Source organism: Streptacidiphilus pinicola (assembly GCF_003258295.1).
Lineage (GTDB): Bacteria > Actinomycetota > Actinomycetes > Streptomycetales > Streptomycetaceae > Streptacidiphilus > Streptacidiphilus pinicola.
In genome coordinates, this window is sequence record NZ_QKYN01000060.1 from 524 (window position 1) to 58,194 (window position 57,671).

Sequence of the window (57,671 nt, forward strand, 5' to 3'; positions counted from 1 at the left end):
TGCCCAGCTCGGCGGCGCGGGCGGCGAGCCCCTGCTCACGGACGAAGCGAAGCGTCGCCGCGCCTGCGGCCATGGCGAGTTGGTTACCGCGAAAGGTGCCGGCGTGGGCGCCGGGCGACCAGACGTCGAGGTCGCCACGGTAGACGATGGCGGCCAGCGGGAGGCTGCCGCCGACGGCCTTGGAGACGACCATGACGTCCGGCTCGACGCCGGAGTGGTCCACCGCCCAGAACGTGCCGGTGCGGCCGACGCCGGTCTGCACCTCGTCGACGATCAGCGGGATGCCGTGGCGGGCGGTCAACTCCCGCTGCTCGCGCAGCCACTCGTCGGGCGCGGGGACCACTCCGCCCTCGCCCTGGACCACCTCGACGAGCATGCCCGCCGGACGGTCGACGCCGCCCTTCGGGTCCTCCAGCAGCGAGGCCGTCCAGCGCGTCCCGAGCCGGGCGCCGGCCAGGCCGCCGACCCCGAAGGGGCAGCGGTAGGCGTAGGGGTAGGGCAGCCGGGTCACCGAGCCGCCCGAGCCGGAGCCCTCCCCGAGCCCGGCACGCACCGCCACGTCGCCGGTCGCGCCGAGCGAGCCGGCCGTCTGGCCGTGGTAGCCGCCCGTGAAGGCGAGCAGGCCGTTGCGGCCGGTGGCGAGGCGGACCAGCTTGAGCGCCGCCTCGACGGCGTCGGTCCCCGCCGGGCCGCAGAACTGGATCCGCGCGTCGCGGGCCAGCGACGGCGGCAGGGTCTCGAACAGGGCGGTGGTGAACTCGTCCTTGACGGGCGTGGCCAGGTCGAGGACGTGCAGGGGCGCCTCCGCGTCGAGGACCGCGCGGATCGCCTCCAGCACCACGGGATGGTTGTGGCCGAGGGCGAGGGTGCCCGCGCCCGCCAGGCAATCCAGGTAGCGGCGGCCGTCGGCGCCCTCCACGGTCATGCCGCGGGCGCGGACCGGGACGATCGGCAGGGATCTCGCGTACGTACGGGCGGAGGACTCACGCGCGGCCTGTCGGCCCAGGATCGCCTCCGCTCGACCGCCCGTCCCCGAGGTCGGACCGAAAGGCGAGATCGGACCGAAAGGCGAGGTCGCAGCGGAAGGCGGGGTCGCAGCGGAAGGCGCTGTGGTGGTCGGCGTCGTGGACGACATGGGGGCCCTGGTGGACATGGGCTCAGTACCTCCTCGCGGACGGGCAACCACCCGAACGAGCAGCCCCGGTTGCGGTGGTACGCACCCCCTTCGGGTGACGTTCCACCGGGCTAACGACCATGAGCGCCGAGGAGAAACGGCCATGCACAAACCCCCCACACGAGCTGCACGTCAGGGCGGGTACGACGGGCGTGGGGCGCGCCTACGGGCAACAAACGACGAAATACGACTGAGGCCCGTGCCTCCCGGTGTTCCCGGGAGGCACGGGCCTCAGCCCTCAGCCCTCAGCGCCTTCAGCCCTCGGCCGCCGCGAGTGCCAGCGGCTCGAACGCGAACGCACGCAGCTCGGCGGCCAGTTCGGAGCCGACGCGGGCGCGCAGCAACGTGCCCTCGGCGGAGTGCTCCTCGCCCAGCACCTCGCCGTCGCGGTGGACCTTGGCCACCAGATCGCCGCGGGTGAACGGGACCAGCACGGTGACGTCGATCGACGGGCGCGGCAGCTCGGACTCGATGAGCTTCAGCAGCTCCTCGAGGCCCATGCCGGACCGGGCCGAGACCGCGATCGCGTGGGGCTCGCGCCGCAGCAGGCGGGCGAGCACCAGCGGGTCGGCGACGTCAGCCTTGTTGATCACCACGATCTCGGGCACGTTCTGCGCGTCGACGTCGACGATGACCTCGCGCACGGCGGCCAGCTGGGACTCCGGCTCGGGGTGGGAACCGTCGACGACGTGCAGGATCAGGTCCGCGTCGGCGACCTCCTCCATGGTCGAGCGGAAGGCCTCGACCAGGTGGTGCGGGAGGTGCCGGACGAATCCGACCGTGTCGGCCAGGGTGTACACGCGGCCGCCGGGCGTCTCGGCACGGCGGACCGTCGGGTCCAGGGTGGCGAACAGGGCGTTCTCCACCAGCACGCCGGCTCCGGTGAGCCTGTTGAGCAGGGAGGACTTGCCGGCGTTGGTGTAGCCGGCGATGGCCACCGACGGCACCTGGTTGCGACGGCGCTCTTGGCGCTTGGTGTCGCGGCCCTTCTTCATGTCGGCGATCTCGCGGCGCAGCTTCGCCATCTTCTCGCGGATGCGGCGCCGGTCGGTCTCGATCTTGGTCTCACCGGGACCACGGGTGGCCATGCCGCCGCCGGAGGAGCCGGAGCCACCACCACCCATCTGCCGGGAGAGCGACTGACCCCAGCCTCGCAGCCGCGGCAGCATGTACTGCATCTGCGCGAGCGAGACCTGGGCCTTGCCCTCTCGGGACTTGGCGTGCTGGGCGAAGATGTCCAGGATCAGCGCGGTCCGGTCGACCACCTTGACCTTGACGACGTCCTCGAGGTGGATCAGCTGGCCCGGCGAGAGCTCACCGTCGCAGACCACCGTGTCGGCGCCGCTGGAGAGCACGATGTCGCGCAGCTCGGCGGCCTTGCCGGAGCCGATGTAGGTGGCCGGGTCGGGCTTGTCACGGCGCTGGATCACGCCGTCGAGCACCTGGGAGCCGGCCGTCTCGGCCAGGGCGGCGAGCTCTGCGAGCGAGTTCTCCGCCTCCTCGGCGGTGCCGTCCGTCCAGACGCCGACGAGCACGACGCGTTCCAGGCGGAGCTGTCGGTACTCGACCTCGGTGACGTCCTCGAGCTCGGTGGAGAGCCCGCTGACGCGCCGGAGCGAGGCGCGGTCGGAACGGTCGTACTGGTCGCCGTCGTAGTCGTTGGTGTAGAGGCGCCCGGGAATCCCGTCGATTCCCGCGAGGTCCTCGTCCATCAGTGCCTCAGCGCGCAGGTCGGCGGGGCGGCGGGCGCCCCGGGCGTTGTTCGCGTCGGCGTCGCGGGTTTCGAACGTGGAGGTCATCGCATCCTTAGCGGAGTCGGAGTCTTAGGAGTCGCAGTCCTGGGAGTAATCCCCCAGGAAGGACAACGCAGCAGGTCTGCCGCGCATTCCCCTCGATGGTCGCACGGGCCTCGGGCTCCGGTCACCATCATTTCGCGCACCCACGACGTCGCCGGGCCCGTCCGCGAGCCCGTCGGCGGCCCCGAGCCCCGATTCCCCGAGAACCGTTTCCGTGGCCGTGGCGGCGGCCTGGGTGGCCGCACGGCCGGAGGCGCGGCCACCGGTTCCGGCGGCGCGGTAGACGTCGTAGACGCCGGGCACACGGAGCATCACCCGCATCAGCTCCGGCAGCGCCTCCGGCGCGGGCAGCTCGACGGTGTAGGTGTGGCGGACCTGCAGCTCACGCGGGGGCTCGACCTCGGCGGAGATGATGTCGACGCCCGCTCCGGACATCGCTGCGGTGAGGTCGGCGAGGAGCCGGGGGCGGCCGAGCGCGTCGGCCTGGACGGTCACCCGGTAGCCCGTCGGCGTCGGGCTCTCCAGCCAGTGCGCCTGGACGGGCGTGCGGCCGGTGGCGCGCATGGCCCGGCCCGTGGGGCAGTCGCCGCGGTGCGCGGCGAGGCCGCCGCCGCGGATCGCGAAACAGAGCAGCTCGTCCGGCGGCACGGGGGTGCAGCAGCGGGCGAGGCGTACGGACGCCTCCGGCATGGACGGGGCGGTGATCACGGCGCGGCTGGCGTCGACGGGACCGCCGCCGAGCAGCTGCCCGACGTCGCCGCGCCGGGCGCGCGGCGAACCGGGCGGGAGGTCGCCGGGCTCGCCCGGGGCGGGCTCCGGCTCGGGGTGTCCGGCGAGCCAGCGTTCGATCGCGATCCGAGCGCCCGGCGTGCGGGCGTGGGCGAGCCACTCGGGGGCGGGGCCCGCGGTCTCCTCGCCGGGCGGCTCGGTGAGCAGCTCGACGGTGTCGCCGTCGTGCAGCGGGGTGGACAGGGCGGTGAGACGGCCGTTGAGGCGCATGCCGATACATCGGTGGCCGTGCTCCTCGCCCGGGGCGTAGGCGGCGTCCACGCCGGTGGCGCCGGCCGGGAGCTGTAGACGGACGGACCGCCCGCCCTCGCGCGCGTGGCCGGCCAGCACGGTGATCTCGCCGTCGCCCGCGAGGTCGGCGGTGAGCTGGGACCAGAAGGTGTCCGGGTCGGGCGTCTCGCGCTGCCAGTCGAGCAACCGGGCCAGCCAGCCCGGTCGGGCCGGGTCGGTGTGGTCGAGCGGATCGCGTCCCTCGGCCTCGTCGGCCGCACCGCCGAGCGCGGCACCCTCGCCGGGCTCGGCATTCGCGCCGGGTGCACCGCCGTCGACCAGCAACCCACCGTCGCCACCGCCCCCGACCGCACCACTGTCGCCCGCCTCGCCGTCCGAGCCGGACAGGGTGGTGCCGGCCGGCGCGCCGAGCGCGACCACGCCGAACTCCGCGACCTGGTGCATCCGTGCCGTGCGCACCAGCACCTCGACCACCTCGCCCTGCTCGGTGGCGACGGAGGTGTGCAGCGACTGGTAGAGGTTGAACTTGGGTGCGGCGATGTAGTCCTGGAACTCGCCGGGGAGGGGCGACCAGCAGGTGTGGAGCTCCCCGAGCACGGCGTAGCAGTCGGCGTTCTCCTCGACCACGACGAGCACCCGGCCGAAGTCGGTCGGCGCGAGCTCGGTGCCGCGGCGCAGCCGGGCCCGCCGCAGCGAGACGCAGTGGCGCGGACGGACGCTGACCTCGGCGGCCACGCGCGCGTCGCGCAGCTGGCGGCGCAGTTGGCCGGCGAAGGCCTCCAAGGGCTCGGCGGCCGGGCCCTGTTCCGAGCCCGCCTCGGCCACTGCCGCCCTGGCGCCGTCCGCACCGGCGCGCGCGGGGGCGGCGTCCGAGCGACGGGCCCGGTCGGCGGTCAGCAGCGCGCTGGTGGCGGCGTACTCGTCCGGGTGGAGGGTGGCGAAGACGATGTCCTCCAGCTCCGTCTTCACCACCTGGATGCCGAGGCGCTCCGCGAGCGGGATCAGCACGTCCCGGGTGACGGTGGCGATCCGGATCTGGCTGGCCGGCTTCATGTGACGGATCGTCCGCATGTTGTGCAGCCGGTCGGCGAGCTTGATCACCATGACCCGGACGTCGCGCCCGGTGGCCACCAGCATCTTCCGGAAGGTCTCGGCCTCCGCGGCCGCGCCGAAGTCGACCTTCTCCAACTTGGTGACGCCGTCGACGAGATAGGCCACCTCCTCGCCGAAGCCGTCCCGCACCTGCTCCAGCGTCATCGCCGTGTCCTCGACCGTGTCGTGGAGCAGGGCGGCGACCAACGTCGTCGTCTCGGCGCCGAGTTGGGCCAGGATCATGGCGACGGCGAGCGGGTGGGTGATGTAGGGCTCACCGCTCTTGCGCATCTGGCCGCGGTGCGAGGCCTCGGCGACCTGGTAGGCGCGGTCCAGCAGGGCAAGGTCCAACTCGGCGCGTGGATGGTGGAGTCGGTGCGCGCGCACCACGGGCTCCAGCGCGTAGGCCGACTGCGGGCGCCCGCCGGCGAGCAGCGCCGCTATCCCCGCGCGCCCCAGGCCCGACCGGGCCAGCCCCGTCCGTCCGGCGGCGCGGCGCAGCCCCGGCAGGGCGCGCACCGCGGAGACCGCGGAGGCGGACACTGCAGAGACGGTTCTGCGCCCCTCCAGCGGCCCCTCCAGCGGGACGGCGGGGACACCTGGCACGGCGTGGACTTCACCGGTATTCATGCGCACCTCCGGCAGCGATCACCGGAGCAGGCGGCAGCTCCGATGGTCCATGCTAGCGAGTGCAACACACACAGCGACGCCACGTGTTCCGAACGTCACCTTGATCACCCATTCGGGGGATTTGAACCGGCTCGCGACTGGCAAGGATAAGAAGTTCGCCGAAGTTCGCTGCTCGGGCGACGACCGGGCGACGGTCGGGCGACATGCGGGTGACGTTCGGACGGCAGCCGGGCGGCGGTCAGACGCGGGCGAGCCAGTCGGCGTCGAGCTCGCCCTCGGCGAGGATCACGGCCGGTCCGGTCATCTCGATCCCGCCGTCCGGGCGCTCGGTGATCACCAGTCGGCCGCCCGGGACGTCGACGGTGTAGGTGGCGGGCTCACCGGTCACGGCCGGGTCGACGCCGTCGCGACGGGCGGTCGCGACCATGACCGCGCAGGTGCCGGTCCCGCAGGAACGGGTCTCGCCGGAGCCGCGCTCGTGCACGCGCATGGCCACATGACGCGGACCGCGGTCCACGACGAACTCGACGTTGACCCCCTCCGGATACACGGCGGCCGGCGTGACCTCGGGCGCGGTGTAGAGGTCGCCCGCGTCGGCGAGGTCCTCGACGAACGCGACGGCGTGCGGGTTGCCCATGTTCACGTTGTGCGCGGGCCAGTGACGCTCGCCGACGGCGACCTCGATACCGGTCTCCGGTCCGGGCAGCAGGGCCCTGCCCATGTCCACGGTGACGTCGCCCTCGGCGGGCACGCGCACCCGGCGGATCCCGGCGCGGGTCGCCACGGCGAGGTCGCCGGGCTCGGCCAGCCCCGCCTGGACGAGATAGCGGGCGAAGACGCGGACGCCGTTGCCGCACATCTCGGCGATGCTTCCGTCGGCGTTGCGGTAGTCCATGAACCAGCCCGCGGTGGCGGCGTGCGGCTTCGCCTCCGGGTGCGCCTCGGCGCGCACCACGCGCAGCACGCCGTCGGCGCCGAGGCCCGCGCGCCGGTCGCAGAGCAGCGCCACCTGGGCGGCGGACAGCTCCAGCAGCCCGTCGGGGTCGGGAAGGATGACGAAGTCGTTCTCGGTCCCGTGGCCCTTGAGGAAGCGGATGCCCTTCACCATGTCGTTCACGTGATCCATGGTACGGGTGGGCCGACGGCGCCCCGGGGCGGGGAAGGGGGCGGGCCGGGGAAGGCGCGGCGGCTCAGCCGTGGAGGTGGGCGACGCGCCAGAGGCCCAGGGCCAGGATGACCAGGGCCGTCGCGGTGTAGGCGAGCAGGGGGCGCCAGCCGGCGCGCTTGCCGGAGCCGGCGCGCGGCAGGCCGGGGAAGACGTAGCCCGCGCGACGCGCGGCCATCGCGCCCCAGCCGGCCGAGGCGGCCGTCAGCAGCAGGCCGAGCATGCCGACCAGGCTGCCCGCGGAGTCGCCGGAGCCGCCCGCGCCGCCCTCGAAGGCGAGCGGGAAGGCGAACATCAGGGAGCCGAGGATGGCCAGCGCGGCGATCGGCAGGACCTGCCAGACCCGCAACCGCCCCGCGGGGCGCAGCTCGCGGCGGTGCAGGGCGTTCTCGTCCTGCGCGGGCAGCGACGGAAGCGGCGTCAGTTCCCGTGCCCGAAGCTCCTGTGCGTGCACTGCGTCCTGGTCCTCGGAATCGAAGGGATCATCCGGAAGCCGATGCGTGTCGGGGCCGGTATCCATGGACACGCGGCCTCCCTGCGTCAAACGCCGGGGAGTTCACTCCACCGGACCACCGATGCTCTCGATGCTCGATGATGGCACGGCGGGGGCGTCCGACGACGCCCGCAGATGGCGTTCACGGTGATCCGTGGCCATGACGTGATCAGGTCGTAATCGGGCGTCCGATCGTCGGCGACAGGCGTGCGAACGCCGGTCGTCCGGCCGCCGACGGGCCCCGTGGGCCCGACCGGCCGCGCCGGGTCAGAGCAGCGCGAGCGCCCGTTCCAGCAGGTCGGTCGCCGGAGCCTCGGGGTCGCGGTCGAGCCAGTGGACGCGCGGGTCGCGGCGGAACCAGGACTCCTGACGCCGCGCGAACCGGCGCGTGGCGCGGACGGTCTCGGCGCGGGCCTCGGTCTCGTCGTAGTCGCCGTCCAGTTGGGCGAGCGCCTGCTGGTACCCGAGTGCCCGCGCGGCGGTACGGCCCTCGCGCAGGCCCCGCGCCTCCAGCGCGCGGACCTCGTCGAGGAGCCCGTCCTCCCACATCCGGTCGACGCGCAGCGCGATCCGCTCGTCCAGCAGCGGACGCGGCATGCGCACGCCGATCTGCAGGGCGTCGTACACCGACTCGTGGCCCGGCAGGTTGGCGGTGAACGGCAGGCCGGTGATCTCGACGACCTCCAGGGCCCGGACGATACGGCGGCCGTTGCCGGGCAGGATCGCGCGCGCGGCCTCGGGGTCGACGGTGGCGAGCCGGGCGTGCAGGGCGCCGGAGCCGTGCTCCTCCAACTCGGCCTCCAGGCGGGCGCGGACCTCGGGGTCGGTGCCGGGGAACTCCAGCTCGTCGATCACGGCGCGCACGTAGAGGCCGGAGCCGCCGACGAGGACCGGCGTACGGCCCTGCGCCAGCAGCGCGTCGATGCGCTCCCGCGCGAGCCGCTGGTACGCGGCGACGCTGGCGGCCTCGGTGACGTCCCAGATGTCCAGCAGGTGGTGCGGGACGCCGTCGCGCTCGGCCATGGTCAGCTTGGCCGTGCCGATGTCCATGCCGCGGTAGAGCTGCATGGAGTCGGTGTTCACCACCTCGCCGCCCAGATGCTGGGCGAGGGCGACGCCGAGGTCGGACTTGCCGACGGCGGTGGCGCCGACGACGGCGACGACGCGCGCCTGGCGCAGGGCCGGCGCGGGGGACGAGGTGGCGGGATTGGTCACCCCTCTAGTCTGGCAAATCCGCCGCGCGGAAATACCATATGGGTACTGATGGGCTAATTGCCCGGTTACGGGCCCATGGGCCCCAGGCAGGAACGGAGCGGTCATGGGCATCACGGACTCCCTCAAGGGCGCGATGAGCCAGGCCACCAAGAAGGCCACCGAGTACGCAGGCAGCCACAAGTCGCAGATCGGTGCCGGCCTGGACAAGGTCGGCGACATGGCCGACAAGGCAACCAAGGGCAAGTACAAGTCCAAGATCGACATGGGTCGGAGCAAGGCCAAGGACGCCGTCAACAAGATGGGCGGCCCGCAGGAGACCATCCAGGGCGAGGCGACCGAGAAGCCCGCCGACGCGGCCTCGGATCAGAAGCCTGAGGACCAGTAGGCGACGAAGTAGCCGACCCCGTACGGGGCGTCGTCGTAGAGCAGCCGGGCGGAAGCGACCGGCTGCTCGTCGCTGCCCGCGGCCCCCGCCAGCACCTGCCACGGCGCGCGGCCGGACGCCATGAGCTCGAACGCCAGCTCTGCGTCCACCTTCGGCAGCTGCCCGGCGGCGAGGCCCGCGGCGACCGCGGTGTCGAACGGCTCGGCGCGCTCGTCCAGGTATCCCGGGGCCTTCACGGTGCGGCGGGCGCTGCCCTCACCGAGCACCAGCAGGGCCACTCGTTCGGCGGAGTCCCGCAGCTCGGCGCCGTTCTCCCGGCAGAGCGGCCACTCGAGATAGTCCGGCACGGCGAGCGCGCGCGCCGGACCGTCCCAGCCGGCGCGCTCCAGCAGCCAGCCGCCCACGGCGAGCGCCGGCGGCAGCGTCTCGCCGGCGGCGCGCTCGCCCAGACCCACGCTCACGTCCACCCCGTAGCCCTGGAACCCGCCGACCCCGCCCCGGTCGAACAACCGGTGCTCCGGCCCCGGGCCCACCACCCACACCAGATCCGGCTTCGCCGCGAGCAGCTCGCCCAGCGCTTTGTCGCACGCCTCCCGCAGCGGATCCAGCTCTGGCGCGGCTCCGACGGCCACCTCGGGCAGCAGCATCGGCGGGCAGGGACAGACTGCGGCGGCTACGAACATGCCTCAAGACCCTACCGGCCCACCGATGCGCCCCTCCGGGAAGTTGCACTACCCAGGGGCGCGGGGAACTGCGCGAGAAACCACCGGCGTGCGGATGGCCCTACGCCTTGAGGACCATCTGCTCATCGGATGGGGGCACCTCCCGGGCCGAAGGCTGGGGGATGGTCGCGCAGTTCCCGGCGCCCCTGGGTAGTCCCACTGAGCGTGCTCAGCAGGCGCAGCCGTTCTCCGCGGCCGGGAGCGGAGCGGGGGCGCCGATCTTGGGGAGGCCGAGCATGACGCCGGCCGGCTTCGGCGCGGTGGGAGCCGCCTGGCGGCGCTCCCAGGCGTCACCCGCGCTGGTGCGGCGGACGGAGAGAGTGGGGCCCTCCGCGAGGAGGTGGTGCGGGGCGGCGTAGGTGATCTCGACCGTGACCATGTCACCGGGACGGACCGGCTGCTCGGGACGGCTGAAGTGGACCAGCCGGTTGTCGGGCGCGCGCCCGGACAGACGCGCGGTCGCCTCGTCCTTGCGGCCCTCGCCCTCCGCGACCAGGACCTCGATCGTCCGGCCGACCTGCTTCTTGTTCTCCTCCCAGGAGATCTGCTCCTGCAGCTCGACCAGCCGCTCGTAGCGCGCCTGGACGACGGCCTTCGGGACCTGGTTCTCCATCTCCGCCGCCGGCGTGCCGGGGCGCTTGGAGTACTGGAAGGTGAAGGCCTGCGCGAAGCGGGCCCGGCGGACGACCTCCAGCGTCTGCTCGAAGTCCTCCTCGGTCTCGCCGGGGAAGCCCACGATGATGTCGGTGGTGATCGCCGCGTCCGGCATGGCCGCGCGGACGCGCTCGATGATGCCGAGGTAGCGCTCCTGCCGGTAGGAGCGGCGCATCGCGCGCAGCACCTCGTCGGAGCCGGACTGCAGCGGCATGTGCAGCTGGTGCATCACGTTCGGGGTCTCGGCCATGGCCGCGATGACGTCGTCGGTGAAGTCCTTGGGGTGCGGGGAGGTGAAGCGGACCCGCTCCAGGCCCTCGATGTCTCCGCAGGCGCGCAGCAGCTTGCCGAAGGCCTGGCGGTCGCCGATGTCGGAGCCGTACGCGTTGACGTTCTGGCCGAGCAGGGTCACCTCGACGACGCCCTCGTTCACCAGCGCCTGGACCTCGGCGAGGATGTCGCCGCTGCGGCGGTCCTTCTCCTTGCCGCGCAGGGCGGGGACGATGCAGAAGGTGCAGGTGTTGTTGCAGCCGACGGAGACGGAGACCCACGCGGCGTAGGCGGACTCGCGGCGGGTGGGCAGCGTGGAGGGGAAGACCTCCAGCGACTCCAGGATCTCGACCTGGGCCTCCTCCTGGACCCGCGAGCGCTCCAGCAGCGCGGGGAGGTGGCCGATGTTGTGGGTGCCGAAGACGACGTCGACCCAGGGCGCCTTCTTGACGATGGTGTCCCGGTCCTTCTGGGCCAGGCAGCCGCCGACGGCGATCTGCATGCCGGGGTGCTGCGCCTTGACCGAGGCGAGCCGGCCCAGGTTGCCGTAGAGGCGGTTGTCCGCGTTCTCGCGCACCGCGCAGGTGTTGAACACGACCACGTCCGCCTCGCCGTCCTCGGCGGCGCGGACGTAACCGGCGTCCTCCAGCAGACCGGAGAGGCGTTCGGAGTCGTGCACGTTCATCTGGCACCCGTAGGTGCGGATGTCGTACGTCTTGGACACGGCGTCGGACGTGTCAGGAGCGGAGATTTCTGCGGTACCCACGCCCCCAAGGGTAAGGGCAGCGCCGAAGCCCCTTTCTCGGCCGGTCTTCTCGGCCGGTCCGGGGGGACCCCTCTTTCCCGAGCGGGGGATCGCTGGCAGGATCCCCCGCATGCCGCCGACCCTGCCACCACGACTGCGCCGCCTGCTCGGCCTGCGCCGGGTGCGGATCGCCGTCGCGTTCGTGCTGGTCGCGGCGACGGCGTTGGGGGGCTGGCTCGGCACGAGCGGGAACCCCGGGTACCCGACGGGGACGTTCCGGATGGCGACCGGCACGCAGTCCGGGGTGTACGCGCTGTACGGGACGCTGCTGCAGGCCGCGGTGGACAAGGGCATGCCGGGGGTGCGGCTGCAGCTGGACCAGTCCGTCGGCGGGCCCGACAACCTGGCACGGGTGGCGGACGGGCGGGACGACTTCGGCATCGCCACGGCGGACGCCGTCGCGCACTTCGACGGGCCCGGCAAGGGCAAGCTGCGCGCGCTCGCGGAGCTCTACGACGACTACGTGCAGCTGGTGGTCCCCTCCGACTCCAAGGTGAAGAGCGTCGCCGACCTCAAGGGGCTGCGGGTCGGCACCGGCCAGCCCGGCAGCGGCGTGGAGCTGATCGCCGACCGGGTGCTGTCGATCGCCAACCTGCACGCCGGTCGGGACCTGCAGGAGCTGCCCTACGGCATCGCGGACGCACCGGCCGCACTGGAAGCGCACAAGATCGACGCGTTCTTCTGGTCCGGCGGCCTGCCGACCGAGGGCATCATCGACCTGACCAAGCACGCGCACGTGAAGCTGGTGCCGCTGGGCGGGCTGGCGACGGGGATGGACGACGTCGCGCAGCGGGAGGACGTCGGGGCGCGGAACACGCAGATCTACCGCACCTCGACGGTGCCGGGCTGGGCCTATCCGGACAGCTCCCCGGACGACTCGGTCTCCACCCTGGCCGTGGCGAACCTGCTGGTCACCCGCGCGGACGTGCCCAGCTCGCTGGTGGAGCGGATGACGGCGGTCGTCATGAACAGCCGCGACGCGATCGGACAGCGGGTGCACTCCGCGCAGCTGGTGGACGTGCGGTCGGCGATCTACACCGAGCCGTTGCCGCTGGCTGAGGGCGCCCGCCGCTACTACGTCTCGGTCAAGCCCTGACGCCGGCTCGCTCGCGCGGCAGTCACAGCTCCTCGGCGAGGGCGGCCCGGACGGGTTCCGGCAGGGAGGCGACGGACGCCTCGAGCAGCAGGGTCGCCTCGTTGCGCATGGCGCGGGCCAGCTCCGCGTCGACGACGGCCTGGGCGAGCGGTCTCAGCCGCCGCACCGCCTCGGCGGCGCGGGCCGCGTCGGCGTCGTCGAGCGGTCCGGCGCCGACGTAACGGGGGAAGACCTCGACGGCCGCGAAGTGCACGAAGCGGCGGGCCAGGTGCTCCACGTCGGTGCGCACCTCCTGCAGGTGCGCGATGGTGGCCGCGAGCGGGACGCCCAGCTCGTACAGGCGGGCGGCGACGTCGAGCAGCGCGGGGCTCGGCACCCGGTAGCGATCGGCGAGCGGCTCCTCCCACCCACCACGCTCCAGCACCGACCCGGTCGCCTGCGGCGGCAGCCGCACCGCGCCCACGAGCGCCGACGGCAACCCCTCCGCCCCCGCCGGGCCCTGCCCCTGACGCTCCGAGGCCGCACGAGCCTGCGGCTGCCCCTCCGACCCCCCGAAGGCCCACGGCTGCCCCTCCGACCCCGCGAGGGGCTCGCCAGCCTGTGTGCCGGCCATCGCCGCCACCTGCCCCGGCTGCGCCGGGTGCTGCGGTTCCGGGACGAGGACGCCGAGGCGGATCGCCGCGGCGATCGCCTCGGGGTCGCGCAGGCCGCCGAAGCGGGCGGTGAGTTCGGCGCGTTCCAGGTACTCGGGCTGTTCGTCGGACCAGGGCGCGGTCACCTCGGCCACGAGGCCGAGCACGCCGCCCAGGCTGCGGCCGTCCTCCCAGGCGTCCAGGAGTTCCTTGATGCCGGCGAGGGTGTGGCCGCGGTCGAGCAGGCCGGCGATCAGGCGCAGCCGTTCCAGGTGGGTGTCGTCGTAGACGTTGGCGCGGCCGCGGCGGTCGGCGCGCGGGAGCAGACCGCGGTCCTGGTAGGCGCGGACGTTGCGGACCGTGGTCCCGGCGGCCTGGGCGAGGTGGTCGATGAGGTACTCCCGGCGCTGGCCTGGGACCGCTCCCAACGCGTCGCTCATGGCGTCCTCCTCCACTCCCGCCGCCTGCCTGGTTGCCTGCGACGCGCCGTCAGGCGCCGTCAGAGCGCCGGGGACCGGTCCGCGCTGTGATCGCGGCCCGCGGACGGGATGGTACCTACGCGCACCGCGTCGACGAACTCCGCGATCAGCTCGGCGAGGACCTGAGGGCGGGTGAGGGGCAGCCAGTGCCCCGCCTTCACGGTGCGCCGCCGCAGGACCGGTGTCCACCGATCGAGGTCGTCGTAGAGGCGCGGACCGAGAAAAGGGTCACGCTCCGGGAGGACGAGCTGCACCGGCACGTGGGCCACCCGGTCCTCGCGCGGCTCGCGGGCGCGGCGGCGGGTGTTGGCCCGGTACAGCCACAGCCCGTTGGCGGCGTCCCTGGCCAGGGTCGGCGCGGGATGCCCGGACACGCGGGTGTGCTCGAGGGCGCGCCAGAGCGCGGACCAGCCGCCGTGCGCGAGCGGTCCGCGCCAAAGCGCCTCCGGCAGCCAGGGCAGCTGGAACGCCGTGATGTACCAGGAGCGCAGCGCCTGGTCGAGCAGGGCGCGCAGGTCCGCCGGGGTGCGGCGGCGCAGCCGGGCGCGGGCCCAGAGCGCGGCGTGGTCCAGGGAGGGGCCGGAGATGCTGGTGAACGAGGCGAGCCCGCCCTGCAGGCGGGGCGAGGTGGCGAACTCCCAGCCCTGCACGGATCCCCAGTCGTGCCCGATCAGGTGGACCGGCCCGTAGGGCGCGAGCGCGTCGAGCACGGCGAGGAAGTCCTCCTCCAGCCGCTCCAGCGTGTAGCCGGCGCGGCCGGGCCGCGCCGGGGCGGCGGAGCGTCCGGCGCCGCGGGTGTCGTGGGCGACGACGTGGTAGCGGTCCTTGAGCCGGTTCATCACCGGCGCCCAGACGTCCCGGCTGTCCGGGAACCCATGCAGGAACCAGAGAGTGGGCCGCAGCGGGTCCCCCGCCTCGACCACGGCCAGCTCCACCCCGTCGTCGGTGACGACCCGATGTTCCCGCGCCCCGTCGATCAACGACCCTCCCAGCACCGACCCGACGCTGCCACTGGCCAATGTCCCAGTGCCCAGTGGCGCGGTCAATGCTCCTGACAAGGCAACCCGAGCCGGCCTCATGAACGGGAAGGGGTCAACGGGAGACGTCAGGCGGTCGGCAGGCTCACGGTGACGGTCAGGCCGCTCGGCTCCTGTGCGGCGAAGCCGAGCCCGCCGCCGTTGGCGGTGAGCAGGGCCCGGGCGATGGAGAGCCCGAGGCCGGAGCCCTCGGTGTTCTGGTGGCGCGGGCTGCGCCAGAAGCGGTCACCGATGCGGGCGAGCTCGTCCTCGTCCAGCCCCGGCCCGCCGTCCGTGACGCGGATCAGCACCTCGGCGCCCGCCGCGACGGTCTCGACCCGGACGGTGCCGCCGGCCGGGGTGAACTTCAGCGCGTTGTCGAGGACCGCGTCGAGCGCGCTGCCGAGGCCCACCGGGTCCGCGAGCGCGGGGAGCGGGCTGTCCGGCGCCGTGAACTCCAGGGCCACCCCCCGCTCACGGGCGTAGGCCTGCCAGCCCTCGACGCGGTCGGCGGCCAGGCGGCCCACCTCGCAGCTCTGCGCCGCCGGGCGGGCGTTCTCCGCGCGGGCGAGCCCGAGCAGGTCGTCCAGGACCTGCGCGAGCCGGCGACCCTCCACCCGCACGCCGCCCATCTCCTCCTCGTGTCCCTCGGGCAGCTCCATGCCGAGCACCTCGACCCGCAGCATCAGCGCGGACAAGGGGTTGCGCAGCTGGTGCGAGGCGTCCGCGACGAACGCCCGCTGCTGGTCCAGCACCAGCTCGACGTGATCCACCATCTCGTTGAAGGAACGGGCCAGCCGCCGCAGTTCGGGCGGTCCGCCGGCGGGCGCGACGCGGGAGGCGAGCCGGCCGGTGGCAATGTCGTGGGTGACCTTGTCCAGGTCGTGGACCGGGCGCAGCACCCAGCGCGTCAGCGCCACCGCGACGCCGACGGCGAACAGGACCGCGAAGGCCTCACCGCCGATCAGCCAGAGCCAGGCGCTCCAGACCCGCTCCCGCAGCCCGTCGGTCGGCGACTCGGTGACGACCACCGCCACCACGTCCCCGTCCCAGACCACGGGCGAGGCGATCACCAGCCGCGCGTCGGCGCCCTGCCAGGGCCAGACCTGGGCGGGATCGTGGCTGCGGCGCCCGTCCAGTGCCTCGCGGAACGGCTCGGCGGAGGCTCCGTCGAGGGCGCTGGTCCAGCTCGACGGATAGGCGTACCGGGCGTGGCCGCCGAGGTCGAAGACGCCGACCGAGATCCCGTACACGTCGTGGTACCGGCGCAGTTGCGCGGCCAGCGTGCGCTTCTGCTCGCTCGCGGCCGACGACTCGGACTGCCCGAAGGGGTTCTGCGCGAGCGCGGCGAAGCGCGCAGCGTCGTCGATCCGGTCGACGACGACGCGCTGCTGCTCGCGCTGGGCCTCGCTGGCGGCCAGCGGCACGCCGAGGGCGACCAGGACGCAGGCGAGCAGCGCGAGCAGGATGCCGAGCAGGCGGGTGCGCATGTGAGGTCGTCCGGGTCGTCAGTCGCGGACCAGGTGGTCCGGGACGGCCAGCTTGTAGCCGATGCCGCGCACCGTCTCGATCAGGCCGGAGAGGCCGAGTTTCCGCCGCAGCGAGGCCACGTGGACCTCCAGCGAGCGGGCGGTGCCGTCCCAGCTGCTGCGCCACACCTCGCTGATGATCTGTTCGCGGCGGAAGACCACGCCGGGGCTCTGCGCCAGCAGCGCCAGCAGTTCGTACTCCTTGCGGGTGAGCGCCACGTCCTGGCCGTGGACGGTCGCACGACGCGAGGCCTGGTCCAGCACCAGCCCGAAAGCGCGGTCGAGCAGCTCGTGCGGATCGTCGCGCGGCCCCTGGGCCTGCGCCGGGACCGGCCGGGCGGCGGCGTCGCGACGGGCCACCGCGTGGATCCTGGCCAGCAGCTCACCCATGTCGTAGGGCTTGACGATGTAGTCGTCGGCGCCGATGTTCAGCCCGTGGATGCGGTCCCGGACCTCGGCGCGCGCGGTGACCATGATCACCGGGATGCCGCAGCGCCGGCGGATCTGGTCGCAGACGTCGAAACCGTCCCGGTCCGGCAGCCCGAGGTCGAGCAGCACCACCCGGAAGTGCGGGCGGCCGTCGGGCACCAGCGCGTCGAGCGCCTCGTTGCCCGAGCGGGCGTGGCGCACGTCGAACCCGTGCTTGCCCAGCACCGTCATCAGCGCGGCGGCGACGTGCTCGTCGTCCTCGACGAGGAGCAGGCGCATGGGTCACTCCTCCCGTCCCGTTCCGGCACTTCTTCTCCAGCAGGCATCCACTCCCATCGGACCGGGTCCGGTCAAGGGGCCATGGGACGCCTGAGGCGACCGTTACCGAGCTGCGACGATCCGCCGTGCCGAGGATCGCGGAAACCGCACATGATCCTCAAATCACCCTCAGAACTGCGGTACGGCCTCGAACGGCCCCGTAGGATCGGGACGCTCGGCCGGCGAACAGCCCGGCTTACGGCACCAGCACGCTCGACCCGCATGTTCGACCCGCACCAGCCTGTACCAGGCCTGCACCAAGCCGTTCCGAGGAGTGGAACCACCGTGACGTCCGCCCCCGCGCCGCGCGCCGGGCTGCTGCGACTGCGGGGCGTCAGCAAACGGCACGGGCTGGTGCAGGCGCTGCACGAGGTGGACCTGGACCTGTCCCGCGGCGAGGTCGTCGCCCTGGTCGGCCCGCCGGGCGCGGGCAAGACGACGCTCTGCCGCGCCATCCAGGGCGCCGAGCGGATCGACTCGGGCGAGATCCTGCTGGACGGCGCACCCCTCCTGATCGGTGCACGCGGGCGTGCGCGGCGCACCGCGCGGGCGGACGTCGGTCTGGTGCCGCAGCCGGAGGCTTCCGAGCACGCGCTGCTCACCGCGCTGGGCCTCGGCCGCACCGTGCTCGGCGAGCTGACCCGCTGCCAGGTGAACGCCCGCGGCACCTCGCCGGAACTCGCGGCGGAACGCGCGCTGAGCGCGCTGCGCCTGGTCGGCGCGGAGGCCGAGGCCGGTCTGCGCGGCCGGCAGTTGGGCCCGACGCAGCGTGGCCGGGTCGCGCTGGCCCGCGCCCTGGTGCTCGACCCCAAGGTCCTGGTCCTCGACGAGCCGGTCGAGGAACTGCGGGTCCTCGCCCGCGAGCTGGCGGCCGACGGGCGCACCATGCTGATCGTCACCGAGGACCAGTCCTTCGCCCACACGACCGCCGACCGGGTGCTGTTCATGTCCGGCGGTCGCATCGTGGAGTCGGCCCCTCCGGAGCAGTTCTTCTCGGCCCCCCGCACCTCCCGCGCGCGCGACTTCGTCTCCCGGCTGCGGCGACGCTGACCGCGCTGGATTCGCTCAGGCGTGTGAAGTGAACCGGCGTACGCCTGACGCTGCTTGACGGCGGCACAGGCGATCTGGTCCATTTCCTTCTATGACTGGCCCTGCCCATTCCGGATCCGACCCTGTGATCATCGCCGGCGCCGGTCCCATCGGCCTCACGCTCGCCCTCGCCCTCGCCCGGCACCAAGTGCCGAGCATCGTGCTGGACGAGGGGACGGGAGTCGCGCCGGAGAGCTCTCGGTCGACCGTGCTGCGCACGGACACCGTCGGGTTCCTGCAGCGGATCGGCTACACCAGGGTCACCGCCGACGGGCGGAGCTGGACCGCGTGGCGCACGCTGCGCCGCCACCGCGAGCTGCACAGCGTCGAACTGCAGCACGACGACGTGCTGCACCTGGCCCAGCACCGCCTGCTGCGCGGCCTGCGCGACGCCGTCTCCGCCACCGGGCTGGTCGAGCTGCTGCCGGAGTCCGCGCTGCTGGAGCTGGAGCAGGAGCCGGGCGAGGAGGCCGTCAACGTCCACACCCAGCGGACCTGGCTGCGCGGCAGCTTCCTGGTCGGGTGCGACGGCCCCCGCTCCACCGTCCGCAAGCGGCTCTCGCTGCGGTTTCCCGGGCGGGCCGCCGCCGACCACTACGCGCTGGCCACGATCCGCGCGGACCTGCCCTTTCCCGGCGAGGCGCTGCTGCACCGGGACCAGCCGCGGCACGGCGGCGCCCCGGCCGCCCGCGAGGTGGTGGCACGACCGCTGCCGGACGGCGTCTGGCGACTGGACTGGCGGCTGCCGCCCCGGGCACCCGGCTTCAGCCCGGACCAGCTGATCGAGCAGCTGCGCGCGACGCTGGCGTCCTGGAACGGCGGCAAGGTGCCCGGCTACGAGCTGATCTCCAGCGCCGACTACGTCGTCCAGCAGCGGCTGGCCACCAAGTTCCAGGTCGGCCGGGCCTTCCTGGCCGGCGACGCCGCCCACCTGCTCGGCTCGCTCGGCATGCAGAACCTCGACGAGGGCCTGCGCGACGTCGACAACCTCGCCTGGAAGCTCGGCCTGGTCTGGCAGGGCTGCGCGCCCGAGCGGCTGCTGACCACCTATCAGGCCGAGCGCCGCAACGCGGTGATCGCCCGGCTGCGCGCCGTGGACCAGGCGATGCCGCTGCTGCAGCCCAGCACGGCGCTGCTGGAGGCGCGACGCAGCCTGCTCTCCGGCTCGCTGCGCCGCAACGCGCCGCTGCTGTCCGACGGCAGCCTCGGCACCGGTCGGCTCGGCGGCGCGCCCGCCTACCCGACGACGCCCGGACGCGGCCGCTCCGCGCTCACGCCCACACTGAGCCCGACCAGCCCCGGCGTGCTGGTTCCCGACCTTCCCGTGATCACCGCGGACGGCACCCAGGACCGACTGCGGGCCCGGCTCGGCCGCGGCTTCCTGGTCGTCCTGGTCGCCCCCGGCACGGGCGTCTGGGCGTCCGAGCACTGGCTGGGCGCGGGCCTGATGCCGCAGCTGACCGAGGCGACCGAGGCGCTGCCACTGCCCGCCGAGCTGCTGGTCACCGAGGAGTACCCCGGCGCCGCCGCGCACACCGTGCTGCTGATCCGCCCCGACGGTCACCTCGTGGCAGCGGTCGAGGGCCACCGCCCGGAGGACCTCTTCGACCTGGCCGACCAGGCCCGCAGCGCCGCCGCCGAGCTCCCCGTGCCGCGCTCGGCGACCGGCCTCGGCTCACGCGAACGGCTGACGGCCGGTCAGTCCTGATGGTGGGACGTTCCTTGACCAGCCCCTGAGGCCGTGTTCTACTCGCGCCATGGGGATCAACGTCCCGCGGCCCGTCCGCGACGCTCGCCCGGACTCCGTCCGGTGCCCCCGCCTGTCCTGTACCGGGCTCGGTACCGCGTGTCTCGCGGGTACCTCGTGTATCTCGGGCTGACCTGACGCCCGGCTGGAGCAGCACGCCTCCCCGCTGTCGTCACGGACGGCCCTTCGCACGGCATTCCCACCGCCACGCCCGCTGATCGCGGCCGCGCCCCGACGCGCGCCCGCACGGTCCGGGACCGGTTCCGCACACCGGTTCCGCACGGGCGACCGCGGTGTCCCGTCACCGCCTCCGACGCCCCAGGACGCCACCATGCCCGAGACCGCCCTCGCCGCGGAACCCGATCCCGCCGCGCCCGTTCCCGCCTCCTCCGCCACCGCCACCGCCACCGCCGAACCCGAACCCGAACCCGCCGCCCTGCTCGCCTTTGCGCACGCCGCGGCCGCCGATCCGGAGGTGCTGGCCCGGCTGCCGCTCCACCCGTCGGAGCGCACCTGGGTACGGCTGGAGGGACCGGGCGGCAGCGAGGCGTGGATCATCGGCTGGCCGCCGGGCACCGACACCGGCTGGCACGACCACGGCGGCTCCAGCGGCGCGTTCGTGACCGCCGACGGCGAGCTCCGCGAGCTGTCGCTGGCCATGCCGCTGCCGACGAGCGGCTGGCGCAGCCTGGAACTGGAGGACGGCGTGGACCGGCAGCGCGCCCTGCCGGCCGGCCGCGGCCGCGCGTTCGGCCCCCACCACGTGCACCAGGTGGGCAACCCCTCGGCGTCCCGGCATGCCGTGTCCGTGCACGTCTACCACCCGCCGCTGCCGCGACTGCGCCGATACTCGCGCGACGGCGACGTCCTCAGCGTCGCGGTGGTCGAGACCCAGGAGGACTGGTGAGCAACAACCCGATCGACATCGACGCCCTGCTGGAACGCGAGCGCGCGGAGCTGCGGCGGCTGACGCCCGGGGAGGCGGCCCGCGCGGTGGCGGAGGAGGACGCCCTGCTGGTGGACATCCGATACGCCGCGCTGCGGGACCGGGACGGGCTGATCCCGGGGGCGCTCGTGGTGGAGCGGAACGAGCTCGAATGGCGGATGGACCCGCAGTCCGCGCATCGGTCCCCGGAGACCACCGACCACGAGCGGCTCGTCATCGTGCTCTGCAACGAGGGCTACGCCTCCTCCCTGGCCGCCCGTTCGCTGCAGGCCCTGGGCCTGCACCGCGCCACCGACCTGATCGGCGGCTTCCAGGCCTGGGCGGCGGAGGGACTGCCGGTGACGCGATAACCCCTCCGCTACCGCGCGAAGCTGGTGGCGCGGCTCTCCCGGATCACGGTGATGCGGATCTGGCCCGGGTAGGTGAGCTCGTTCTCCACCTCGCGGGCCACGTCCTTCGCGATCACCTGGGCCTGCAGGTCGTCCACCGCCTCCGGGAGGACCATCACCCGCACCTCGCGGCCGGCCTGCATGGCGTAGACCTTGACGACGCCCTCGTGCCGGCGGGCGATCTGCTCCAGCTTCTCCAGACGGCGCGCGTGCAGCTCCACCGACTCGCGGCGCGCGCCGGGGCGGCCGCCCGAACAGGCGTCAGCGGCCTGGGTGAGCACCGCCTCGACGGTCTGCGGCTCGATCTCGTTGTGGTGCGCCGCGACCGCGTGCACGACCTCCTCCGACTCGCCGTAGCGGCGGGCGAGTTCGGCGCCGATCTGCGCGTGGCTGCCTTCCACCTCGTGTGTGACGGCCTTCCCTATGTCGTGCAGCAGGGTGCAGCGCTTGACGAGGACCGGGTCGACCCGCAGCTCGGCGGCCATCATCCCGGCCAGGTGCGCGGACTCGACCAGGTGCCCGAGCACGTTCTGGCCGTAGGAGGTACGGAAGCGCAAGCGGCCCAGCAGGCGCAGCAGTTCGGGGTGGAGCTCGTCGAGGCCGACGTCGGCCACCGCCTCCTGAGCGGCGCTCTGGCAGAGCCGTTCGACCTGGCCGAGGCTGCGCTCGTAGGCGTCCTCGATGCGCTGCGGGTGGATCCGGCCGTCCGCGATGAGCTCCTCCAGGGTGAGCCGGCCCACCTCCCGGCGCACCGGGTCGAAGCAGGAGAGGAGGACGGACTCCGGGGTCTCGTCGATGACGAGGTTGACGCCGGTGACGGACTCGAAGGCGCGGATGTTGCGGCCCTCGCGGCCGATGATCCGCCCCTTCATGTCCTCGCCGGGCAGCCGCACCGTGGCGACGACGTAGTCGGTGGTGCCCTGCACGGCCACGCGCTGGATCGCTGAGGCGATGATCTCGCGGGCGCGGGCGTCCCCCTCCGTGCGCGCCCGCCGCTCGATCTCACGCACCGTCAACACGGCCTCGCGCTTGGCCTGTTGCTCGGCGCCGCGGACCAGCTCGGCGCGGGCCTCGGCGGCGCTGAGTCCGGCCACCTCCTCCAGCATCCGCCGGCGCTCGGCGCGCAGCTCCTCGCTCCGGACGTGGAGCTCGGCCTGGGTCTGGGCGGTGTCCAGCTCGCGTTGGAGCAGCCGCTGCTGCTCCTCGTCGATCCTGGCCTCGCGCTCCGTGCTGCGCTGCTCACGTCGGTCCAGTTCCAGCGCGCGTTCCCGCGTGCCGTGCAGGAGTTGACGCACCGCAAGCCCGACCACGGAGAGCAACACCAGGCCAAGAACCAGCAGCACCACCGGAACGGTTGCGGATGCGGCGATTGCCAGCGTCATCAGCCCTCCCCGTCCGGCGCGGGTGCACGCCGTGATCACAGTGCGATCTCGGTGCGAGGCTGGCACAGGCCCCTCATCACTCATGGTGAGGCTAGGTCCGTGTTACGAAACGGTCAAGATGGCGACCGCTCCTGACCGTTGGGTCATAAGCGGAGGACGACCCGTCCGCCTCAGGAGATCACTCCCGTACGCAACAGCACCGTCCCCACGTTCTCCCGCGCCTCCACGCACTCATGCGCCCGCGCAGCCTCGGCCAGCGGCAGCACCGCGTGGACGCGCCCGCTCAGGCTCCCGGCCGCCGCGTCCGCGAGAGCCCGCACCACATCGGGCTCACTCCTCGCCGGAGTCGAGGAAGGGGTCGTCCTCGAAGCCCTCGTCGTCCTCCGGCTCGGCGTCGAGCGCGGCACGGACCACGCGCAGGGCCAGACCCTCCGGGTAGCCGCGGCGGGCGAGCATGCCCGCGAGCCGACGCAGGCGGACCTGGCGGTCCAGGCCGCGGGTGGAGGCGAGCTTGCGCTCCACCAGCCGCCGGGCGGCGGCCTCCTCGTCGTCCGGATCGACCTCGGCCACGGCCTCGGCGACGAGTGCGCTGTCGACGCCCTTGGCCCGCAGCTCCCCTGCGAGGGCGCGCCGGGCCAGCCCCCGGCTGCGCTGCCGCTGCTCCACCCAGGAGCGGGCGTAGGCGGCGTCGTCGATCAGCCCGACCTCGGTGAGCCGGTCGAGCACCTCCTCGGCGATCTCGTCCGGGATCTCCTTGCGCCGCAACGCGTCGGCGAGCTGCTTGCGGGTGCGGGCGGAACCGGTCAGCAGCCGCAGGCAGATGTCCCGAGCTCGCGAGGCCGGGTCCGTCGGCGCCGTGTCGCGCGGCCCGTCTTCTGACGCCCCGTGCGCTGACGCCTCATGGGACGCCTCATCCCACGCCTCGGCGGACGCCCTGTTGCGGGCGCGCGTGCGCCCACCGGCCGGCTGCGCGGAGCGTCGGGAGCCCCGCCGTGAGGAACGCCGCCCGCGCGCCGCGCCGAAGGGCGCGGCCTCGTCGTCGTGCCCCCCGGTGGCGTCGTCGTAGGCCGAGCTGCGGCGTCGCGGGCCGTCGGGCAGCGGACCGCCGGACGGCAGGCCGTCCCGCTCGGGGTCCGGGGCGGGGGCGCGGTCAGCCGGGGGTTCTTCCCATCTGCCGCCGCCCCCATGGGAGGACCAATCGCGCGGACCCCACGCGCTCTCGGTCGAGGTGGACACTGATCCGCTCCGAAGAGACCCGCTCAGGCCTTGGCCTCCGCCGGAACGGCCTCGGCGGCCTTGGCCTTGCTGCCGCGCGCGGCGGGCGTCTTGGCGGCCGGAGTGGCCGGCGCGGCCGGAGCCTCACCGACGGCCGGAGCGGCCTCGGCCGGGGTGTCCAGCTTCGGGCCCACGCCCAGCTTCTCCTTGATCTTCTTCTCGATCTCGTCGGCCAGATCCGGGTTGTCCCGCAGGAAGTTGCGGGCGTTCTCCTTGCCCTGGCCCAGCTGGTCGCCCTCGTAGGTGTACCAGGCGCCGGACTTGCGGATGAAGCCGTGCTCGACGCCCATGTCGATCAGGCCGCCCTCGCGGCTGATGCCCTGGCCGTAGATGATGTCGAACTCGGCCTGCTTGAACGGCGAGGCGACCTTGTTCTTGACGACCTTGACGCGGGTGCGGTTACCGACCGCGTCCGTGCCGTCCTTCAGCGTCTCGATCCGGCGGATGTCGAGACGGACCGAGGAGTAGAACTTGAGCGCGCGGCCACCCGTCGTCGTCTCCGGGGAGCCGAACATGACGCCGACCTTCTCACGCAGCTGGTTGATGAAGATCGCGGTGCACTTGGTCTGGCTCAGCGCACCGGTGATCTTGCGCAGCGCCTGGGACATCAGGCGGGCCTGGAGGCCGACGTGGGAGTCGCCCATCTCGCCCTCGATCTCGGCGCGCGGCACGAGCGCGGCGACGGAGTCGATGACGATGAGGTCGACGGCGCCGGAGCGGATCAGCATGTCCGTGATCTCCAGCGCCTGCTCACCGGTGTCCGGCTGGGAGACGAGCAGGGCGTCGGTGTCCACGCCGAGCTTCTTGGCGTAGTCCGGGTCGAGCGCGTGCTCGGCGTCGACGAACGCGACGATGCCGCCGGCCTTCTGCGCGTTGGCGACCGCGTGCAGGGTCAGCGTGGTCTTACCGCTGGACTCGGGGCCGTAGACCTCGACGACACGGCCGCGCGGCAGGCCGCCGACGCCGAGCGCCACGTCGAGGGCGATGGACCCGGTCGGGATCACCTCGATCGGGGCGCGGGCCTCGTCGCCGAGGCGCATGACGGAGCCCTTGCCGAACTGTCGCTCGATCTGTGCGAGGGCTGTCTCGAGGGCCCGGTCGCGGTCGTTCGCTGCCATGGGTGCCACCTTGGGGGTCTGTGCTGAACGCTTCATCACCGAAGACGCTAGCGCGCACCACTGACAATCGAGCCGCGTTGGCGCCAAGCCTGTGGATAACGTGCCACAATCCAGTATAGGGAACGCACGTTCGAATATCCGAGCGCCTCGCCGTTTCTCCTCACCTCTTCAGCGGCGGGACTCCGGCACGCCCATGGAGACGCAGACCGCGCGCCAGACGTCCTTGGCCTCCCAGCCGGCGGCCAGGGCCTGCTGGACGGTGCGACCGCCCAGCTCGGTCATCACGTGGTCGGTCGCGAAGCTCTCCGCGTAGCTCTCGCCGAAGTGGGCGTACATCCTCTTCCAGAACTCGGTCAGGCGCATGCGGCCAGTATCGCGCCCGGGGACGACACTCAGGCGGGGCCGCCGAGCTCGCGGAGGGTGAGCGCGGTGAGCGTGAGGGCGTAGCCGCGCGGAGCGGTGACGTCGACGCCGATCAGCTCCCCCACCCGGGCCAGGCGGTTGTCCACGGTGTTCGGGTGCAGGCCGAGCTCGCGCGCGGTGGCCCGGCGGTCCTGCTGCTGGGCGAGGTAGGCGCGCAGCGTGGCCAGCAGCTCCGGCCGGTCCGCCAGCGGATCCAGCAGCCCGGCGAGCGCGCCGCTCGCCTCGCCCCCGCGCGAGAGGTGGTACTCCAGCAGTACGTCGTCGAGTCGGTAGAGCCCGGGCGCGCGGCCCAGCGCGCGGACGAGCCGCAGCACCTCGCCGGCCGTACGACCGGCCGCCGCGATGCCCGCGGCGTCCGCCGCCGGCGTCGCGGCGAGCCAGACCTCGGCCCCGCAGATCCGGCTCAGCCGCGCCGGGAGGTCCGCGGGGACCTGGGCGACCGAGACCCCACCGGGGCCGAACACTTCGGCGGGCACCAGCGCGTGACCGCCCTCGGGTTCGGCGACGACGAGCACCTCGGCGCCGAAGGCCCGTTCCAGCACGGTCTGCACGCGGCGCAGCCGTCGCCCGAGCGCGACGGCGGGTGAGGTTTCGGCGTTCGCCGCCCGCGCCGTTCCCCCCGGCGCGTCCGACGCGCGGATGGAGTCGAGTCCGAAGGCGAGGACGAGCGCGCCCCGGCCGAGCCCGGCCTCCTCCAGGCGGCCCGGCAGGACCGGGTATCCGGCCAGCAGGGCGCGGGCGAGGGTGCGGCGCTGTTCACGCCGCTCCGCGAGCAGCGCGGACTGCTCGGTCTGGTAGGTCTCGGCGATCGCGCCGACCTGCGGGGCCGAGCTGCCCAGCAGCAGGTCGGCGAGCTCCGCCAGCGCGGGCTCCTCCCCCGGCCTCGCCTCCTCCCGCAGCGCCCGGAACAGGGCGTGGCGACCGACCAGGTGGGTGCGGAGCAGCAGGTGCAACGGCCAGCCCTCCTCGGCGCGTTGGGCCGCGCGCTCACGGAAGGGCCGGAACTCCTCGCTCCGGCCGGGACGCCCCTCCCGCACGACGGTGAAGAAGAGGCGCAGTCCGTAGCGGACCGTGGCGGCCATCTCGGTGTGCTTCATGTCCTCGGGCAGACCGTCGTAGCCGGAGAGGACGGCGAAGTCGTCGCGGGTGATCTGCCGGGCGAGCTCGTTGACCCGGCCCTCGCAGCGCGCGGCCAGAGCCCGCGCCCGCGCGGAGAGCGGGGACACGTCCACGGTCATCCGTACACCTCCGAGCAGCTGTGACGCATCACAGTACGCGGCGGGCCCAGGTGTGACGAGGTCCGTTGTCGCCGTCATCGGGGCCGGGGCACGCTCACAACCGGACAGACGCCTGACAAGCACCGCCTGGAGGTTGGCTCGTGACCACCGTGACGTCGCCCGGACGCGGGAAGGAGCGGGCCGGTCGGGCCGCCGGCTGGCGGGCGACCTGGCTGCTGCTGGCGTTCATGCTGGTCAACTTCGCGGACAAGACCGTGCTCGGGCTCGCCGCGACGCCGATGATGCACGATCTGGGCATCACCCACGCCCAGTACGGCCGCGCGGCGGCGGCCTTCTTCGCGCTGTTCAGCGTCGCCGCGTTCAGCGTCTCCGCGCTCACCCGGCGGGTCAGTACGACGGTGCTGCTGCTGGTGCTGGCCCTGCTCTGGTCCGCCGCGCAACTGCCGATGCTGCTCGGCGCGGCCGGGTTCGGGACCCTGCTGGTGACCCGCGTGGTGCTGGGGGCGGCCGAGGGCCCCGCCTTCCCGGTCGCCACGCACAGCCTCTACACCTGGTTCCCCGACCGGGAGCGGGGCCTGCCCACGGCGGTGCTCAGCCTGGGCTCCGCGGCGGGAGTGGCGCTCGCCGCGCCGCTGCTCACCGTGGTGATCAACGGGGCGGGCTGGCGCTGGGCCTTCGGTGCGGTCGGGCTCGCGGGCCTGGTCTGGGCCCTGGTGTGGCTGCGCCTGGGACGCGAGGGCCCCGAGCCGATCCGCGCCCCTGCCCGGGATCGCGACGAGGCGGCCGGCCGAGCCACCAGCGACGGCCCGGCCCAGCCGCTTCGACGGATCCTGCTGACGGGCACCTGGATCGCCTGCGCGCTCGGCAGCTTCGCCTCCTACTGGCAGACCACCTCCGCGCTGACCTGGGGCGCCGACTACCTGCGCACGGTCGGCGGACTGACGACCACCCAGACCGGCCTGGTCGCCATGGGCACCGGCCTCAGCTCCGCGCTGGCGATCCTGGCCTTCGGGGTGCTCTCCCAGCGGGCCCGCCGCCGGGGCGGCACCCTCGGTGGCGTCGCCCGGTGGACCGGGGTCGCGATGGTCCTCGCCGGGATCTCGGGCGCGGTCTTCGCGCTGACCGGCTCGGTCCCGTTGAAGATCGCGCTGGCGGTCGGGCCGAGCGTGCTCGCCACCGTGATGCTGGTGTTCGGCCAGACCGCCGTCGCACGGATCGCCCCGCCGGAGCGCCGCGGGACTCTGCTGGGCGCGACGGCGTTCGTCTACTCCCTCGCGGGCGTCCTCTCCCCGCTGGTCATCGGCTCGCTGACGACCGGCAGCCGCCTGTCCGCGGGCTACCGCGACGGCTACCTGCTCACCGCCGCGCTGGTCGGCGTCACGGGCGTCCTCGTCGCGCTCACGGTCCGCCCCGAACGCGACGCCGACCGACTGGGCATCCCCACACCGCAGGACGCCTGACGCCGCTGCCGCCCCGCGACCGACCGACCGACCGCGGTCAGGCGAGCGCCCGGACCAGGGCGGTGACCGCCACCGCGACCACCACCACGACCAGGAACGGCGCGCGGCGCCACACCGCGACACCGGCCGCGGCCAGCCCGGCCGCGCGGGCGTCGACGACCAGTCCGTGCGTGCCCTGCCCGAAGGTCTGCAGCGCCGTCAGCGCGGCGAGCAGCGCGATCGGCGCGAGCGTCGCGAAGCGACGGACCACGGGCCGGTCCAGCAGTCCGGTCGGGACGGAGAGGCCCAGCAGCTTGAGGCCGTAGCAGCCCGCGGCCGTGCCGAGGATCGCCCACCAGGTCGCGTTCATCGCTCGTCCTCCTGCCTCTCGCCGCCCGTCCTGACCTCGGTCGGGGCCTCGCTCTTCACCCGGCGCGCGCTGATCAGCAGCACCGCCGGAACCGCGGCGAGCGCGATCAGCACCGGCACGCCGGCCGGGACCAGCGGCACCGCCGCCATCGCGAGCACCGCGCCGAGCAGCGCGGTCGCCCGCTCCGCGCCGCCCTCGCGCAGGCGCGGGGCCAGCAGCGCGAGGAAGACGGCCGGGCCCGCCACGTCCAGCCCGTACCGCGAGGGGTCACCGAGGGCGTCGGCGCCCAGCGCGCCCGCGAACGTGGTGGCGTTCCAGATCAGGTAGAGGCTGATCCCGGTGGCGAAGAAGCCGAGCCGGGTCGACCGCCGGCCGGGCTGGACCAGCGCGACGGCCGTGGTCTCGTCGATCACCAGTTGGGCCGCGAGCGGCCGCAGCCGGAACGGCAGTTGCAGCCGCTCGGCGAGCCGCAGTCCGTAGAAGGAGTTCCGCACGCCCAGGAAGAGCGCGCCGATGACGGCGGCGAACGGCACCGCGCCCGCCGCGAGCGCGCCGACCAGCGCGAACTGGCTGGCGCCGGTGAAAACCAGCAGGCTGAGCGCGCAGGTCTGCCACACCGTCAGGTGCGCCGCGGTCCCGGCCGCGCCGAAGGCGATCCCGGAGACGCCGACCGCCACGCCGACGCCGAGCGAGTCCCGGATCACCGCGCGGTCGGAGCGCGCGCCCGCGGCGGGCGGGGGCGCGGCGGTGGTGGGTGCGGGTGGATCGGAAAGTGCCGTCATGCGGCTCATGCTGCCGGGGTCGGCCCGCCGGAATCTTGTACGTTCTTGCGCGCCCGCCGGTAGGCGCCCGGCGGAACGCCGACGATCCTGCGGAAGTGACGGGTCAGGTGCGCCTGGTCGACGAAACCGACGGCCACGGCGGCGTCCGCGGGCGTCACCCCCGCGTCCAGCAGGGTGCGCGCGGTCCGCACGCGGTACTGCGTCAGCCAGGCGTGCGGCGGCAGACCGTAGGCGTCACGGAAGGCCCGCAGCAGCGGGAACGGCCCCGCACCGACCGTCGCCGCGAGCTCCTCCAGCCCGGGCGGCTCGTCCAGCCGCGCCGCCAGCAGGTCGCGGGCGGCGCGGGCGGCGTCCCGGCCCGCGCGGGGCGCGGTCCGCGTCAGCCGCTGCGAGGAGTGCAGGCGCAGCGCGCGGGCGAGCGCGAGCCGGAGGAAGGTGCCGGCGGCGAGCCCCTGGTTCTGCTCAGCGGCCTGGTGGGTCTGCAGCACCAGCCGGACGAGCTCGTCGTCGTCGACGACGGCCGAGCCGAAGCCCGGCGACCCCGGCAGCACCCCCAACTCGGCGGCGACGGCGGCGATGTGGTCGACGCTCGGGTACAGCACCTGGTAGCTCCACCCGCCCGGCACTCCAGCGTGCCCGGTGTGCACCCGGTCCGGCTCGACCAGCGCGACGCTGCCCGCGGGCGCGACCTCCAGGCCGCCGCGGTAGTGGAACGCCTCCACTCCGTCGGTGATCGCGGCGAGCACGTAGCCGTCGTGGGTGTGCTTGCCGAAGGTGTGGTGCACGTAGTGCGCCCGCAGCAGGTCCACGCCGGGCATGGCGGGATGCTGCCAGTAGTGCGCGCGCTCTTCACCCATGACCCCAGCCTCCCTCGGGGGCAGCGTGCCACGCACCTGGGGGCCGACGACGGTACGTCCACCATGCAGAACCTCAGGGGCCGCCGGGCGTCAGTGTCCGGTGGTCGCGCTCTCGTGGAGGTCGCGGCGGCGGATCGTGGCGAAGGCGATCACCGCGGCGACGGCCGCGACCGCCGCGCCGAGGGTGAGGACGTCGGTGAGGCCGTGGACGAAGGCCGTGCGCGCCGCCTCGGCGACCTGGGCGCGCAGGGAGCCCGCGCTGCGGGCTACCTGGTCGCCCGCGCCCGCGGCGACCGCGGCCCGCGCGCTGTCCGGGAGGCCGGGGACGGCGGCCGCGAACGCGTCGCCGACGCGGTGCTGGAAGAGCGCGCCGAAACCCGCGATACCGATCGCGATGCCGACCTGCTGGAAGGTCTCCCCGATGCCCGCGGCCATACCAGCCCGGGCCGGCTCGGCGACGCCGATGGAGATCGACGCGCGGGGCGGGTTGAACATGCCCATCCCGGCGCCGGTCAGCAGCATGCTGGGCAGCATCGCGGTCCAGCCGCTGTGCACGTCGATCAGCCGCATCGCCAGCAGGCCGCCCGCCATCAGCGCCATCGCGGTGCCGACCAGCAGCCGCGGCGGGAGCGCGACGGTGAGGCTGCCGGTGACCGCCGCGACGACGAACAGCATCAGCGTCAGCGGGAGGAAGCGCAGGCCCGCCTGCCACGGTGTCGCGCCGAGCACGTTCTGGACGTAGGAGACCTCCAGGAAGATCGCCGCCATGCCGGCGGCGTTCCCGAGCAGCGTGGCTGCGGAGATCCCGTTGAAGGTGCGGTTGCGGAAGAGCGCGAGGTCGAGCATCCCGGCGGCGCCGAGCCTGCGCTCGACCAGCAGGAAGGCCACGAGCAGCAGCGCGCAGCCGGCGAAGAGGGAGACGATCAGCGGGCTGGTCCAGCCCTCCGCCTCGCCGCGCAGGAAACCGAGGACCAGCGCACCGAGGGCGACGGAGAAGAGGGACAGGCCGGTCCAGTCGACGCCGTGGGCTGCCGACTGACGGGACTCCCGGATCCGCAGCGCGCTCAGCACGATGGCGACGACGCCGATCGGCACGTTCACCAGGAAGATCCAGCGCCAGCCGACGCCGCTGGTCAGCGCGCCGCCGATGAGCGGGCCGAAGGCGATCGCCAGACCGGAGACGCCGCCGAAGACGCCGAAGGCCATCGCGCGGTCCTTGCCGCGGAACTCGTGGCCCAGCAGCGCCGGACCGACGGCGAAGAGCACGGCGGCGCCGACGCCCTGCAGGCCGCGGGCGAGGTTCAGGGTGAGCACGTTCGTCGCCGCGCCGCACAGCAGGGAGGCGGCGGTGAAGACGGCGAACCCGGCGATGAAGACGCGCTTGCGACCGAGACGGTCGGCCAGCGAGCCGCCGGTGAGCAGGAAGGCGGCGAGGGTGAGGGCGTAGGCGTCCAGCACCCACTGCAGGCCGGAGAAGTCGGCGTGCAGCGCGTTGCGCAGGTCGGGCAGCGCGACGTTCACCACGGTGAGGTCGAGCATCAGCATGAAGGTGGCGATCGAGACGATCGCGAGCGTCCAGGCGCGGCCGGGCGCACGGGCGGCGACCGGGGCTTCCGGTTCGGCGGTCGCGCCGACGGTGTCGACGGTTGTGGACATGGGTGTCCCCCTGAAGCGATGGAAGGCATGGCGGTGACAGAGAAGGAATGCGAGTCTTTGCTCGCATATCCTGATCCAGAGATTACGAGTGATTGCTCGCATTCGTCAACGAGCCCTACCATCGGCAGGGTGACCGCCGAAACCGCAGAGAACGCCGAGACCGCCGCCGACCGCCCGCGCAAGCGCCAGGCCCGCGGGGAGCGCCGGATCGCCCAGCTCCTGGAGGCGGCCGGGAAGGTCTTCGCGGAGTCCGGCTACGCGGCCACGACGACGAACGCGATCGCCGCGCGGGCGGGCGTCTCCCCCGGCTCGCTGTACCAGTACTTTCCGAACAAGGACGCGATCGCCGCGGCGCTCGCGGAGTTCTACGCGGACAGCCTCGACACGCTGCTGGCGCCGTTCGCCGTGGTGGACCCGGCGGCCGTCACCCTGGAAGAGGCACTCGGCTCCTCACTCGGACCGCTCGTCGCCTTCCACCGCGAGAACCCGGCCTGCCTCGTCCTCTTCGTCGGTGGGCACACACCCGGTCACGTGATGGACCTTCAGGCGCCACTGATGGCGCGCACGCACGCCCGGATCCAGGCCCTGCTCGCCCTCTACGCGCCCGAACTCCCGCCCGCCCGACTGGAATGGGGCGCGGCCGTGACCCTCGCCGCCTACAAGGGCGTACTCCCCCTGGTGGTGGAGGCGGACGAGGAGCAGGTCCCGGAGCTGACCCGCGAGCTCCGGGACCTGCTCCTCGGCTACTTCGAGCGGTTGCTGCGCCCGTAGGTCGCCCGGGGGCCGGATCAGCGCACGTCGGCCAGGCCGTAGCCGTAGTACGCACCGCCGGGGCAGTCCTTCTTGCCCGGGTCCCGCGCGGGGCAGCCGAGCGGAACCGCCTGCTGCTCCAGCAGGTGCACCAGCGCCGCGCCGCGGACGTCCGGGTGCCGTGCCGCCTCGACCGCCGCGACGCCGCTGACCGTCGCGGCCGCCATCGAGGTCCCGGCCAGGGCCGCGTAGCGGTCACCGGGCCAGTCCGAGACCACCGCCTGCGCGACGCCGCCGTCCGGGTCGCCGCCGGGCGCGGCCAGCGCGATCTGGCCGGAGCCCCAGTTGGAGTACGAGGCCAGGCTCCCGTCCGCGACCAGCGCGCTGACGTTCACCACGCCCGGCAGCCCGCCGGGCAGGCGGATGCACTCCGCCCCCAGGTGGCGCACCGGCGCGTTCACGCCGTCCGCACGGTCGTTGGGGCTGCGGTCGTCGATCCGCGGGCCGGCCAGGTCCTGCCCGTCGTTACCCGCGGAGGCCACTACCACGGCGCCCTTGTCCTGCGCGTACTTCACGGCCCGGCCGACCGCCGCGACGACGGCCGCCTGGTCGGGGTTCTCGGGGCAGTTGTACTTCCACGGGTCGGCGAAGTAGCTGTCGTTGATCACGGACGCGCCGTGGTCCGCCGCCCACAGGAAACCGCAGACGATGTTCTCGCCGTAGTACTGCCCGGCCTCGCCGAGCAGCCGCACCGCGGCTATCCGCGCCCCCGGCGCCACGCCGACCACGCCGGTGCCCGGACGGTCCGCCGCGATGATGCCGCTGACGTGCGTGCCGTGGCCGCTCTCGCCGAGATTGGGGTCCGGCCGCCAGGCGCCCATACGGGGGTCCGGAGTCCCGCTGGCGCAGGACGCGGACCGGGTCGGGTCGACGGCGGCCCGCAGATCCGGGTGGGTGTCGTCGACACCGGAGTCCAGCACGGCGACGACCACGTTCTTCAGCGCACCGGCCTCCTGCCCTGACGGTGGACCGCTCTCGCCCACCATCTGCTGGTTCCACTGGGTCCGGCCCTGCGGATCGGCAGCCAGTGGCACGTCGTCGCCCGGCGCGAGGTCGCCGCTGCGCTGGGACGTCACGGCGGCCGGCTGCGCCTGGGCGCCGCCGTAGGGCCTGCCCGCGCTCGGGTCGGGCACGGGCGCGGTCCGGCTCGCACCGGCCGCGACGATCCCCGGGTGCGCGCGCACCCGGGCGCCGAAGTCCGCGGCGGACGCGTACGCGAGCACGACGCCGATCTGCGGGTACTCCTGACCGACCATGCCCTGCTCGGCCCGGATCACCTGGTCCGCGGCGGTGACGCCGGCGGCGTCCGCGCGGTCCGCAACGACGAGGTAGGCGAGGTAGAGACGGCCGGTGCCGCCGACATAGGGCACCGCGCCACCGAGCAGCAGGGTCACCAACGCGAGCACGACGGCGCACCGCGCCGTCGCCGATCGCAGGCCCTTCGCGACACGCGCCACCAGGCCTCCAGAGGTCGGGGCGCGCGACCGCGCCCTGGGCGAGGGATATTCCGACGATATGTACGGCTCATCCCGTTTCGCCCGTCGAGCTCCGCCGAAGGGGGCTGACGCGTGGCAAAAACCTGTTGGTGGGCCTCGGCGGCCGGTGCTAACTTTCCGGAGGCCGTGCGACAGAACGAGGAGGTGGTACCCGTGAACGCAGTCACGACATGGGTGCTCCCCTCCGGGGTCACGGTCGGGCGATAGGTCGTCCGGGAGCGCCGACACGCGCACTCCCGAAAGGCACGACCATGGAATTCACCTCCGAGCTGCGCCTCGACGACAACGTCCTCGAGCGCGAGTTCACCCTCGCCCGGCCCGGCGACCCGATCCCCGGCACCCTGTGGACGCCACCCGGAACCGCACCCGCGCCGCTGATCCTGATGGCCCACAACAACGGCCTGTCCAGGCGGCAACCCCGCCTGGTGGCCCGGGCCCGGAAGACCGCGGCGTTCGGCTACGCCGTGGCCACCATCGACACCGCCGAGTGCGGCGACCGCCCCCGTACCGCCGCCGCCGAACAGGTCCTCGCCGAGCTGCGCCGGGCGATGCAGGCCGGCGAGCCGGTCGACGAGATCTTCGAGTCCCTCGTCGGCCCGCTGGTCGCACAGGCGGTCCCGGAGTGGCGGACCACGCTGGACGCCCTCCTCGCCCTGCCCGGGATCGTCGGCCCGGTCGGGTTCTCGGGCTGGACCGCCGTCGGCATCCGGCTGGCGGTCGTCGAGCCCCGCATCGCGGCCGTCGGCTTCTTCGCCGGGGGCTACGTACCCCGCGCCCAGCGCGACGAGGCCCGGCAGGTCACCGTCCCGCTGCGGCTGCTGCTGCAGTGGGACGACGAGGGCAACCCGCGGCAGGCGGGACTGGACCTGTTCGACGCCTTCGGCAGCAAGGAGAAGACGCTGCACGCCAACATGGGCGGGCACGTCGGCACCCCGGCGTTCGAGATCGACGAGGGCGACCGGTTCTTCGCCCGGCACCTGAAGTAGGGCCGCGCCGGATCACGCCGGCACGCCCCCTCTTGTCAGTCCCGCGGTGCACGATGGGCGCATGGCACGCGCACAGGCCCGGACGTCCGCCCTCGAGAGCTTCGCCGCGCCCACGCGGGCGTGGTTCGAGGGGGCGTTTCCCGCGCCCACCGGGGCGCAGGAGGGGGCGTGGCAGGCGATCGGCGCGGGGAGCGACGTGCTGGTGGTCGCGCCCACGGGCTCGGGCAAGACGCTGGCCGCGTTCCTCTCCGCCCTGGACGGGCTCGCGTCGACGCCCCCGCCCGCCGAGGCCAAGAAGCGCTGCCGGGTGCTCTACGTCTCGCCGCTCAAGGCCCTCGCGGTCGACGTCCAGCGCAACCTCCGCGCACCGCTCACCGGGCTGCGGCAGGCCGCCACCCGCCTGGGGCTGCCGGAGCCGGCGATCGAGGTGGCGATCAGGTCCGGCGACACCCCGCCGGCCGAGCGGCGCCGCTTCAACACCCACCCGCCGGACATCCTGATCACCACGCCCGAGTCGCTCTTCCTGCTGCTCACCTCCACCGCGCGCGAGGCCCTGCGCGGCGTCGAGACGGTGATCCTCGACGAGGTCCACGCCGTCGCCGGGACCAAGCGCGGCGCGCACCTGGCGCTCTCGCTCGAGCGCCTCGACGAGCTGCTGCCGCAGCCCGCGCGCCGGATCGGGCTGTCCGCCACCGTCCGGCCGGTCGAGGAGGTCGCCCGCTTCCTCTCCCCCAGCCGGAAGGTGACGATCGTCCAGCCGCCCTCGGAGAAGCAGTTCGACCTCTCCGTCGTCGTCCCGGTCGAGGATCTCGGCGAGCTCTCCGGCGGGCGCGGCACGCACGGCACCCCGGAGGAGGATCCGCAGCAGGCCGCGTCCATCTGGCCGCACGTCGAGGAGAAGATCACCGACCTCGTCCAGGCGCACCGCTCGACGATCGTCTTCGCCAACTCCCGTCGGCTCGCCGAGCGCCTGTGCAACCGGCTCAACGAGATCGCCGTCGAGCGCGCCGAGGGTCAGGCGCTGCCCGCCGCGCACGCGCCCGCGCAGCTGATGGCGCAGGCGGGCGCGAACAAGGCCGCCCCGGCGGTGCTGGCCCGCGCCCACCACGGCTCGGTCTCGAAGGAGCAGCGCGCCGAGGTCGAGGAGCAGCTGAAGTCCGGGCGGCTGCCGGCCGTCGTGGCCACCTCCAGCCTGGAGCTGGGCATCGACATGGGCGCGGTCGACCTCGTCGTGCAGGTCGAGTCGCCGCCGTCGGTCGCCTCGGGGCTGCAGCGCGTCGGTCGCGCCGGCCACCAGGTCGGCGCGGTGTCGACGGGCGTCGTCTTCCCCAAGTACCGGGGGGATCTGGTCCAGTCCGCCGTCGTGACGGAGCGGATGCGCGCCGGGCAGATCGAGGCGCTGCGCGTCCCGCGCAACCCGCTGGACGTGCTCGCGCAGCAGCTGGTCGCGATGACCGCCATGGACGACTGGGACGTGGACGAGCTGCTGGCGCTCGTCCAGCGCGCCGCGCCCTTCGCCTCGCTGCCGCGTTCGGCGTACGAGGGCGTGCTGGACATGCTCGCCGGGCGCTACCCGTCCGACGCCTTCGCCGAGCTGCGGCCGCGCATCGTCTGGGACCGGGTCGTGAACACCGTCACCGGACGTCCCGGCGCGCAGCGGCTCGCCGTCACCTCCGGCGGGACGATCCCCGACCGCGGGCTCTTCGGCGTCTTCCTGGCCGGCTCCGACCCGAAGAAGGGCGGCGGACGCGTCGGGGAGCTCGACGAGGAGATGGTCTACGAGTCCCGCGTCGGCGACGTCTTCACCCTCGGCACCAGCTCCTGGCGGATCGAGGACATCACCCACGACAAGGTGCTCGTCTCCCCCGCGCCCGGCGTCCCCGGCAAGCTGCCGTTCTGGCACGGCGACGCGCTCGGCCGCCCGCTGGAGCTCGGGCGCGCGGTCGGCGGGTTCCTGCGCGAGCTCGCCGCGCTCCCGGAGGACAAGGCCACGGCGCGCCTCGCCGCCGCGGGCCTCGACGCGTGGGCGGCGGGCAACCTCCTCGCCTACCTCGCCGAGCAGCGCCAGGCCACCGGCCATCTCCCCGACGACCGCACCATCGTGGTCGAGCGCTTCCGCGACGAGCTCGGCGACTGGCGGATCGCCGTCCACTCCCCCTTCGGCGCCCAGGTCCACGCACCCTGGGCGCTGGCGCTCGCGGCCCGCCTGAGCGAGCGTCACGGATTGGACGCCCAGGTCATGCACGCCGACGACGGCATCGTGCTGCGCCTGCCGGACGCGGACCTGCTGGACTTTCCAGATCTTGAACAAGCACAGCCTGAGGCACCCCTGAAGTCCGGCGCGGCCGACGAGGCGCCCGTGGGCGCCGAGGCCGTCGTCTTCGACGCGACGACCGTCGAACAGACCGTCACCGACCAGGTGGGCGGCTCGGCCCTGTTCGCCTCGCGCTTCCGCGAGTGCGCGGCGCGCGCGCTGCTGCTGCCGCGCCGGAACCCGGGCCGTCGCACGCCGCTGTGGCAGCAGCGGCAGCGGGCCTCCCAGCTGCTCTCCGTCGCGGCCGAGTTCGGCTCCTTCCCGATCGTGCTGGAGGCCGTCCGCGAGTGCCTCCAGGACGTCTTCGACGTCCCCGGGCTGGTCGAGCTGATGCGGGACATCGAGTCCCGCCGGGTCCGCATCGTCGAGGTGACCACCCCGGAGCCCTCGCCGTTCGCCCGCTCGCTGCTCTTCGGTTACGTCGCCCAGTTCCTCTACGAGGGCGACTCGCCACTCGCCGAACGCCGCGCCTCCGCGCTCGCGCTGGACTCCCGCCTGCTGGCGGAGCTGCTCGGCCAGGCCGAGCTGCGCGAACTGCTGGACGAGAACGTGCTCGTCGAGCTGGAGGCGGAGCTGCAACGCCTCACCCCGGACCGGAGGATCAAGGACGCCGAGGCCGTCGCCGACGCGCTGCGCCTGCTCGGCCCGCTCACCGACGCCGAGCTCGCCGAGCGCGGCGCGGAGCCGGCGTGGGCGCGTGAGCTGCAGGCGGCGCGGCGTGTGATCGACGTCCGCGTCGCCGGCGAGCAGCGCTGGGCCGCGATCGAGGACGCGGGCCGCCTGCGCGACGCGCTCGGCACCCCCCTGCCGATCGGCGTGCCGGAGGCTTTCACCGAGCCGGTCAAGGACCCACTCGGCGACCTGTTGGCCCGTCACGCCCGCACCCACGGCCCGTTCACCGCCGCCGACGCCGCCGCCCGGCTCGGTCTCGGCCCGGCCGTCGTCCTCGGCACGCTGCAGCGGCTGGCCGCGACGGGCCGCGTCGTGCAGGGCGAGTTCCGTCCCGGCGGCTCCGGCACGGAGTGGTGCGACGCCGAGGTGCTGCGCCGGCTGCGCCGCCGCTCGCTCGCCGCACTGCGGCACGAGGTCGAGCCGGTGCCGCCACGGGCTCTGGCCGCGTTCCTGCCGCAGTGGCAGCACGTCGGCGGTGGTAACCGCCTGCGCGGCGTGGACGGCCTGCTGCGCGCCGTCGAACAGCTCCAGGGCACGCCCGTGCCGGCGTCGGCGCTGGAGCGGCTGATCCTGCCCTCCCGCGTCGCCGACTACAGCCCCGCGATGCTGGACGAGCTCACCTCGCAGGGCGAGGTCTTCTGGGCCGGCGCGGGCGCGCTCCCCGGCAAGGACGGCTGGATCGCCCTGCATCCGGCGGACGCCGCCCCGCTGCTGCTGCCGGAGGCGCTCCCGCTGGAGCTCACCCCACTGCACTACGCCGTCCTGGCCGCGCTCGCGCCCGGCTACGGGCTCTTCTTCCGGCAGCTCGTCGACGAGGTCGCCCGGCAGCTGCCCGGCACGGAGACACCGCACCAGGAGGTGGCCACCGCGCTGTGGGACCTGGCCTGGTCGGGCCGGATCACCAACGACACCCTCGCCCCGCTCCGCGCCCTGCTCGGCTCCGGCCGCACGCCCGGCGCGACCGCGCACCGCGCGCCGCGCGCGACCCCGCGCGCCCGCTACGGCATGGCGCGGCCCGTGCCGCGCGTCCCCCAGCTCCCGACCACCGCGGGCCGCTGGTCGCTGCTGCCGGCCGCCGTCACGGATCCCACGCAGCGGGCCCATGCGCTGGCGCAGACCCTGCTGGACCGTCATGGCGTCGTCACCCGCGGCGCGGTCCAGGCCGAGCGGGCGCCGGGCGGCTTCGCCGGCGTCTACCGGGTCCTGTCCGCGTTCGAGGACACCGGCCGCACCCGCCGCGGCTACGTCGTGGACGGCCTCGGTGCGGCCCAGTTCGCCACCGACGGCGCGATCGACCGCCTGCGCGCGGTGAACACCACGCTGGAACGCCGCGCGGAGGGCGGCGAGGAACCCCCGCAGGCCGTGGTCCTCGCGGCGGCCGACCCGGCGAACGCCTACGGCGCGGCGCTGGGGTGGCCGGAACCACCGGGCGGAGGCGGCGCCTCCGCCCACAAGCCCGGCCGCAAGGCCGGTGCGCTGGTCGCCCTCGTCGACGGCGAGCTGGTCGCCTACGTCGAACGCGGCGGCAAGACGCTCCTCACGTGGGCCACGGACGACACCCGCCTCCGCCACGCCGCGACGGCGCTCGTCCGTGCGGTGCACGAGGGCGCGCTGCGGGACCTGGTGGTCGAACGCATCAACGGCGAACCCGCCTTGAACTCGGCACTGAGCCCGACCCTGGAGGCGGCGGGCTTCGTCCCAACCCCGAGGGGGCTTCGCGTTCGGGGCTAAGTCGCCCTGTCCCGGGGCGCGAGGCTCTGCTGATGTGCGGCTCCGCCGCATCAGCTCAGCTCGCGCCCCGGGCACTTGCCCTGCCGAGCCGCTCAGCCAGCTCCGCCACGTGCCGCTTCAGCTCCGGCGGGTCCAGGACCTCGAAGTCCACGCCCTTCAGCGCCACGAAGACCGCCAGCTCGTCCAGCGACGACGCCCCCGCGTGGAACAGGCAGGTGTCAGGGCCCTCCGCCTCCAGCCGGCCCGCCGTGGGCGACGTGCGGTCCGAGAGGCTCGCCGCCGAGGCGAAGTAGCGGATGGTCGCCCGGAAGCGGTACGGGCTGGACGTCAGTGCGTCACCCACGTACGCGTTCAGGTCGACGGCCGGAGCCGGCCGAGGCGTGAAGCGGGGGCCCGGTTGGAGGGAGCCGTCGACGCGGTCGACGCGGAACGTGCGCCAGTCGTCGCGGTCGAGGTCGAAGGCGAGGAGGTACCAGCGGCGGCCGGTGGGGACCAGACGGTACGGCTCGACCCGACGCGTAGCGCCCTGGTACCGGAAGCGGACACCCTCACGCGCTCGGCATGCCGTCGCCAGCGCGGCCAGCAGCTCGGGGGCGACGCTGGGTCCGGCGGGAGCCGTCAGCGGCTGCACCGCCGCCTGGATGGCGCTGACGCGGTGGCGGAGCCGCGCGGGGAGCATCTGCTCCAGCTTGGTGAGCGCCCGCAGCACGCTCTCCTCGTTGCCGGTGACGCAGCCCGCCGCGGAGGCGCGCAGGCCGACCGCGACGGCGACCGCCTCGTCGTCGTCCAGGAGCAGCGGCGGCAGCGCCGCGCCGACGCCCAGCCGGTAGCCGCCGGCCGTGCCGGTCGCGGATTCGACGGGGTAGCCGAGATCCCGCAGCCGGTCGACGTCGCGGCGGACGGTGCGCGTGGTCACGCCCAGCCGCGAGGCCAGTTCTCCGCCCGGCCAGTCGGGCCTGGACTGGAGCAGGGAGAGCAGCCGCAGCAGCCGCGCCGAGGTCTCCAGCACCAGTCCGAAATCCCTTCGCTCCGCCGGTCCGTTGAGGACCGAACCTGTCCGCAAGGGCTCCTAGTGTCTCTCCCATGGCCCGCGGCAGGCGGGCGAATCCACAGATCTGCGAATGGGGAACGCGATGATTCTGGTCACCGGAGCCACGGGGAACGTCGGCCGCAACGTGCTGCAGCAGCTGGTCGAGCAGGGCCACGCCGTCCGCGCGCTGAGCCGGGCCCCGCAGGACGCCGCCTGGCCGGCCGAGGCGGAGGTCGTCGCCGGGGACCTCGCGGACCCGGCGTCGCTGGAGCGGGCGCTCGCCGGTGCCGAGACGGTGTTCCTGTTCGCCGTGCCGGGCGCGACGGCCGGCTTCGCGGCGGCGGCCGAGAAGGCCGGAGTCCGCAAGGTCGTGCTGCTCTCCTCCGGCGCCGTCGACGACGACGCCGAGGCGCAGGGCGACCTGATCGCCGCCTACCACCACGAGGCGGAGCAGGCGCTGCGCGGCTCCTCGCTGGAGTGGACCTTCCTGCGACCGCAGGTCTTCGCCGCGAACACGCTGATGTGGGCGGGGCAGACCAAGGCCGGGGACGTGGTGCGGGGCGCCTACGCGGACGCCGCCTCCGCGCCCGTCCACGAGGCGGACATCGCCGCCGTCGCCGTGGCCGTGCTGACCCAGGACGGGCACGGCGGACAGGTCTACCGGCTGACGGGACCGGAGTCACTGACCCACGCCGACCAGGCGCGGATCATGGGCGAGGCGCTGGGTCGCCCGCTGAGCTACCAGGAGCTGCCCGAGGTGGCCGTTCGGCAGGCGCTGAGCGCGCACGTACCGGGGCCGATCCTGGACGCGATGCTGTCGCTGTGGGCCGACTCCGTCGGCCGTCCGGTGCCGACGACGGCGGACGTCGAGAAGGTGACCGGCCGACCGGCCCGCAGCTTCCACTCCTGGGTGCTGGATCACGCGTCGGCGTTCTGAAGCTCCTCGTCGAGGACGGGCTCGCCCCCGGCCGCGTGGCGATCCCGCCGCGCGGCCCACGGGCGTGCGTGGACGGGCACCAGGCTCAGGTTCCATCCGCCCGCGAAGAGCAGGCCGACCCCGGCCGCTTCCCGGCCTGTCAGCAGCCCGGTCAGCAGCAGCACCCACGCGACGGCGCTGAGCACCGCACACAGGGCCCAGACGAGCGGCCTGCGCCGGGGTATCGACAGCATCGATCTCCTCCCGGGGACACAAGAGGGCCGGATCAGCGAGGAACAGCAAGGATCAGCCCAAAGGGGACGGAACGGGACGGATCCAGCGTCAGATTAGCCGCGCGGAGCACGAACGGCCCCTCCCCTGGGCCACACGGGGCTCGGGGAGGGGCCGTTCACGTCACGACGGCTACTACGGCTGTCAGGCGGCGACGACGTCCATCGCGCTGGCCTTGGGCACGAGCGAGGAGACGCGCTCCCCTGGCGGTACCGGCACGGGCTCCAGCAGGGCCGGACGGACCGCCTCGCCGGCGGCCAGCTCGGCGAGCGAGAGCTCGTCGCTGACCTCGCGCATGACCTCGGACATGCGGACATCCAGGGCGTCACAGATCGCGGAGAGCAACTCGGACGAGGCCTCCTTCTGTCCGCGCTCGACCTCCGAGAGGTAGCCGAGCGAGACCCGGGCAGCAGCCGACACCTCGCGCAGGGTGCGGCCCTGGCGCTGGCGCTGCCGACGCAGCACGTCACCCAACAGACGACGGAGCAGGATCATCGGTCGCTCCCTCCTTGGACCGCGGCTCGGAACCTCACAGCCCCACCGTACCGCCTGCCCCGCATCCCGTGCGGGGAGCCCGGTCGTGTTCACTCTTGGCTGCATCCGTGGCCCTCCCCTGCTGTTCGCGGTATCGTCCGCGAATCTTTCCGGCCCATCCCTTGTGTTCTTCCCGGCAGGAACAGCGTTCCTAACCCACCGGTTTGCCCTCCAGAGCGCTGAGGAGCAGTTCGACAGCGGCCGAAACCGCCTTGCGTCGGATTGTGGCACGATCCCCTGACAGGCGTAGGGAAGAGACCGATTCTCCACCCTCCCCACCCGGGGATGCCCACGAGACCGCCACGAAGACGGTGCCGACCGGTTGACCGTCCTGCGGCTCCGGTCCGGCCACGCCTGTCGTGGCCAGGCCATAGTCTGCGCCCATCAGCTGCCGGACGCCACGGGCCATGGCGAGCGCGACGTCCGGGTCCACCGCGCCTCGAGCCGCGATCAACCCGGAGTCCACCCCGAGGACGGAACCCTTGAGCTCGGTGGCGTAAGCCGTGACCGATCCGCGGAAGGCCTTGGACGCCCCCGGCACCGCAACGAACTCCGCCGCGAGCAGTCCGCCGGTCAGCGACTCGGCGACGGCCAGCGTCGCACCCGTGCGGACCAGCGCCGTGAGCGCCGCCTCGGCGGTCACCCCGCGGCGCCCGGCTGCCCGTTCGCGGCGGCCCGCCCGGCGCGGGCGGCCAGCCCGGCACGGCGCAGCACGATCGCCTGACGCACGTAGTCCAGGCCGCTGCCCACGGTGAGCAGAACGGCCAGACCCATGAGCCACCAGCGTGCGGACGCCAGCGGCCCGGTCAGTACCAACACGTACATGCCGACCGCGATTCCCTGGGTCAGCGTCTTGATCTTGCCGCCGCGGCTGGCCGGGATGACGCCGAAGCGGATCACCCAGAAGCGCATCAGTGTGATGCCCACCTCACGGACCAGGATGACCACCGTCACCCACCAGGCCAGATCGCCGAGTGCGGAGAGGCCGATCAGTGCCGTGCCCATGATCGCCTTGTCGGCGATCGGGTCGGCGATCTTGCCGAAGTCGGTCACCAGGCCCATCCGGCGGGCCAGCTCGCCGTCGAACAGGTCGGTGATCATCGCGATGGCGAAGGCCGCCCAAGCCAGGGCGCGCCACTTGGGGTCGTGGCCGCCGCCCGCGAACAGCAGTGCCGCGAAGATCGGCACGATCACCAGGCGCAGCATGGTGAGCAGGTTCGGGATGTTCCACAGCCCCGGCTGATCGCCCGCCCCACCCGGCTGCGAATCCGACGGGGCGCCCGCTCTGGCGGCCCCGCCCCCCGAGGTCTGATTCACGCCGGCACCCCGGCCGACCCGGTCGCGCCGACCACCGCGACGACCTCGGCGTAGAGGTCGACGCCCTCGCTCGCGGTCACCTTGGCCTCCACGAAGTCGCCGGGCGCGAGGTCCTCGACGTCACCGAGCAGGATCGTGATGCCGTCGGTCTCCGGCGCCTGGTGCGCGCCGCGGCCGATCACGCCGTCCTCACCGTCGTTCGACTCGACCAGCACCCGGACGGTGCTGCCGACCCGCTGCTCCGCCCGCTGCGAGGTCAGCTCCTCCGCCAGGCGGCTGACCCGCGCGAGACGCTCGGCCACCTCGTCCTCGGGCAGCTTGCCGTCGTAGTCCGCCGCCTCGGTGCCCTCCTCGTCGGAGTAGCCGAAGACGCCGATCGCGTCGAGCCGGGCGTGGGTGAGGAAGCGCTCCAGCTCGGCCAGGTCCTCCTCGGTCTCTCCGGGGAAGCCGACGATGAAGTTCGAGCGGACGCCGGCCTCCGGCGCCTTGGCGCGGATCTGGTCCAGCAGCTCCAGGAAACGGTCGGTGTCACCGAAGCGCCGCATCCGGCGCAGCACGTTCGGCGCCGAGTGCTGGAACGACAGGTCGAAGTAGGGCGCGACGCCCTCGGTCCCGGTCAGCACGTCGATCAGACCCGGGCGCATCTCGGCGGGCTGCAGGTAGCTGACGCGCACCCGCTCGACGCCCTTGACGGCGGCGAGCTCGGGCAGCAGACCCTCCAGCAGGCGGATGTCGCCGAGGTCCTTGCCGTAGGAGGTGTTGTTCTCGCTGACCAGCATGACCTCGCGGACGCCCTGCTCGGCGAGCCAGCGGGTCTCGTTCAGCACGTCGGAGGGCCGCCGCGAGAGGAAGCTGCCGCGGAAGGCCGGGATCGCACAGAAGCTGCAGCGGCGGTCGCAGCCGGAGGCGAGCTTGACGCTGGCGACCGGGCTGTCGTCGAGCCGCCGGCGCAGGGTCCGCGGGCCGGAGGCGGGCGCGAGGCCGTCCGGCAGGTCGTCGATCTTCGCCTCGGCCGGGGCCTCGACGTTCACGCCGTGGCCGGGGATCGCGACGGCCTCCGCCGCGTCCTGGCGCTCCACGGGCGAGAGCGGCAGCAGCTTGCGCCGGTCGCGCGGCACATGGGAGACGTGCTCGCCGCCGGCGAGGATGGTCTGCAGGCGCTCCGCGATGTCGGCATAGTCGTCGAAGCCGAGCACCGCGTCCGCCTCCGGCAGCGCGTCGGCGAGCTCCTTGCCGTAACGCTCGGCCATGCAGCCGACCGCGACGACGGCCTGGGTGCGGCCGTGACCCTTGAGGTCGTTGGCCTCCAGCAGGGCGTCGACGGAGTCCTTCTTCGCGGCCTCGACAAAGCCACAGGTGTTCACGACGGCGACGTCCGCCTCGGCGGCGTCGGCCACGAGCTCCCACCCGTCGGCCTCCAGCCGCCCGGCGAGTTCCTCGGAATCCACCTCGTTGCGGGCGCATCCAAGGGTGACAAGAGCGACTGTACGGCGTTCGGGCATGCCGCCAAGGTTACCGGGCGGCGGAGCTTCCACTCTCCAGGGGCGCGGCCTCAGCCGGCGACCGGGTCACCGGGGGTGTAGGTGACGTTCACGACCTGGCCGTCGCCGCCGGCGGTGCCGAGGTCCTTGCCGTTGGCCCAGACGTGAACGCCGCCCGCGTTTCCGAGGACCAGCTTCAGCTGCTTGTTGTCGGTGAAGGTCTGGCTCTGGCCCTGCGCGAGGTCGCCCTCGAAGACCACGTGGCCGGTTCCGTCCTTGACCATCATCCAGCTGTCACCGTTCTGCGCCAGCAGCTTCACCGTGACCTTGCCCGCCGGGGCGGCCGCGATCGCGCTGGGCTTGACCGCGGGGGCGGAGGAGGCCGGCGGCAGGGTCGGGTGGAGGACGGGGCCGATCGACGGGTTGGCGACCGAGGACGGGGTGACCGCGGCGGCCGGGGACGGCTTCGAGCCGCCACCGGCGAGGTTGAAGCCGATCACGGCCACGACCACGACGATCGCGGCGACCATCGCGGCGGTCCAGTTCGGGCGGCGGCGCTCCGCGGAGATCCGGCGGTCGCCGACGTTCTCCAGCAGCGGAACGCGCGCGTCCTGTGGCGCACCGCCGTGGGCGGCGTCGTAGCGGCGGACGAGGTCGTCGCCGTCGACGCCGACCGCGCGCGCCAGCGCGCGGACGTGGCCGCGGGCGTAGAAGTCGCCGCCGCAACGGGTGAAGTCGTCCGCCTCGATCGCGTGCACGATCGGCACGCGGACCCGCGTCTCCGCGCTGACCTCGTCGACGGTCAGCCCGGCGGCCACGCGAGCGTTACCGAGCACCTGTCCGATGGAGGGCTCGTTCGCGAGCGGTTCGGTCGCTCCGGTGGAGGTCGTGCCGGTCGTCACAAGGGGCGCCTTTCAAACGTGGGCGGCCAGGCTTCTGCAGAGGGGGTCACGCCCCCCGAGAACGCCGTCGAAACACCAGTCTAGGGGGCGGGTCTGAGCCTCGCTCAACCGGGATTCGGCCGAAAGGGAAGCTCTGCATCCTGATCGTTATCCGGACGCGCCGCGCACCGACGGGCATGTGTTGACGGTGTGTCGGAAACCGACACGCAGCCGCACACAAGATGGTTCCCGCCCGGTCCTCTCAACGACCAGGAGAACCGAACGGACACCCGTACGCGCGCTCATTCCCCCCGGAGAGTGAGCAAAACCCCGTCGAGCTCATCCGGCTGCACCAGCACGTCGCGGGCCTTGGAGCCCTCGCTCGGACCGACGATCCCGCGCGACTCCATCAGGTCCATCAGCCGGCCGGCCTTGGCGAAGCCGACACGCAGCTTGCGCTGGAGCATCGAGGTCGAACCGAACTGGGTGGAGACGACCAGCTCGGCGGCCTGGATCAGCAGATCCATGTCGTCGCCGATCTCCTCGTCGATCTCCTTCTTCGGGCCCGAACCGACCGTGACGTCGTTGCGGTACTCGGCCTGGAGCTGCGCCTTGCAGTGCTCGACGACGGCGGCGATCTCCTCCTCGGTGATGAAGGCGCCCTGCATGCGCAGCGGCTTGCCCGCGCCCATCGGCAGGAAGAGCGCGTCGCCCTTGCCGATCAGCTTCTCGGCGCCGGGCTGGTCGAGGATGACCCGGCTGTCGGCGAGCGAGGAGGTGGCGAAGGCGAGCCGCGAGGGCACGTTCGCCTTGATCAGACCGGTGACGACGTCGACGGACGGACGCTGCGTGGCGAGCACCAGGTGGATGCCGGCGGCGCGGGCGAGCTGGGTGATGCGGACGATCGAGTCCTCGACGTCGCGCGGGGCGACCATCATCAGGTCGGCCAGCTCGTCGACGATCACCAGCAGGTACGGGTAGGGCGTCAGCACGCGCTCGCTGCCGGGCGGCGGCTGCAGCTTGCCCGAGCGCACCGCGCGGTTGAAGTCGTCGACGTGCCGGAAGCCGAAGGCGGCGAGGTCGTCGTAGCGCAGGTCCATCTCACGGACCACCCACTGCAGCGCCTCGGCGGCCTTCTTCGGGTTGGTGATGATCGGCGTGATGAGATGCGGCACGCCCTCGTAGGCGGTGAGCTCGACGCGCTTGGGGTCGACCAGGACCAGCCGGACATCGTCCGGCGTGGCCCGCATCAGCACCGAGGTGATCAGGCAGTTGATGCAGGAGGACTTGCCCGCGCCGGTGGCGCCGGCGACCAGGACGTGCGGCATCTTGGTCAGGTTCGCCATGACCGTCTGGCCCTCGACGTCCTTGCCCATGCCGACCAGCATCGGGTGCGGGTCGCCGGTGGCGGCCTGCGAGCGCAGCAGGTCGCCGAGGTTGACCATCTCGCGGTCGGTGTTGGGGATCTCGATGCCGACCGCGGACTTGCCGGGGATCGGGCTGATGATCCGGACGTCGGGGCTGGCCACGGCGTAGGCGATGTTCTTGGCCAGCGCGGTGATCCGCTCGACCTTGACCGCGGGGCCGAGCTCCACCTCGTAGCGGGTGACCGTCGGGCCGCGGGTGAAGCCGGTGACGGCGGCGTCGACCTTGAACTCGGCGAAGACGCCCATGAGCGAGGCGACCACGTCGTCGTTGGCCTTGGAGCGGGCCTTGCCGGGCCCGCCGCGGGTCAGCAGGTCGACGGAGGGCAGCTGGTAGTGGCCGCCGTCCGGCAGCTTCAGCTGCTCGGAGCGCAGCGGCAGGCCGCTCTCGTCGGCGGAGGCCGCACCGTCCTCGGTGCGGGCCGCCGGGACGGGCACCTCGGGCGCGTGGTCGGGCATCGGCGGCGCGTCCTGCGGCACGTCGGCCGCTGGGACGTCGGACGGCGGGGTGCGGTCCTTGACCCGGCCCAGCATGTCGGCGAGCGCGGCCGAGGGCTGGACGCCGTGCATGACCGCGCCGTCGAGCTCCGCCGCGGCCGCGGCGGCGACGCCGATGGTGTCGAACGGGTCCGGCTGGTCGGCCGCCTCGGCGGCGGCGCCGACCCGGCGGCGCGGACGGCGACGGCGTGGCGTGGCGGCTCCGTCGGCCTCCATCTGGCTGCGCTTGGCCTCCAGGACCGCCCGCTCCTCGGGCGTGCCGGGCTCGCCCTCGAAGTCGCCCTGCGGTGCGTCCGTGCCGAAGCCGAAGTCCTCCAGGCCGTCGAGCCCGGCCTCCTCGTCGAAGCCGCCGTACTCGTGGCGCTGCTCGATGACCGACAGCCGCTCGCCGAGCAGGCGCAGCCGCTGCGGGATCTGGTTGACCGGCGTCGCGGTGACCACCAGCAGGCCGAAGAAGGAGACCAGGGTCAGGAACGGCACGGCCAGGGCGGGGCCGGCGGCGGCCATCAGCCAGCGGGACGCGGCCAGCCCGATCAGTCCGCCGGACTCGCGGATCCGCTCCGCGCCGGCCTGCAGGCTGGGCGCACCGCAGCTGATGTGCACCAGGCCGAGCACGCCGATGGTCAGCGCGGTCAGCCCGATGACGATCCGTCCGTTGGCCTCGGGCCGTTCCGGATGGCGCATCAGCCGCACCGCGATGCCGAAGAGCAGCACCGGGACGAGCCCGGTGAGCTTGCCGAAGGCGCCCTTGACCACGTCGGTGACGGCGACGCCGAGCCAGCCCTGGGGGTCGGACCAGGCTCCGGCGGCGATCAGCAGCGCGAGCGCGATCAGCAGCAGCGCCAGACCGTCCTTGCGGTGCGCCGGGTGCAGGTTCTTGGCTCCGTTGCCGAAGCCGCGCGCGACCGCGCCCACGCCGTTGGCGACGCCGAGCCAACTGCCGCGCACAGCACGGTAGGCGATCGGTTTCGGCGGCCTGGGCGGCGGCGCGGGAGCGACCGCGGCCTTCTTGGCCGGCGCCTTCTTCGCAGGAGCCTTCTTGGCGGGAGCCTTCGCGGCCCCCTTGCCGGCGGCCTTCTTGGCGGGCGTGGCCTTCTTCGCCGTCCCCGCGCCTCGGGTCTGCGAACCGCTTCCGGACGTGCGTGTGGCCATGGCGTTCAGATTACTAGGGTGACAAGGGGCGCAACACGTGCTGCGCCGGGTTGCTCCGCTCGTGTCGCGGCACGAGCGGGCACCGAGGCGGTGTCAAGGGCGACGCGCCGTCAGGCGTCAGGGGTGGCATTCCGGTTCGGGTTGCCGGGCTCCAGGGCGTCGAGGGCGCGACGCAGGCTGACGAGGCGGCGCTCGAGGTGGGTGGCGGTGGAGACGGCGGCCTGGTCGCTGCCCTCGGCGAGCTGCTTCTTCAGCGTCTCGGCCTGCTCCTCGACCGCGGCGAGCCGCGCGGAGAACTCCGAGAGCAGCCCCGTGCCCGGCGACTGCTCGGCCTCCACCTGCAGCCGCAACAGCGCTGCCTGCTCCTTGAGCTGGCAGTTCTTCATGTAGAGCTCGACGAAGACGGAGACCTTGGCCCGCAGCACCCACGGGTCGAACGGCTTGGAGATGTAGTCGACCGCGCCGGCCGCGTAGCCGCGGAAGGTGTGGTGCGGACCGTGGTTGATCGCGGTCAGGAAGATGATCGGGATGTCCCGGGTGCGCTCGCGGCGCTTGATGTGGGCGGCGGTCTCGAAGCCGTCCATCCCGGGCATCTGCACGTCGAGCAGGATGACCGCGAAGTCGTCGTTGAGCAGCGCCTTGAGCGCCTCCTCGCCGGAGCCGGCCCGAACCAGGGTCTGGTCCAGCGCCGAGAGGATCGCCTCCAGCGCCAAGAGGTTCTCGGCCCGGTCGTCGACAAGAAGGATCTTGGCCTTCTGCACCTTGGCCTGCCCTCCTCGCGCCCCCGCCGCCGACGTGGCGGCATTCGCCGCCCCTCGGTACGCGTCGGACTCGTACGTCGCCCGTGTGTCCACCACTGCCCTGCCGACGGTCATGCTAGCCGCACCTCACTGCCCGCACCCGGTGAACTGCCCGCCTCCGGTGACCCAGTCAGTACCGGTAGCAACGCCGAGTGACCTTATCTCGTTCCCGCGCCACAGAGCCACCACCCTGACGAGTGGGGACAACTCGTATCTGACGGTCCGTTCGAGGCGTGGGTTCCGGATGGATGCCCGATGACCCACCCCTCAACCGGGCTTGACACGGAGCCGGACGCATATGCCCGGACCCCCTGCCCACCTGGACGATCGGCCTTCACCCCTGCCCGTTCACCGGTTCTTGGCCCGCAGCCAGTGCTCCATCACCCCGAGCAGGTGGTCGGTGTCGACCGGCTTGGTGACGTGGTCGGAGGCACCCGCGGCGAGACTCTTCTCACGATCGCCCTTCATCGCCTTCGCCGTGAGCGCGATGATCGGCAGGCCCGCGAACTGAGGCATCGCCCGGATCGCCTCGGTCGTGGCGTAGCCGTCCATCTCCGGCATCATGATGTCCATCAGTACCACGGCGACGTCCTCGTGCTGCTCGAGCACCTCGATGCCCTCACGGCCGTTCTCCGCGTACAGCACCGACAGCCCGTACGTCTCCAGCACGCTGGTGAGCGCGAAGACGTTGCGGATGTCGTCGTCGACGATGAGCACCTTCTCACCGTCGAACCGGCCCGAGAAGGGCGCGAAGCTCCCCTCCTGCGCCCCCGCGGCCTGGCCGTCCTCGGCCTCCTCCGCCCGGGACGGCGCCGACGGCTGCTGCCCGGGCGCCGACAGGCTCGCCCGGGCCGCACCGTCCACGGCGGACGGGCCGGACGCCGGCGCAGCGGGCACGGCCGCCGACGCGTCGGGCCGGGCGACGGGCGGCGTGGCGGGTCGGGAAGAAACCGACGTGCGCATCGAACCGGAGGGCGCGCGGCGACGCTCGTGCGCCGCCTCGATGACCTCCTGGGCCCACAGCTCCGCCGGGCTCACCCCGCCGCGGCCGCTACCGGCCGGCGGGAGCGTCGCCTCGGCGTCAGGCGCCTCGCGCAGCGGCAGGTAGAGCGTGAAGGTGGAGCCCCGGTCCAGCTCGCTCTCGGCGTTGATCTCACCGCCCAGCAGCCGGGCGATCTCACGGGAGATGGAGAGCCCGAGGCCGGTGCCGGCGTACTTGCGGCTGGTGGTGCCGTCGGCCTGCTTGAACGCCTCGAAGATCTCCCCCAGCTTGTTCTGCGGCACGCCGATGCCGGTGTCGGTGACCGAGAAGGCGATCAGCGGCTCCTCCGGGTCGGCGATCGCGCCGGACTCCAGCATCTGCTCGCGGATCGCCTGCGGCGCCCGGTGCTCCCCGCCCGGCCCGCCCGCGGGCTCGATCAGCAGCTCGACCGCGCCGGAGTCGGTGAACTTGACCGCGTTGGACAGCAGGTTGCGCAGCACCTGCTGCAGCCGCTGCTCGTCGGTGTGCAGGGTGACCGGCAGCTCCGGCGAGACCCGGACCGCGAAGTCCAGGCCCTTGTCGGCGGTCAGCGGCCGGAAGGTGGCCTCGACGTAGTCGACCAGCTGCACCAGGGCGATCCGGGTCGGGCGGATGTCCATCTTGCCCGCCTCGACCTTGGACAGGTCCAGGATGTCGTTGATCAGCTGCAGCAGGTCGGAGCCGGCGCCGTGGATGGTCTCGGAGAACTCGACCTGCTTGGGGCTGAGGTTGCCCTCGGCGTTGTCGGCGAGCAGCTTGGCCAGGATCAGCAGCGAGTTGAGCGGCGTGCGCAGCTCGTGCGACATGTTGGCGAGGAACTCGGACTTGTAGCGGGTGGAGAGTTCGAGCTGCTCGGCGCGCTCCTCCAGGACCTGGCGGGCCTCCTCGATCTCGGAGTTCTTGATCTCGATGTCGCGGTTCTGCACCGCGAGCTGCTCGGCCTTCTCCTCCAACTCGGCGTTGGAGCGCTGCAGCTCCTCCTGCCGGGCCTCCAACTCGGCCGACCGCATCGAGAGTTCGGCCGTGAGGCGCTGCGACTCCAGCAGCAGGCCCTCGGTCTTGGTGTTGACCGCGATGGTGTTGACCGTGACGCCGATCATCTCGGCGATCTGGTCCAGGAAGTCCATGCTGATCTTGGTGAACGGGTTGAACGAGGCCAGCTCGATCACGCCCAGCAGCCGGCCCTCGAAGAGCACCGGCATCACGATCACGTTGACCGGCGCGGCCTCGCCGAGACCCGAGGCGATCTTCAGATATCCGGGCGGGGCGTCCCTGAGCAGGATCGGCTTCTTCTCGATCGCCGCCTGGCCGACCAGGCCCTCGCCCAGATGGAACGAGGTCGGCATGGCGCGCCGCTGGTAGCCGTACGAGCCGATCAGCCGCAGCACGGTGTCGTGCTCGATGGCCTCCTCGCCGGCGTCGGCGGTCATCTCGCTGCGCAGCGCCGGCATGGCCAGGAAGAACGCGCCGTGCTGGGCGGAGACCACCGGGGTGAGCTCGCTCATGATCAGCGAGCTGACCGCCTCCAGGTCGCGGCGGCCCTGCATCAGACCGGAGATCCGGGCCAGGTTGGTCTTCAGCCAGTCCTGCTCCTGGTTGGTCCGGGTGGTCTCGCGCAGGTTGGCGATCATCTGGTTGATGTTGTCCTTGAGCTCGTCGAGCTCACCGGCCGCGTCCACGTCGATGCGCAGGCTCAGGTCGCCGCGGGTCACCGCGGTGGCGACCTGGGCGATGGCGCGCACCTGCCGGGTCAGGTTCCCGGCCAGCTCGTTCACGGACTCGGTCAGGTCCTGCCAGGTCCCGGCGACGCCCGGGACGCGCGCCTGGCCGCCGAGGCGGCCGTCGGTGCCCACCTCGCGGGCCACGCGGGTGACCTCGTCGGCGAAGGCGGACAGCTGGTCGACCATCGTGTTGATGGTGGTCTTGAGCTCCAGGATCTCGCCGCGGGCGTCGACGTCGATCTTGCGGGTCAGGTCGCCCTTGGCGACGGCCGTGGTCACCTGGGCGATGTTGCGCACCTGGCCGGACAGGTTGTCGGCCATCAGGTTCACGTTGTCGGTCAGGTCCTTCCACATGCCGGCCACGCCGGGCACCCGGGCCTGACCGCCCAGGATGCCCTCGGTGCCCACCTCGCGCGCCACCCGGGTCACCTCGTCGGCGAACGCGGACAGCTGGTCGACCATCGTGTTGAGGGTGTCCGCGAGCGCGGCGACCTCGCCCTGCGCGTCGATGGTGATCTTCTTGGACAGGTCGCCGCCGGCGACCGCGGTGGCGACCTGGGCGATGTTGCGCACCTGGAAGGTCAGGTTGGACGCCATCAGGTTCACGTTCTCGGCCAGGTCGCGCCAGATGCCCTCGACGCCCTTGACCCGGGCCTGACCGCCCAGGATGCCCTCGGTGCCCACCTGGCGGGCGACGCGGCTCACCTCGTCCGCGAAGACCGAGAGCTGGTCGACCATCGTGTTGACGGTGGTGACCAGCTCCAGGATCTCGCCGCGGGCGTCGACGGTGATCTTCTTCGACAGGTCGCCGCGGGCCACGGCCGTGGTGACCTCGGCGATGTTGCGGACCTGGTTGGTCAGGTTGTTGGCCATCAGGTTGACCGAGCTGGTCAGGTCCTTCCAGGTGCCGGAGACCCCCGGCACCTGCGCCTGACCGCCGAGACGGCCCTCGGTGCCGACGTCCGTGGCGACCCTGGTCACCTCGTCCGCGAAGGCGGACAGCTGGTCCACCATCGTGTTGAGCGTCGTCTTGAGCTGGAGGATCTCGCCGCGCGCGTCGACGGTGATGCGCTGGGTTAGGTCACCGCGGGCCACCGCCGTCGAGACGGTGGCGATGTTGCGCACCTGGAAGGTCAGGTTCGACGCCATCAGGTTCACGTTGTCGGTCAGGCCGCGCCACACGCCGGCCGCGCCGGGGACCATGGCCTGGCCGCCGAGGATGCCCTCGGTGCCGACCTCGCGCGCCACACGCGTCACCTCGTCGGCGAAGGCCGAGAGCTGGCCCACCATCGCGTTGATGGTGTTCTTCAGTTCGAGGATCTCGCCGCGCGCGTCCACCTCGATGGTCGAGGACAGGTCGCCGCGCGCCACCGCCGTCGTCACCAGGGCGATGCTGCGCACCTGGTCGGTGAGGTTGGTCGCCATCTGGTTGACGTTGTCGGTCAGGTCCTTCCAGGTGCCGGCGACGCCTGGCACCTGCGCCTGACCGCCGAGCCGGCCCTCGGTGCCCACCTCGCGCGCCACACGCGTCACTTCGGCCGCGAAGCCGGAGAGCTGGTCCACCATCGTGTTGACGGTGTTCTTCAACTCCAGCATTTCGCCCGCGACCTGGGCGGTGACCTTGCGGGACAGGTCGCCCTTGGCGACCGCGGTGGTGACCAGCGCGATGTCGCGCACCTGCGCGGTCAGCCGGCTGGCCATCATGTTGACCGAGTCGGTCAGGTCCTTCCAGGAACCCGACATGCCGCGCACCCGTGCCTGGCCGCCGAGCTTGCCCTCGGTGCCGACCTCGACGGCGAGCCGGGTCACCTCGTCGGTGAACTCCGAGAGCTGGTCGACCAGTCCGTTGACGGTCCGGCCCACCTTGAGGAACTCGCCGCGCAGCGGGTGCGAGCCGCCGTCCGGACCGAGCGCGCGCAGTTCCATCCGCTGCTGCAGGTCGCCCTCGGCGATCGAGCCGAGCACCCGGCCGACCTCGGCCATCGGCCGGGCCAGGTCGTCGATCAGCGCGTTGGAGTTGTCGATCGCCGCCGCCCAGGCGCCCTCGCTCGGCCCGAGCTCGAGCCGCTCGCCGAGCCGGCCCTCGCGTCCGACGGTGCGCCGCACCCGCGCCAACTCTCCGGTGAGGTGCTGGTTACGCTCCGCGACCTGGTTGAAGACGGCGGCGATCTCGGCCATGACCGAGTCCCCTGGCACGGTGAGCCGCTTGCGGAAGTTGCCGTCGCGCATCGCGGTCAGCGCGGTCAGCAGCTTGCGCAGATCGGCCGCGTCGGCACCGCCGGCCTTGCTCGGCCCGCGGCTCGACTGCCGTGTCCCGCCCGGCTTGGGCTTCGCCGCGACCGCGGTCGCCCTGCTCGAATCCACGGGCCTGCCTCCAGAGTTGCGTTGAATGCCCCGCGGCTGCCCGGCCGGAGGCCGCGGGACGCATCCCCAACAATCTAACGACCACCGAGGGTTGCGCGAGGGTCGCAGACGGGTATCGGCCCCGCTGGGGCCCGATCGCACCCCTGCGATCGGTGTCAGGTTCAGATCGAGTCACCGAACGTACCTGCTTCACTCCCCAAGCGGTACCGGGGATCAGTAACCTGGCGGCACGACTCGGCGTTGGGCCAGTGGCGTCGCACAGATACCGCACCGGGAGTGCCCGCCGGGATCGGTAAACCCCGGTAACGTGAAGCCGGTAGCCCGGAAGAAGGAGGAGGCGCCTCGTGGGTGACGCCACCGCGCGAGCCGCCGCCACGTTCGAACCTGTCGGCCGCTCCGTCGCCGCCGCGCGCGCCTTCGTCCGCGACACGCTACAGGGCTGGGGCTTCGGCGAGGTCGTCGACGACGCGGTGGTGCTGGTCAGCGAGCTGGTCACCAACGCGGTCGTGCACGCCGGCACCGCCGCGCAGGTCGAGCTGCTGCGCCAGGAGGACCAGGTCCGCGTCGAGGTCGGCGACCGCTATCCGCGCCGCGCGCTGCCGATCTACCCGGGCGCCGAGGACAGCGCCGCCGTCACCGCCGAGCTGGAACGCGAGGGCGGCCGCGGCCTGCTGCTGTGTGCCGCGCTGGCCGGCCGCTGGGGCGTCGACTACACCGCCACCGACAAGCGCGTCTGGTTCACCCTGAACCTGCCGCCGCGCGCCACCGGCACCCGCGTCGCCGGACCGCTCACCCCGGACGCGCAGCTGCCCGAGGCCGAGGAGCAGGTCCACGTCGCCGTGGTGCAGGTGGACGGCGAGGGGCTGATCTCCGCCTGGAACCAGGACGCCGAGCTGCTCTTCCAGCACGACGCGGTCAAGACCGTCGGCCGCCCCTTCGGCGAGCTGGCCGCCTGGCCGCAGACGCCCGGCACCGGCCTCGGCATCGACGAGGCACTGCGGCTCTCCCGCTGGGAGGGCAGCTACGCGATGCGACGCGGCGACGGCCGCCTGATCGGCGTCTACGGCGCCCACCTGCGGGTCCGCGACACCCACGGCAACCCCTCGACGGTCTGCCTGCTGGTGCGCGAGCCGGAGCGCGCGGTGCTGCAGACCCCGTCGCGGCCCGCCTCGGCCGCCGCCGAGCACGGCGCGCGCCCGGACGGCCCGGCCCTGGACGCCTTCCTCGGCCCGCTGACCGGCGGCCAGGCTCCGGACGACCTCGACGGGCTGCTGCAGCGCACCGTCGAGCGGGCCCGCGACCTGCTCGACGGCGACGCCGCCTACCTGCTGCTGGCCACCGACGACGAGACCGAGCTGGAGGTCCGCGCCAGCTGCGGCCTGCCGGCCGGACGTCAGCGCTTCGCCCGGGTGCCGGTCGAGTCCGGCATCGGCCGCTTCGGCTCCGCGCGACTCCCCACCGTCCACGAGGACCTGACGGACTCCCCCGGCGCGGTGCCACTGCTGGGCGGCACCACCCTGCGGTCCGTGGTGACGGTCCCGCTCAAGGTCGAGGGACGGCTCACCGGCTCGCTCGGCGTGGCCGCCCAGTCGCCGGGCCAGTACCGCAACGAGGACGCGCTGCGGCTGCAGTTCGCGGCCGACCGGATCGCGCTGGCGGTCGAGAGCGCCCGCCTGACCGAGCTGGAGCGGCTGCGGCGCGGCTCGCTGTCCTTCCTGGTCGAGGCCTCCGACCTGCTGGCCGGCACGCTGGAGCGGGACCAGACACTGGCGCTGGTCGCGCAGATGACCGTCCCGACGCTGGCGGCCTGGTGCGCCGTCTACACGACGTACACCGGCATCGACCCGTCCGTTCCCGAGCTCGCCTACGTCCTGCACGAGGACGAGGAGCAGATCGACGGGCTGCGCGCCCTGCTGGAGAGCATCGCGCCCCCCGAGCCGCTGAACACGCCCGGCGCGCGCGACTGGCCCGTGCCCACGGACGCGGCGCAGGACGCCGCCCTGCGCGCCGCGCTGCGGGCGCGCACCCAGGGCGCGGGCGAGACCGCCGCGCAGCGCGCGGCCATGGCCACGGCGGCGACCGTCGGCGGCGAGACGGTCGTGCTGCCGCTGGTCGCCCGCAACCGCGTCATCGGCATGCTGACGCTCGGCAAGGCCGCGGAGGAGAAGTTCCGCCGCGAGATCCTGGAGCTCGCCGAGGACCTCTCCCGCAGGGCCGCGCTCGCACTCGACAACGCCCGCCTGTACAGCGAGCGCACCGCGATCTCCCGCGCCCTGCAGCGCAGCCTGCTGCCGCCCGCGGTGCCGCGGGTGCCCGGCGTGGAGGTCGAGGTCATCTACCGTGCGGCCGGCGAGGGCAACGAGGTCGGCGGCGACTTCTACGACATCTTCCCGATCCGCGAAGGCACCTACGGCTTCGCCATCGGCGACGTCTGCGGCACCGGCCCCGAGGCCGCCGCGGTCACCGGCCTGGCCCGCCACTCGCTGCGCCTGCTGGCCCGCGAGGGCTTCAACGCGCCCGAGGTGCTGAAGCGGCTGAACGCCGCGATTCTCGACGAGGGCGACCGGGGCCGGTTCCTCACCCTGCTCTACGGCGAGATGA

The 57,671-nt window shown here is 73.4% G+C and carries 45 protein-coding genes (1 of these 45 cut by a window edge); 12 read left to right on the forward strand and 33 right to left on the reverse strand.

Translation table 11 applies throughout. The features are described from left to right. The 6 genes from DN069_RS15355 to miaA all read right to left on the reverse strand — a co-directional run. Positions 1-1,135 (reverse strand): aminotransferase class III-fold pyridoxal phosphate-dependent enzyme (locus DN069_RS15355; protein ID WP_111501546.1); only part of this gene is annotated, 1,135 nt, incomplete at its 3' end. A gap of 293 nt (positions 1,136-1,428) precedes the next feature. Next, the gene (hflX, locus tag DN069_RS15360) at positions 1,429-2,973 is read right to left on the reverse strand and encodes a GTPase HflX (protein WP_111501547.1); all 1,545 of its coding nucleotides are present in this window, start codon (positions 2,971-2,973) and stop codon (positions 1,429-1,431) included. Between the two features lie 24 nt (positions 2,974-2,997). Beyond that, positions 2,998-5,712, reverse strand: coding sequence for a RelA/SpoT family protein (locus tag DN069_RS15365; RefSeq protein WP_111501548.1), 2,715 nt, complete (start codon positions 5,710-5,712; stop codon positions 2,998-3,000). A gap of 238 nt (positions 5,713-5,950) precedes the next feature. Beyond that, positions 5,951-6,820 (reverse strand): diaminopimelate epimerase, encoded by an 870-nt coding sequence (gene dapF / locus DN069_RS15370; protein ID WP_111501586.1) that lies wholly within the window; start codon positions 6,818-6,820, stop codon positions 5,951-5,953. Between the two features lie 82 nt (positions 6,821-6,902). Continuing rightward, positions 6,903-7,331: a hypothetical protein gene (locus tag DN069_RS15375; RefSeq protein ID WP_341538474.1), complete on the reverse strand. Its 429-nt coding sequence runs from the start codon at positions 7,329-7,331 to the stop codon at positions 6,903-6,905. Between the two features lie 306 nt (positions 7,332-7,637). Next, positions 7,638-8,549, reverse strand: coding sequence for a tRNA (adenosine(37)-N6)-dimethylallyltransferase MiaA (gene miaA / locus DN069_RS15380; protein ID WP_424556287.1), 912 nt, complete (start codon positions 8,547-8,549; stop codon positions 7,638-7,640). A 139-nt stretch (positions 8,550-8,688) separates the two neighbouring features. Here miaA and DN069_RS15385 point away from each other — a divergent pair, with 139 nt between their 5' ends. Further along, positions 8,689-8,970 (forward strand): antitoxin, encoded by a 282-nt coding sequence (locus DN069_RS15385; protein WP_111501551.1) that lies wholly within the window; start codon positions 8,689-8,691, stop codon positions 8,968-8,970. On the opposite strand, the gene DN069_RS15390 is transcribed toward DN069_RS15385, so the two are convergent. Together DN069_RS15390 and miaB are read right to left on the reverse strand one after the other, a co-directional pair. Beyond that, the gene (locus tag DN069_RS15390) at positions 8,949-9,653 is read right to left on the reverse strand and encodes a class III extradiol dioxygenase subunit B-like domain-containing protein (protein WP_111501552.1); all 705 of its coding nucleotides are present in this window, start codon (positions 9,651-9,653) and stop codon (positions 8,949-8,951) included. The two genes, DN069_RS15385 and DN069_RS15390, sit on opposite strands and share 22 nt — an antisense overlap. A gap of 208 nt (positions 9,654-9,861) precedes the next feature. Continuing rightward, positions 9,862-11,382 carry a tRNA (N6-isopentenyl adenosine(37)-C2)-methylthiotransferase MiaB gene (miaB, locus tag DN069_RS15395; protein WP_279387903.1) on the reverse strand — a complete coding sequence of 507 codons (1,521 nt, stop codon included), beginning with the start codon at positions 11,380-11,382 and terminating at the stop codon, positions 9,862-9,864. A gap of 109 nt (positions 11,383-11,491) precedes the next feature. Between miaB and DN069_RS15400 the strand changes: the two genes are divergently transcribed. Next, on the forward strand, positions 11,492-12,517 hold the full coding sequence (locus DN069_RS15400) for a TAXI family TRAP transporter solute-binding subunit (protein WP_165845507.1): 1,026 nt from the start codon (positions 11,492-11,494) through the stop codon (positions 12,515-12,517). A gap of 22 nt (positions 12,518-12,539) precedes the next feature. Here the strand turns inward: DN069_RS15400 and DN069_RS41575 are convergent, their stop codons facing one another. The 4 genes from DN069_RS41575 to DN069_RS15420 form a co-directional block, all read right to left on the reverse strand. After that, positions 12,540-13,589, reverse strand: a complete 1,050-nt coding sequence (locus DN069_RS41575; RefSeq protein ID WP_243639261.1) for a MerR family transcriptional regulator — start codon at positions 13,587-13,589, stop codon at positions 12,540-12,542. A gap of 59 nt (positions 13,590-13,648) precedes the next feature. Next, positions 13,649-14,608: an alpha/beta fold hydrolase gene (locus DN069_RS15410; protein ID WP_165845508.1), complete on the reverse strand. Its 960-nt coding sequence runs from the start codon at positions 14,606-14,608 to the stop codon at positions 13,649-13,651. A 125-nt stretch (positions 14,609-14,733) separates the two neighbouring features. Then, positions 14,734-16,134: a sensor histidine kinase gene (locus tag DN069_RS15415; RefSeq protein WP_111501554.1), complete on the reverse strand. Its 1,401-nt coding sequence runs from the start codon at positions 16,132-16,134 to the stop codon at positions 14,734-14,736. Positions 16,135-16,152: 18 nt separating this feature from the next. Then, entirely contained in the window at positions 16,153-16,881 is a 729-nt protein-coding gene (locus DN069_RS15420; RefSeq protein ID WP_111501555.1) for a response regulator transcription factor, read from the reverse strand. Between the two features lie 324 nt (positions 16,882-17,205). Between DN069_RS15420 and DN069_RS15425 the strand changes: the two genes are divergently transcribed. From DN069_RS15425 to DN069_RS15440, 4 genes are all read left to right on the forward strand, one after another. After that, positions 17,206-17,970, forward strand: a complete 765-nt coding sequence (locus DN069_RS15425; RefSeq protein WP_165845509.1) for an ATP-binding cassette domain-containing protein — start codon at positions 17,206-17,208, stop codon at positions 17,968-17,970. A 124-nt stretch (positions 17,971-18,094) separates the two neighbouring features. Next, positions 18,095-19,717 (forward strand): FAD-dependent monooxygenase, encoded by a 1,623-nt coding sequence (locus DN069_RS15430; RefSeq protein ID WP_243639263.1) that lies wholly within the window; start codon positions 18,095-18,097, stop codon positions 19,715-19,717. A gap of 370 nt (positions 19,718-20,087) precedes the next feature. Further along, positions 20,088-20,663 carry a cupin domain-containing protein gene (locus tag DN069_RS15435; RefSeq protein WP_111501558.1) on the forward strand — a complete coding sequence of 192 codons (576 nt, stop codon included), beginning with the start codon at positions 20,088-20,090 and terminating at the stop codon, positions 20,661-20,663. Beyond that, positions 20,660-21,052: a rhodanese-like domain-containing protein gene (locus DN069_RS15440; RefSeq protein WP_243639265.1), complete on the forward strand. Its 393-nt coding sequence runs from the start codon at positions 20,660-20,662 to the stop codon at positions 21,050-21,052. Before DN069_RS15435 ends, DN069_RS15440 begins: the two co-directional genes overlap by 4 nt. 8 nt (positions 21,053-21,060) lie before the next feature. On the opposite strand, the gene rny is transcribed toward DN069_RS15440, so the two are convergent. The 6 genes from rny to DN069_RS15465 form a co-directional block, all read right to left on the reverse strand. Continuing rightward, complete coding sequence (gene rny, locus DN069_RS15445; protein ID WP_111501559.1) at positions 21,061-22,473, reverse strand: ribonuclease Y; 1,413 nt, start codon at positions 22,471-22,473, stop codon at positions 21,061-21,063. Between the two features lie 170 nt (positions 22,474-22,643). After that, positions 22,644-22,796, reverse strand: coding sequence for a hypothetical protein (locus DN069_RS40070; protein WP_165845510.1), 153 nt, complete (start codon positions 22,794-22,796; stop codon positions 22,644-22,646). 7 nt (positions 22,797-22,803) lie between these two features. Further along, a complete protein-coding gene (gene recX, locus DN069_RS15450; protein WP_243639268.1) occupies positions 22,804-23,709 on the reverse strand; it encodes a recombination regulator RecX in 906 nt (301 codons plus the stop codon). A 23-nt stretch (positions 23,710-23,732) separates the two neighbouring features. Further along, entirely contained in the window at positions 23,733-24,866 is a 1,134-nt protein-coding gene (recA, locus tag DN069_RS15455; RefSeq protein ID WP_207892163.1) for a recombinase RecA, read from the reverse strand. Between the two features lie 168 nt (positions 24,867-25,034). Next, positions 25,035-25,229 carry a DUF3046 domain-containing protein gene (locus DN069_RS15460; RefSeq protein ID WP_111501562.1) on the reverse strand — a complete coding sequence of 65 codons (195 nt, stop codon included), beginning with the start codon at positions 25,227-25,229 and terminating at the stop codon, positions 25,035-25,037. 29 nt (positions 25,230-25,258) lie between these two features. Then, positions 25,259-26,527, reverse strand: coding sequence for a PucR family transcriptional regulator (locus DN069_RS15465; RefSeq protein WP_111501563.1), 1,269 nt, complete (start codon positions 26,525-26,527; stop codon positions 25,259-25,261). A 140-nt stretch (positions 26,528-26,667) separates the two neighbouring features. Between DN069_RS15465 and DN069_RS15470 the strand changes: the two genes are divergently transcribed. Continuing rightward, the gene (locus DN069_RS15470) at positions 26,668-27,987 is read left to right on the forward strand and encodes an MFS transporter (RefSeq protein WP_111501564.1); all 1,320 of its coding nucleotides are present in this window, start codon (positions 26,668-26,670) and stop codon (positions 27,985-27,987) included. 37 nt (positions 27,988-28,024) lie between these two features. On the opposite strand, the gene DN069_RS15475 is transcribed toward DN069_RS15470, so the two are convergent. The 4 genes from DN069_RS15475 to DN069_RS15490 form a co-directional block, all read right to left on the reverse strand. Next, the gene (locus DN069_RS15475) at positions 28,025-28,336 is read right to left on the reverse strand and encodes an AzlD domain-containing protein (RefSeq protein WP_111501565.1); all 312 of its coding nucleotides are present in this window, start codon (positions 28,334-28,336) and stop codon (positions 28,025-28,027) included. Next, positions 28,333-29,127 carry an AzlC family ABC transporter permease gene (locus DN069_RS15480; RefSeq protein WP_111501566.1) on the reverse strand — a complete coding sequence of 265 codons (795 nt, stop codon included), beginning with the start codon at positions 29,125-29,127 and terminating at the stop codon, positions 28,333-28,335. The genes DN069_RS15475 and DN069_RS15480 overlap by 4 nt, the downstream gene beginning before the upstream one ends. Continuing rightward, entirely contained in the window at positions 29,124-29,975 is an 852-nt protein-coding gene (locus tag DN069_RS15485) for an AraC family transcriptional regulator (RefSeq protein ID WP_111501567.1), read from the reverse strand. The genes DN069_RS15480 and DN069_RS15485 overlap by 4 nt, the downstream gene beginning before the upstream one ends. 90 nt (positions 29,976-30,065) lie before the next feature. Beyond that, a complete protein-coding gene (locus DN069_RS15490; RefSeq protein WP_243639269.1) occupies positions 30,066-31,631 on the reverse strand; it encodes an MFS transporter in 1,566 nt (521 codons plus the stop codon). 129 nt (positions 31,632-31,760) lie between these two features. Between DN069_RS15490 and DN069_RS15495 the strand changes: the two genes are divergently transcribed. After that, positions 31,761-32,402, forward strand: a complete 642-nt coding sequence (locus DN069_RS15495; RefSeq protein WP_165845511.1) for a TetR/AcrR family transcriptional regulator — start codon at positions 31,761-31,763, stop codon at positions 32,400-32,402. Positions 32,403-32,419: 17 nt separating this feature from the next. Here the strand turns inward: DN069_RS15495 and DN069_RS15500 are convergent, their stop codons facing one another. Next, positions 32,420-33,898 (reverse strand): S8 family peptidase, encoded by a 1,479-nt coding sequence (locus DN069_RS15500; protein ID WP_243639271.1) that lies wholly within the window; start codon positions 33,896-33,898, stop codon positions 32,420-32,422. Positions 33,899-34,188: 290 nt separating this feature from the next. Between DN069_RS15500 and DN069_RS15505 the strand changes: the two genes are divergently transcribed. Both DN069_RS15505 and DN069_RS15510 read left to right on the forward strand, forming a co-directional pair. Continuing rightward, on the forward strand, positions 34,189-34,923 hold the full coding sequence (locus DN069_RS15505; RefSeq protein WP_111501569.1) for a dienelactone hydrolase family protein: 735 nt from the start codon (positions 34,189-34,191) through the stop codon (positions 34,921-34,923). Between the two features lie 61 nt (positions 34,924-34,984). Further along, positions 34,985-39,640 (forward strand): ATP-dependent helicase, encoded by a 4,656-nt coding sequence (locus tag DN069_RS15510; protein ID WP_111501570.1) that lies wholly within the window; start codon positions 34,985-34,987, stop codon positions 39,638-39,640. Between the two features lie 55 nt (positions 39,641-39,695). On the opposite strand, the gene DN069_RS15515 is transcribed toward DN069_RS15510, so the two are convergent. Further along, entirely contained in the window at positions 39,696-40,649 is a 954-nt protein-coding gene (locus tag DN069_RS15515) for a helix-turn-helix transcriptional regulator (protein WP_111501571.1), read from the reverse strand. Between the two features lie 124 nt (positions 40,650-40,773). On the opposite strand from DN069_RS15515, the gene DN069_RS15520 reads away from it, so the two are divergent. Beyond that, complete coding sequence (locus DN069_RS15520; RefSeq protein WP_111501592.1) at positions 40,774-41,607, forward strand: NAD(P)H-binding protein; 834 nt, start codon at positions 40,774-40,776, stop codon at positions 41,605-41,607. On the opposite strand, the gene DN069_RS15525 is transcribed toward DN069_RS15520, so the two are convergent. The 9 genes from DN069_RS15525 to DN069_RS15565 all read right to left on the reverse strand — a co-directional run bounded on the left by DN069_RS15525 (position 41,589) and on the right by DN069_RS15565 (position 54,935). Further along, a complete protein-coding gene (locus DN069_RS15525; RefSeq protein WP_111501572.1) occupies positions 41,589-41,840 on the reverse strand; it encodes a hypothetical protein in 252 nt (83 codons plus the stop codon). The genes DN069_RS15520 and DN069_RS15525 overlap by 19 nt on opposite strands. Before the next feature lie 181 nt (positions 41,841-42,021). Next, the gene (locus DN069_RS15530; RefSeq protein ID WP_111501573.1) at positions 42,022-42,372 is read right to left on the reverse strand and encodes a helix-turn-helix domain-containing protein; all 351 of its coding nucleotides are present in this window, start codon (positions 42,370-42,372) and stop codon (positions 42,022-42,024) included. Positions 42,373-42,562: 190 nt separating this feature from the next. Then, positions 42,563-43,054 (reverse strand): CinA family protein, encoded by a 492-nt coding sequence (locus tag DN069_RS15535; protein ID WP_111501574.1) that lies wholly within the window; start codon positions 43,052-43,054, stop codon positions 42,563-42,565. After that, positions 43,051-43,728 (reverse strand): CDP-diacylglycerol--glycerol-3-phosphate 3-phosphatidyltransferase, encoded by a 678-nt coding sequence (pgsA, locus tag DN069_RS15540; protein WP_111501575.1) that lies wholly within the window; start codon positions 43,726-43,728, stop codon positions 43,051-43,053. Before pgsA ends, DN069_RS15535 begins: the two co-directional genes overlap by 4 nt. Then, positions 43,725-45,230 carry a 30S ribosomal protein S12 methylthiotransferase RimO gene (gene rimO, locus DN069_RS15545; RefSeq protein ID WP_111501576.1) on the reverse strand — a complete coding sequence of 502 codons (1,506 nt, stop codon included), beginning with the start codon at positions 45,228-45,230 and terminating at the stop codon, positions 43,725-43,727. Before rimO ends, pgsA begins: the two co-directional genes overlap by 4 nt. Positions 45,231-45,280: 50 nt before the next feature. After that, on the reverse strand, positions 45,281-46,111 hold the full coding sequence (locus DN069_RS15550) for a helix-turn-helix domain-containing protein (protein ID WP_111501577.1): 831 nt from the start codon (positions 46,109-46,111) through the stop codon (positions 45,281-45,283). A gap of 281 nt (positions 46,112-46,392) precedes the next feature. Beyond that, a complete protein-coding gene (locus tag DN069_RS15555) occupies positions 46,393-49,164 on the reverse strand; it encodes an FtsK/SpoIIIE family DNA translocase (protein WP_111501578.1) in 2,772 nt (923 codons plus the stop codon). A gap of 110 nt (positions 49,165-49,274) precedes the next feature. Then, positions 49,275-50,039, reverse strand: a complete 765-nt coding sequence (locus tag DN069_RS15560) for a response regulator (protein ID WP_111501579.1) — start codon at positions 50,037-50,039, stop codon at positions 49,275-49,277. Positions 50,040-50,312: 273 nt separating this feature from the next. Beyond that, positions 50,313-54,935, reverse strand: a complete 4,623-nt coding sequence (locus tag DN069_RS15565; RefSeq protein ID WP_165845513.1) for a HAMP domain-containing protein — start codon at positions 54,933-54,935, stop codon at positions 50,313-50,315. Between the two features lie 479 nt (positions 54,936-55,414). On the opposite strand from DN069_RS15565, the gene DN069_RS15570 reads away from it, so the two are divergent. Continuing rightward, a protein-coding gene (locus DN069_RS15570; RefSeq protein WP_111501581.1) for a SpoIIE family protein phosphatase crosses the window boundary here: on the forward strand, positions 55,415-57,671 show its 5' portion. 392 nt of this gene lie beyond the right edge of the window; only the first 2,257 of its 2,649 coding nucleotides appear in the window; its start codon is at positions 55,415-55,417; its stop codon lies beyond the right edge, outside the window.

What these genes read in the sequence shown, in the direction of transcription:
- hflX (WP_111501547.1), bottom strand. Translation starts at nt 2,973, where the DNA reads ATGACCTCCACGTTCGAAACCCGCGACGCCGACGCGAACAACGCCCGG.
- DN069_RS15365 (WP_111501548.1), bottom strand. Translation starts at nt 5,712, where the DNA reads ATGAATACCGGTGAAGTCCACGCCGTGCCAGGTGTCCCCGCCGTCCCG.
- dapF (WP_111501586.1), bottom strand. Translation starts at nt 6,820, where the DNA reads ATGGTGAAGGGCATCCGCTTCCTCAAGGGCCACGGGACCGAGAACGAC.
- DN069_RS15385 (WP_111501551.1), top strand. Translation starts at nt 8,689, where the DNA reads ATGGGCATCACGGACTCCCTCAAGGGCGCGATGAGCCAGGCCACCAAG.
- DN069_RS15390 (WP_111501552.1), bottom strand. Translation starts at nt 9,653, where the DNA reads ATGTTCGTAGCCGCCGCAGTCTGTCCCTGCCCGCCGATGCTGCTGCCC.
- DN069_RS15400 (WP_165845507.1), top strand. Translation starts at nt 11,492, where the DNA reads ATGCCGCCGACCCTGCCACCACGACTGCGCCGCCTGCTCGGCCTGCGC.
- DN069_RS41575 (WP_243639261.1), bottom strand. Translation starts at nt 13,589, where the DNA reads ATGAGCGACGCGTTGGGAGCGGTCCCAGGCCAGCGCCGGGAGTACCTC.
- DN069_RS15415 (WP_111501554.1), bottom strand. Translation starts at nt 16,134, where the DNA reads ATGCGCACCCGCCTGCTCGGCATCCTGCTCGCGCTGCTCGCCTGCGTC.
- DN069_RS15420 (WP_111501555.1), bottom strand. Translation starts at nt 16,881, where the DNA reads ATGCGCCTGCTCCTCGTCGAGGACGACGAGCACGTCGCCGCCGCGCTG.
- DN069_RS15435 (WP_111501558.1), top strand. Translation starts at nt 20,088, where the DNA reads ATGCCCGAGACCGCCCTCGCCGCGGAACCCGATCCCGCCGCGCCCGTT.
- rny (WP_111501559.1), bottom strand. Translation starts at nt 22,473, where the DNA reads ATGACGCTGGCAATCGCCGCATCCGCAACCGTTCCGGTGGTGCTGCTG.
- recA (WP_207892163.1), bottom strand. Translation starts at nt 24,866, where the DNA reads ATGGCAGCGAACGACCGCGACCGGGCCCTCGAGACAGCCCTCGCACAG.
- DN069_RS15460 (WP_111501562.1), bottom strand. Translation starts at nt 25,229, where the DNA reads ATGCGCCTGACCGAGTTCTGGAAGAGGATGTACGCCCACTTCGGCGAG.
- DN069_RS15465 (WP_111501563.1), bottom strand. Translation starts at nt 26,527, where the DNA reads ATGACCGTGGACGTGTCCCCGCTCTCCGCGCGGGCGCGGGCTCTGGCC.
- DN069_RS15475 (WP_111501565.1), bottom strand. Translation starts at nt 28,336, where the DNA reads ATGAACGCGACCTGGTGGGCGATCCTCGGCACGGCCGCGGGCTGCTAC.
- DN069_RS15480 (WP_111501566.1), bottom strand. Translation starts at nt 29,127, where the DNA reads ATGAGCCGCATGACGGCACTTTCCGATCCACCCGCACCCACCACCGCC.
- DN069_RS15485 (WP_111501567.1), bottom strand. Translation starts at nt 29,975, where the DNA reads ATGGGTGAAGAGCGCGCGCACTACTGGCAGCATCCCGCCATGCCCGGC.
- DN069_RS15490 (WP_243639269.1), bottom strand. Translation starts at nt 31,631, where the DNA reads ATGTCCACAACCGTCGACACCGTCGGCGCGACCGCCGAACCGGAAGCC.
- DN069_RS15505 (WP_111501569.1), top strand. Translation starts at nt 34,189, where the DNA reads ATGGAATTCACCTCCGAGCTGCGCCTCGACGACAACGTCCTCGAGCGC.
- DN069_RS15510 (WP_111501570.1), top strand. Translation starts at nt 34,985, where the DNA reads ATGGCACGCGCACAGGCCCGGACGTCCGCCCTCGAGAGCTTCGCCGCG.
- DN069_RS15520 (WP_111501592.1), top strand. Translation starts at nt 40,774, where the DNA reads ATGATTCTGGTCACCGGAGCCACGGGGAACGTCGGCCGCAACGTGCTG.
- DN069_RS15525 (WP_111501572.1), bottom strand. Translation starts at nt 41,840, where the DNA reads ATGCTGTCGATACCCCGGCGCAGGCCGCTCGTCTGGGCCCTGTGTGCG.
- DN069_RS15530 (WP_111501573.1), bottom strand. Translation starts at nt 42,372, where the DNA reads ATGATCCTGCTCCGTCGTCTGTTGGGTGACGTGCTGCGTCGGCAGCGC.
- rimO (WP_111501576.1), bottom strand. Translation starts at nt 45,230, where the DNA reads ATGCCCGAACGCCGTACAGTCGCTCTTGTCACCCTTGGATGCGCCCGC.
- DN069_RS15555 (WP_111501578.1), bottom strand. Translation starts at nt 49,164, where the DNA reads ATGGCCACACGCACGTCCGGAAGCGGTTCGCAGACCCGAGGCGCGGGG.
- DN069_RS15560 (WP_111501579.1), bottom strand. Translation starts at nt 50,039, where the DNA reads ATGACCGTCGGCAGGGCAGTGGTGGACACACGGGCGACGTACGAGTCC.
- DN069_RS15565 (WP_165845513.1), bottom strand. Translation starts at nt 54,935, where the DNA reads ATGCGCGACGGCAACTTCCGCAAGCGGCTCACCGTGCCAGGGGACTCG.